We start from the raw sequence: 41,978 nt of genomic DNA on the forward strand, positions 1-41,978 counted from the left end.
AACCATGATCCCTGCCATTCACCAGCAGAGATCACGCCCAACTGCGCCAGGCCATCCCCTTCTACCTGGGAAAACAGGATGGAATCCTCTCATTGCGGAAGCTTGATCAAGTGGGCCCGCAACCGCCAAGACCCCGACGATTTCGACGCCGCCGTCCGCGCGATAGCTGACCAACTCGGCAGATCCCGTCAGCTCGTGAATTACCAGCGTCGGCGCACCGCTCTCGCAGACTGGTGTCTCAGCCCAGACGACTGGACGCACATCCTCCTCGAAACTAACTGCAAGTTCCGTGTCGATCTCGGTGACCGTGAACGGCAATTTGCGTCCATCATCGTCTGGACGCAGGTCACCTGTGGTGAGTTCGCTTTTGCCCCTCGCCCCATTCGCGATCAGCAAGCCGCTCAAATTCAAAGAGGAGCGTGGCGCGGAAGACCCGCCCCGCGAGGGTGGCCTTTCCACCTAACCAGCCCCGAATCAGCATCTCCTAAATATCTTGTGCTTAGACAGGTACTTGACGCCTACGCCAACGAACTTGCTGTCCGGGTTGACGAGGGCGCCGTGGTCCCTAACGGCAGCGCCACCTGACAGTCACTGTCCCCCCAGCGACGACGTGCAACCCCCAGCTACAGATGGCGGTTGAGGGGAGATTGAGCTCGCGATTCTCCGGAGTCCCCAACTTTCAGTTGGCGGGGATCCTCAGGTTTAATTGGCGGATTCGTACCTGATCACGGATCATGACCTCATAGGGAGATGTGTTGCTCTCGGACTATCAGCAGCGGTTGCGCGAGCATGTTCTGGCGGCTCCCGTCTGCCAGGCCCCGGTGCCCTGGAAACCGGTGTGGGACAACAGAACGCCCATCGGTGGCCTCATGGGTATAGGCTTCGCCGTCCATCCAGAGACCAGACGCGATCTGGTCATGGTCGTTTCTTCTGGGGGCCACGGACTCTTCGACGCGGTCAGCGGCGAGAAGATCGCCCGGGACCGCGACCTCGACACCGGCACACCCGACGCCTCCCCGGACCTTACCTGCCCTGGCCTCGGGCCGATCGCAGGCAGTCGGGTGCACATCGCCGGCAGCCTCTTCGGTGGCGGCCTCCACAGCACCACCACGGACGGCTGGGCCCTCGACGTCGTCAGCCCCGAATGGCCCAACCACCGCGTCCTGCTTTCTGCAGACGGCGACATATACAAGGACCCACCGGGAGAACGCTGGTGGCACATCTTCCACTCCAACTACTCCACATTCCGCGCCGCCGGATTCTCGCCCTCGGGCCTCACCCTCGCAGTCGCCACCAGCAGCGACCTCACCCTTTGGGCTCGGCCAACCCTCAACTTCCGGACATGAATACCGAGATTTCGCCTGCCCCCGCCCGCACATCCGCCAAGTACAACTGGGAACCGCCGTCTATAGCTGGGGGTCGCAACGACGCTGCGACTACTGGCCATAGATGGCGGCTGGGAGAGAGATCAGCCTGCGGGGTCGCACGGATTCCCAGGTCTACTTGGCGGGAGGCCCCAGGTTTTCTTGGCGGCGAGAAAGGGCGAGCCGACGCCGCAGCAGGTCGATCTCGGTGATGATCACGGTGACCTTGTCGCCGATCTGAACCCCGTCGCCTGACGCCTCGACAGTCGGACCGGCGAGTTCGCTGAGACGGACCAAGCCTTCGACGCCGTCGATCACGCGGACGAAGACACCGAAGGGCACCACCTTGGTGACCGGGCCGCGCAGGATCTGCCCCACGTGAGCATGGCGTGCGAACTGCTGGAACGGGTCGGGCCGGGTGGCGCGCAGCGACAGGCGGGCTTCGACGTTGTGGGTGTCGAAGCCGAGGAATTCGCAGTTGATGTGCTCTCCCACGGAGACGACCTGGGATGGGTCCTCTCCGTGGCGCCAGGACAGCTCGGGTATGGCGATGAAGCCGACGCCGGGAAAGACAGGATGGTCGGGGGCGTCGTCCAGATCGACAAAGACACCGAAGCGTTCGATGGCCGCAACGGTGCCGGACAGCCGCTGTCCCGGACGCAGCACCTCAAGATACGCCCATAGCTGGGGGTGCTCAGTCCTTACGAATGCTGCGAGGGATTGATCGTCTTCCGCCGTCCCCATGGCTCCAAGGCTCCCACGAACGCCAGGAGATCTGCACGCCCCCACCCAGCCGCCAAGCACAACTGGGAACCGCCATCCACAACTGGGGGTCGCAGACGCTTCGATCACCGGCTCGCTTGGGGCCAACTATCGCTCCCAGAGGCCATCTATCGTTCACAGACTCAGCGGCCTTCGAGACTGGAGTTTGAGTGCAGAAATTGGCGCTAGGAACGTGATCTTCGTTCCGGTCAGTGACTGCTCTCGTTTGTCCTGGTTGACGGGCCTACGTTCCAGGTCCATGCCCTTCGAATTCCTCTCCCACGAGCAGGTCGCCCGCGACGGACGCTTCCCCGACGAACCCTCGCCGGCGGAACTGGAGCAGTTCTTCCGCCTGGACCGCGCGGCCCTGGAGGCTCTGGCGACCAAGCGCCGCCCGACGATGCTGGGATGGGCGGTGCAGTGGGGGACGGTACGGATGCTCGAGGTGTTCCTGACCGAGGACCCGCTCGTGGCGCCTCCCGGCGCGGTCGCTTTCGTTGCCGAGCAGCTTGACCTCGACCCGGCCTGCCTGGCCGGTTATGGCCAACTTGTACGTGGCTCTGCACTTGAACCCGTACGCCGACAAAGGGTTGCCGGACGCCTTCCCAAGCGACAGTGTGATCGGTGTGCTTGCCTCTCTCGGCTGCCCGTCCTGCTTGGCCCCTGCCGGCCACAAGTGCCGCCGTCGCGACGGTCGCCCCCGGCCGCCGCACCTTGACCGCGCGGCCCTGGTCCTGGCCATGCTTCTCCTGACGTGGATCACGGAGCGCTTCACGACCGCCGACGTCGCCAACAACCTGCTGCTGTTGATCGAGACCGAACACGCCCTGCGCCCGCATCGGGACTCCGGCAAGACGCGCGGCTTCGCCACACCACCGGGCTTCGGCGATGATGAGGACGACCCGGACGACGAGGCCCGGCGTCGGGCCCCCGAGTGGGAACAGGAAATGCTCCTGCTCGCGGCGCGCCTGCAAGTCAGCGTGCAGAAGATCCTGGCCACCCTCAACGGCCGCAGCCTCAATCTGACCAGCGAGCGCGACCAGGCGGGCGCCTTCTACGCCACCCTGGTCCACCTCCGTCGCGCCATCGACATGCTGCCCCAGGGCGAGAACGATCCGCCTGGGCCGTTTTCGCTGCGTGACCTCCAGCGCTGGCAGGATCGCGCCTCAACATCCAGTTGGTCACGCGTGCCCGCCAACGCGATGATCGCGTCCGCCAACTGCAGATCCTCGACATGCCGCCAGCACGGTGGCAGATCACCCGTTACGACCGCAACGGCCACTTCCAAGCCCGACTTGAGGACGGGCCTGCGCTGATCGGTCCTCGCTACGGGGGCTGGGCTGCGGTGCCCGACGCCGTTGCCGGCCTGCTGCGCGCCTGGAGTGTTCCGGCCCGCCGTCCTGTCGACATCATCTGGGAGTGCGGCACTCCACCGTTTCCCGTCGAAGTGCTGCCCTACGGCGGCTGGCTGCCCGAGCATCGCGGCAACGACCCCGACCACCACCGCGGCATCCACCATGAGACCCACAAGCTCTGGCACGACCATCTCGACGAGCATCGGGCTCGCTTCGCCTCCTACATGCGCCAGGTGCAACGGGGCTGGCCTGACCGGACGACCGTGGCCGACTTCCTGGAGCGACGCACCGCCGAACTCAATGCCTCCGAGCCGCCGGCACCCGACCTCGACCAGCTGCTGGAGCCCACCTATCGTCATCACCACGAGATCGGCCCGAACTCCTCCGAACTGATAGGGCTAGGTGCCACAGCTACCTGCGGGTGGATCGACCCGGCCGCTGTCGCCAACGTGGGCTACCGGCGCTGGAACAACTTCGGCGGCCACCGGCCCGACGCCGTCTCCGCCCTGCTCACCGCCTTGCTGGACATCTCCGTCGAGGAAGCCTTGGGAGTCTGGAGCCTGGCTGAAGAGCCGATCTGTGTTCAGCGCATTCCTGGCCCCACCGGGCCGCTCTACACGCTGGGCGAGAACGGCGCCCACCGGCTGACGACCGCTCGCTTGGCCTCCCTTCCCGGCATCTGGGCCACCGTCGACCAGCCCGCGCTCCCGCTCCAGGTCCATCCTCACCAGACGGGCATCCATGGCGATGACGCCGCCCGCCAGCTTCTCACCTGCTGGCGCTGCCTCCTGGCCCGGGACCTGGTCGCCGGTCACATCGACGAAGACTCCCGCTGGCCCTCATTGAGCACTCTCCACCTCGACGACGCGGCCGCCATCTGGCTCCTGGCTACCCCCAAGCAGGCCATCGCCTGGGCCGCCACCTACAACCGCGTCTACCCCGGAGCGCTGGAAGCGCTCGACATCACTCCCGAGGCATACGCCGACGAACGCGCCTGGGCCACCTGGCTGGCCGCCGCGCCCTAAGAACGGTCTTTGCGTACCGCCCTAGCAATATTTGACCTCGCATGTACTAAATGAGAGTTTTATCCGGTATTGGCTGGCCGATAGAACCAGCGCATGGTCCTGCCCCGTTACCAGCCGAAACATGTCCAGGCCCGCCTGCAGGGACTGGACGAGCGCTGCCCGAGCTGAGCCGTCATGGCGAACACTCGGGCTCGCGTGCCCATGGCGATCGCCCCGATGCTGGCCAGGAGCACGACCGGGTTTCCGCACGGGCGGCCCGGAGACTATGCGTACGAGCCGAAAATGGACGGCTTCCGTTGCCTGGCCACGACCGACAGCGACCGTGGCGTACACCTGCGGTCCCGGCGTGGTGCGCGAATGCCCGCAGGCACCATCCTCGACGGTGAGATCGTCCGCTGGTCCGGCAGCCGGCTGGACTTCGCCGCATTGCAGCGTCGGCAAGCGGCCGGGCACCGCGGCGGCAGTGCTGGCCCGTTCGGAGTCCTGTCACTACGTCGGGTTCGATGTGCTGAGGTTGCGCGGGCGGAACGTTGGTGTTCTGGCGTTGAGCATGCACACCCGCGATGAGGCCGAAGCGCGAGTCTGGTACGAGACGATGCACGTGGCCAGCGTGGAAGGGCTGGTGATCAAACCGGTCCGCTCGCACTACGAGATGGGCGTCCGGGGCTGGCAGAAGTACAAATACCGCGCCAGCGCCGAGTGCGTCGTCGGGGGTTATGTGGGCTCGCCGCGACGGCCGAGCGGGCTGATCCTCGGACGGTATGACCGCACGGGACGGCTGCGTGTCGTCGGGCGCACTACCCGGCTCACCACGCAAGCGGCGGCGGAGCTCGCGCCGCTGTTCGTCCCCGTTTCCGGTGCGCATCCGTGGCCGGTGCCGCTGCCGCCGGGCTGGGCCGGCAGTCCGTACGGGCAGCATGAACCGATCACCTACACGCCGGTCCAGCCCGAGGTGGTGGTGGAAGTCCTGGTGGACACGGCCGTGGAGAAGGGCAGACATCGGCACCCCGTGAAACTCCTCAGAGTGCGTACCGTCCTTGAGCCTGCTCATGTGATCGAGCAGCGCAGTGCCGTGGCCTGAATCAGCTGCGTCCTTGTGGAATATCCCCCTCGGATCGGCCCGACCGGACGCAAGGTAGCTCTGCGTAATCGAGGGCGGGTTGCTCAGGCGTCCTCGGCGGTGAGAGGGAGAATCGGCAGTGCTTCCGGGCGAGTGGGCGCTGGTGTCGAAGATGTCCCAGTAGGCGGCCTTGATCTGCGCATGATCGCTCGCGCTGACCTTGGAGAGCACGTTGCGGCATTTGTGAATCACGCAGCGCTGCCGCAGCGAAGCGCGGCAGTAAGACAGCCGGGCGCGGCCGGAGCCGTCGAGGTCGCCGGGCGGCAGCACGACGCGGGCGCGCCGGTCGGTGAGGAACACCGGCCCGCCCCGCACCTCCTGGCCACGTACAGGAGGTGCGGGGCGTTTGGGGCAGGAGCGGGGCGATGTTGGCGAGATCAGCCCCTCAGGCAGAACGGCCGGCCCCCTGCCGGCCCGAGCGGCTGGCCCATGAGCGCGGCGGTTCAGCGCTGGTCGTCTGTCGTGGGCAGGTGCTGGGTGGGGCAGGCGGCCGCCAGCGCGTTCAGGGCCTGCTGCTCGGCGGGGTCGATGGACAGCTGCCAGCGGGTCTTGATCGCGGTCCACTCGGCGGCATACCGGCAGCGGGCCGGCTCGTACGGCGGCTGCTAGGTCGCCACATCCTGATCGGCTTTGGACCTGTTGCTGCGGGCGGTAACCGCGACGAGGTGCCAGGGCTCGTCCAGGTCGTTGGCGTAGGCCTCGCGCTGGGCGGCGGTCCAGTCGTAGGCGCCGGAATCCCACGCTTCGGCCAGCGGGACCAGGTGGTCCACGTCGAGCCGGGCGGCGTCGTCGACGGTCTGGTCATCGTAGTAGGAGAGCCAGGACCCGCCCGACAGCTGGCAGCCGGCCCCGACCTGGGGCGGGGTAATGGCTTCGTCGATGAGGACCTCGGCACGGGTGTTGCAGCCGTCGTGGTCGGCGTCGACCCAGTGGCGGAACGAGGTGCGCTGGTAGCCCTCGCGCCGCTCGATGGCCACCGGCAGGGCGGTGACCGCATCGGCCAGCAGCGGCCCCTCCGCGCGCTGCGCCGCCGCCGGGGGCTCGTGCTGGGTCGGGCGCGCGGCCGTCGCGGCGGCGGGAATGGGGGTGACAGCCATCAGGGTCATGCTGACCATGAGGGTCGCGCCGACGAGAGTGGCGCTGATCAGGGAGCTGCGCCATGGGGGGTGGAGCATGCCGGTCCCTCTCACAGATAACTACACACAGCACCGATTGGATACTGAATGTAGCGGCAGTGGTCTGAGCGATCTCTACCTGCGCGGTGACAGCCCCGTGCCTTCGTTCTAGCGGGCCAGCAAGGCCTTGATGCGGGCACGCCCCGCAGGGGGTGAGAACCGCGTACGCCATGGCCGTGGAGCGGTTATCTATCGGCTGCCGGCAACGCCGTGACCGCTTCTCCTCCGGCGCCTCCCGGGCGATTGACACGCCGACGTGCTGGTTCACCACGGGGATGCGCGTTGGGGAGGCCGGGGACAAGATGACCCTGTGGGTGGGCGCACGCAGGCAGGTGCTGGCGGGGCTGCGCGAGCGCGCCGAGCGGCTAGAGCTCGAGCAGGCGGCTTGGGCCGAGCAGACGCGGGCGCGAAGACCCGTCCCGTCGGTGGGGTGCACAGGCCCAAGGACGACCACCAGGTGCCGGGCACTCGGCCTACCGGTCGACTCGCAAAGCGGGTGTAGCTATCAGGCGGACCATCAGCATCGGCAAGGTCAGCTACACCTCGGGCGGTATCTGGAAAGACCGCCTTCCCGATGGCAAGAGCTGGCTCAAGACCGGCGACATGCCCGGGGGCGCCGGCGGTTTCTACGGGCAAGGTCATCAACCCTGCAGAGCCGGGAACGTTAGCCGCGCTGGTCAAGAGGGGCAAGTTGGGCGGCAGCACCATTACAGGAAAGATCACGTTCAAGGAATTGGAGAAGGTGTCGCGCTGGTTCGACGCGTCTATCCCGCTGCGCATGCACGACGACACGAAAGTCACCTACACCCTCAGCCTCACCTCGGCCGGGCTCGTGAGCAGGGTGAGGAGCTCGTACGCGGCAACGGGGGTGTTCGACAAGAGCGGCTTCGACGGCAAGACGATCACGATCGACAGCCGCTTCACCGGGTGGAGCGTCAAGGTGTCGATCAGAACCCCGGACCCGGAGACGGTGACCACTGACGCGGGTTCCTGATTGTTCCGGTGACGGGGGTCTGGGCCTTCCTTCGCAGCGGGGGCCACCTCTTGTGGGCACGACGATCCAGGAGGCGTTCTCAGCGATCTCGTCTGCTGTGCAGTGCTCGGGTGCGCCTGCCGGCGCCGACAGCGGCTGTGCTATCGGGGATTCGGGCCTAACCCTAGACATGGGTGAGCCCTGCACGCCTAGCCTGAGAGTTGTCGAGTTCATCAGGGCAGAGGAGCAGGGCTATGGCTGACGGTAACACGCCCATGAGCTTTGGAGAACGCCTCCGGTTCTACCGGGACCGCGCCGGCATGACCCGTCCCGTTCTCGGTCAGCTATGCGGACGCTCAGGAGAATGGGTTAAGGGGCTCGAGAACGGCGGGATACTCATGCCGCGTATGCACCTACTTCTCCGCATCGCCGAAGTGCTCGGAGTCGAGGACCTTGCGGACCTGACTGGCGAGCAGAGGCTCACCAGCGCCACCTATGGCAAGCGCCGCCACGAGCACGCCGACCGCATCGGCCACGCTCTTGCCGTTTTTCCCATCGTCTCCCCAGATCGTGAGCCGTTGTCGGCCGACGCCCTGGCGGCGAACGTTCGCCAGGCGTGGATGGTGTGGCATGGCTCCCCTCAGCACCGCACAGCCATCGCCGCCGTTCTGCCCCGCCTTCTCGATGACGCCCGCACATCTGCCAAGCTGCTGGAGGGGCGCGACCGGCGTAACGCCCTGGCGTCCCTGGCCCAGGTGTACCACCTCGCCCAGCTCTATTTCAGTTTCCAGCCCATGCACGACCTGGTCATGCTGACAGGCGATCGTGCCATGCATGTGGCCCAGGATGCTGACGACCCGCATGCCATCGCCGCAGCCGCCTGGTACGTGAATCACGTCTATCGCGACGCCGCGATCAACGCGGAAGCTCGTATCGAACTCGCGCACCAGGCCACCAGGCTGCTGCGGCCCGAGAACGACGCGGATCGCCCCCTGTGGGGGCTCATGCACCTGGCCATCGCGCTGTCGCATGCGAAGACTGGCCGCCGCGGCGACGCTGAGCGGCATTGGGGGCTGGCGCACGATGCCGCGCAGACTCTCGACGGGCATCATCCGTGGCTGCTCTTCGGCAAGGACATGGTGGACGCGTACGCGGTCACCATGTATGCCGACCTGACAGTCGCTCACGAGGCGGTCCGTCAGGCTGACCGGATCACCATCGCTCTGCCTTCGGCTACGCGCCGGTCCTTTCACACCATCGAGGTCGCTCGCGCTTATCACCTGAAGAACGAGCCGTTGGCGACCGTGCACCTTCTCAACAAGGCATACGAGATCGCGCCTGAGACGATCGGCTACAACCTCTTCACCCGTGCCGTCCTTGCGGACCTCGGCGCCCACGGTGGCACGACGGTCCGTGATGACGCTCGCGAGCTGGCCGGCAAGCTTCAGCTGCCCGTAGCGAGCTGAGCAGGGGTAGGAACTCTACCTGTGTTGAGGGGTAGGAACCCTACCCCTCAACAAGGGGGTAGGAACTCTACCCCTGGTCCGCGCGCACCGGTGAGACCGTTTAACCGTGCCCACTGACTCATCGGTCTTCTGGGGATCGGTTGATGTTGCAAGCCGCATCTCGGTGTACTGTCCAAGCCTCTTGGGGCGGGCTGTCGATGTGTCGTTGGCGCATACGCCGCTCTGGCGACTGCGCGTAAATCGGCGGGACGTGCAGTCGCACCGCTTCCTTGACCCGAGGGCCCTACGATGACAGTCGCACCAGAGCCTCATGGTGACGCCGCGCGAAAGCTCGATCATCTCCTCCGGCCGTCCATCCCCCGGTTCTACGACTTCGTTCACGGTGCCGGCAAGGACGCCTTGTTTCCTGACCGGGACGCCGCCGCTCAAGTGACCGAAGTCGTTCCCGAGCTTCCGGACGTGATGCGGCAGAACCGGTCGTGCCTGGAGCGGGCGGTGGACAAGCTGGCCAAAGACGGCTTCCGCCAGTGGCTGGACATCGGCGCCGGTATACCCGAAAACCCGCTTCTGCATCACATCGCCCAGCAGCGCCAACCGGGCGCACGCTGGATCGCGGTGGACAACGACCCGCAGGTCTTCATGCACGGCTGGACGGTCCTCGACCACAAGCACCTCGTAGAGGCTGATCTTCGCGATCCTGGCATCATCCTGGACGCGGCTCGCAAGCGCCTCGACTGGTCGGAGCCCATCGTCCTCCTGGGCGCGGTGCTGCACTTCGTGCCCGACAGGGACAAGCCTCGCGAGATCATGGCCGCCTTTCGGGACGGCCTACCTGAGGGAAGCTGCGCGGTCGTCACGCACGCGACCGGGCACAACAGGGCGGGCGAGGTCTTGCCGGACGCGTTGGCTGGCGCGGAGCGCTACCGGGAACTGGTCAGTCCGGACTTCACGCTGCGGTCCCCCGAGGAGTTCGCGGCGCTGCTGGACGAGTGATCGTGAGCGTGGCCGTTACAGCCCGGCGGCTAAAGCGCAGTAGCTGCCGGCAGGCCACGTTCATGGCGCAGCCAGTGGGCGAGCTATCTCCCCAAGACAGTTCCTCGCTGCCTGCCCGCTGCAGCGTGGGCCCGAGCTTCGGAACGGGCACATTCCTTCGGGCCCACGCCGTCAGTCCTTCGCGCCCTGCGGACGGTCGAGACGTGCCGGCCCGCACCCGCGACGCGTGCACCGGCACCTGGCGGCCAACCGTGCCGCACCCCAGCGACGAGCCTTGTTCTGTCCTGCGGGTGCGAGACCACAATCCAATCTCCACCGCACCCAGGAGGGGCAGTGAACGACCACGTGGAATGGGAGCGCATTCCCAGCTCCATCCGTGACGCCGTCATTCAGGGCCACACCGGCCCGATACGCAAAGTGCAGAGCATCGCCAGCCCGCGACCGGGGGCCACTCTGCGCGTGTACGGCGAGAAACAGGACATGTTCCTCAAGGCGATCCCGCTGACCGACAACACGCGCCAACTCTACGAGCGGGAGCGGTGGGCAGGCCTGAACCTCCCGCCAGACGCTCCCGTACCCAGGATGGTGTGGAACGCCATCATCGAGCGCTGGCTGGTGCTGGCGTGGGAGCTCATCAACGACCACGCCGAGCACGCCTACCTGGCGCCGGACTCGACGGACGCCGAACTCGTCCTGGAGGCCATGCAGCGGCTGGGCAAGCTGCCGTGCCCGGATGGTGCCCGGCCCGTGGCGGACCTCGTCACTGAGCTGCGGACGAGGGCAGACGCCATGCTTGACCTGCCGCCGACGGAACTGCGGGGCCGCGACCTATACATGACCGCGCTCGAAAGCTTCGATGCCGAGGCGCTGGACGGGCAGGCGCTACTGCACGGCGATCTCAGCCCGTGGCACCTGCGCATCAAGGACGACGCCGTCCACGTGGTGGACTGGTCGCAGGCGTGCCAGGGCGCCGCTTACGTGGATCTGGCCTTCTTCGCCCCCCACCTCGTCGAGGCCAGGCACTCCTGCGAGCACGCCGACGCGATGCTGTCCTCCCTCCCAGGGTGGACGGAAGCGCCTGCCGCTCAGTTGGCCGGCCTGGCAGCCTTGTGGACGTTGGCCCACCTGGAACGCGCCGCGAACGGGCCCAAACACCGCCGTCCCAGCGAGATCCACCTCGCCAACGCGGGCCGGGAATGGCTGGCCTCCCGGCTCTGACCAGACGCCCGAGAAAACCCTCTGGCGATGATCGTGGCGCGGCGAACCGCACGGTGCAGCCCCTTCGGGGGGTTGCTGCACCACGCCGCGCCAAGGTGCGGACGGCCCGGTGTTGTCGTCCCCGCCGTACCGCACCACCGGCGCAGGCCAGGCCTTCACCGTCGCCGCCCACACCTGGCCTGCGCCCCTCTCCCACATCTGAACAGCGATGCTCAAGGACCGGTTCCATGACCATCGAGACCATCGCACACCTGCGACTCCAGCAGCTCCACGGGCTGTGCACCACCTACCCGACGTACCGCATCCATTTCGGCTACGACGAGCACGAGCGCCTGAAGTGGACCGCTCGACTGCGCACCCCCGTAAGGAAAGGGATCCAGCGCGCCGGCGTCCCCGTCATCACCCGGCCCGACGCGATCGCGCTCGCAACGGCGCTGGCCTGGCAGGCGCCGCCCATCCACCGCCGGCCCGTCCCGCATGCCTGAGGCACAGATGTATGAGTGGAAGCCCCACACCGCGGAGACCTATTGGCGGGTGGTGGAAGCCTCCTGCTGTGAGGAGTTCCGGCTGTGCCATGAGCGTGCGTCCTACTTCGTGTTGCGGCGCGGTCCAGGGCGCTACGACGAGGAGACCGGCAGAGGCAACTACATCCACGCGCTCGGCGTCTGGCAGGAGCTCGCCGCAGGCCACCAGCACGAGGCCGTAGTCACATCTGACCGGAGATTCCCGCTGCGGCGCATTCCGGCAGGTCAGCAGCTTCCAAGAAAACCGTGCCCGCGGAAGCTCTGGAGCCGGGGACTCCCGAGAACACGGCCCAGGCGAGCGGCGGACGACCAGCTCAGCACTCCCGATATGACCAGCACACCCGAGCACCAGGAAAGGCCACGTTGTGATGACCTGGGTTCAGGCCCTTCTCCTGCTGTGGGGGACCGGCACCGCAGTGAGTGTGATGCCAACGGCGGCGGCCTTGTCCCGGCTCACCTCGCGGGATCCACAGCAGATGTGTAAGGGATGCCAGGCCCGCCGCCGTATGCACCTCAAGAACGCCAGCGAATGGCAATGGTGGGGACGGATAGGTGCCGAGCTCATGCTCGTGGCCGCCGCGTCCCGCTGGCCGGTCGCGCCTCTGCTGCCTAGCCTGCGACGGCTGATTGGCGCCGAATCCCCGCCCCGGTGTGTTGGCGCAACCTGCGCGGCGCACAGGCAATACGTCTCTGCCTGACCAGGCCCTGCTGCTGCGGGCTACGCCCCCGGGCTCGCCGCAGCTTCCCCGCCCTGGGTGCCAGCCGCCCCAGGGCGGACTCGGCGGCCGTGAGACGGGGCCCACCCCCGAGAACCCGTCTCACGGCCGCTCAAGAAGGCCTCGGCAGTTTCTCCAGCAATAGTCAGTACACCGACCGGCCGCGCCGGCTGCCGGCTCCTAGGACGATCTCGAGCAGGCTTTCCCCTCGCACCGAGCGCGCTGAGGTAGATCGGCTCAACGCCGTGTCGAGCGCGGCACCTGCCGCCCCGCCTTCACCGTGGTGTCGTCGTGCAACCTGGTGGTGAACACCACGGTGGCGTGCAGCGGCCCGTGCAACACCCCGGCCTTAAACATGTCGGGATCGGCCACATCCAACGACACGAACAGGGACGCCACCAGCGGATGCCGCATCGGCGACGACCACCCCTTCTGCCAGTGGCCGGCCACCTGCTCCAGCCACTCCTGTACGCGCTTGTGCGGGTCGTATAGGGCGTCGGCGAGGAGTTGCGCCCACGCTGCAGGCCGGGTAGCAGCTTCGCGTTGGGCAGGTCCTCCGGCGCTTCCAGCTGCTCGGCGAACTCGATCTGGTCGCTTCGGGTCGTGGCTTCCAGCTCCTGCAGTACCAGCCATTGCCCGGCCACGAGTCGCAGCATCGCCGCCGGGCCAGGTAGTGGGGAGTCATCCCCGCGATGCTGCGCATGGCGAGCGCTACGTTGGCCAGCTGCTCCGCGGCGTCGAGCTGGGCACGCATTTCCGCGATCCAGTCGATAGCCACGGTCACGGTCCCCCGCCCGCGCCGGTCGACGCCGCGGCGTCCAAGAACCGGAGCAGGTCGGCGGGCCGGTCGCGCCTGTCATGTCCTCGCTTCCGGGACACGAGCCGGCGTGTCACCCGGTCGCAGTCGCGGACCGCGCGCTGCGGCCCTGTCTCGGTCAGCACGTGCTGCCCGGAACAGCAGAGCGCCATCATGCCGGTGTGCCACCCGGACGCCTGCGAACCCGGCGTACTGGTAGAGGCGGCGCATCAGACAGCCTGCCGGCCACAGGGTGACGAGCCAATGCCTAGTGGTGGACTCGTCAGAGGGGGACGACATCGGGGTTTCCCTCTCTCTGGTTGGGAGAGGGAGCGTAGAAGATCGCCGCGCTTACGTCCCGGGGCTTGTCGCTGGTCCATTTCTTGGAGCTTTGCCGAGCTGAGCGGGGGCGTGACATCATGAGCAGCGAGGCCGGTCACGCCAGGCCCAACTCCGACGCCGCCAGCGCCCACGTAGCAGGCGGCATCCGAGGACAAGAGGCCATCGCCTCCCGTGACGAGAGATCAGCCGACCCGCCAGACGCGTCCGTTTCCGAGTGCTGGCCGGTGACGTGGGAACCTGCCAGAGAACACGGAGACCGTCATGGTGGATGTGCGTAAGCGCCTCGTCCGCGACCTTCAAGACGCCCGCCCTGGGATGAAGCACACCGAGGCTGTCAGGTCGCTCGACCAGGCTGCCGCCCTGCGGCCCGACCCGCCGCTGGCCTGGGCGCGGCTCGTCCCGGACCAGGACCGGGGATCCGCCGGCATCACCTACTGGAAGGCCGAGTACAGGCCGATCGGCGGAACCTGGGGGGCCAGGTTCTCCCCCAGTTGGGTGCTGCCGACCACGCCCACCTTCGCTGCGCAGCTCCTCGAAAGCTTCGACCTCGAGGGCTGGACCTACCCCGGGCCCTGGCCGGCCGACGCCCCCAACGAGGCGATGATCCTGCCGCTGTGGCGCAGCGAGCGCGGCCAACGCGAAGACGACCTCGAGGCGATCTACAAGGCGGTCGGCAAGACCTACCACTCCATCCAGGAGTTGTATGCCGCTGCCGTCGCCGACGCCCTGGACCGTGCCGGTATATCGGTGTCCGACTATTGGGCCGACCCCAACGAGCCCCGCGAACTCACCCTTCAGCTGGAGTTCGCACCCGGCGGCTACGAGGAACTGTACATCGCATGGCGGGAGGACCGTGGCTGGTACTGGGTGCCCTACAGCGACGCTGGGGAAGCGCTCGGAGACTTCGCCAAAGAACTCGACTGCGACTTCCTCGCCCTGCCCGACGACGTCGCCGCCGCCGTCCTGAACGGCGCCACCAGCGCGGACAAGCCCGCCACCGAATCCTGCCTTTGGACGCCCCCCGACGGCTACAAGACCAACCCCAACCCCCCCCGAAGACGAGTTGGACTACTCCGTCGAACTCGAAGAATCGCTGGCCGCCTACGCTACCCACCCGACCAACCTCTAAGAGCTGGCGTATCTGGCGCTCAGTCGGCTGGTGCGGCCCACCACGCGTAGCCGGCCGCCGCAAGGGTCCGGACCGCGCGGATCATGGCCCTCCCGCAGGGCACAAGTGCAGTGGTCACGCATGGTGGGGGCCATCCGTTGCTCGAACTCATGCTCCGATGATGCGCCACCTGCGGAAAGCACGTCAGGGCACGGGTCAGCCGGCCGGGCCACTAACCACGGTTCCCCTCCTCGCCCTGAAAAAGCCCAAGCGGCGGGCCTGGGTCAAACCGAGCCCGGCCAGGCTGTGTTCGTCACCCGCGAGCGGTGGCGGACCGGCGACATCCACACCCTCTTCAGAGCAGGCCTGCTGCAGGTCCTCGCCTCCAGCAGTGGGCCGGTGGATGGCCCGCACACCGTCGAGCCGTTCGCGACCGCACCTGCGCCTCCTGCTCGAAGATCGCCTCAGGCTCTATCGCGCCGACAAGCGGCGCATGGTCGAGCTCGTGAGCGGCCGCAGGTCAAGATGCCTCCGACTGCACCACCCGGACTGACCGGGAGGCGCGGTCCTGTCATCTTGGTTCGAGCACGACGAGTGGCTCCGATGTCCCCGGCGCGCCGTCTATGCCCAGCCGAAATGCTTCATGACGGCTTCGATGCCGCTCTGCAGTTGGCTCTGTTCGGCATTGGTCAGCGGAGCCTGATCGCAGTATGCCCCGACGAACGCTTCCCGGACGAGCTGGCTCGTCGGCTCCCAGTCGTGGAAGCGAGTTCCGAGCAGCGCTGTCGCTTTGGCCAGGTCCGACACCCTTGAGCGATAGGTCACCTCCTCGAAGTCGAGGACTGCCGTGATGCTCGTCCCGTCATGAAGGAGGTTGGCGGACCGGAAGTCATTGTGGACGAGCTGCTCATGCCGGGCCGACGGGCCGCCGCCGATGTGGTGGGGGTAGGCAGCCATCGCTTCGTGGAGCGTCGCCAGCATCCGGCCCGCCTCGATGACCTGCGCCGGATCTCCTACATCGAGAAGATCGCCGTCGATGACGGGAAAGACGCCGAGCGAAACGTCATCCAGCTCTACTCGAAGGCGCCCGTCTCTTGCCGGAATCGGAGCAGCAACAGGGATGCCGCAGCGGTGAAGCCACATGGTAAGGGTTGCCGTATCGGCCAGGCGCTGGAACAGCTTTGAGTCGACGGACCATTTCGCGATGAGGCGTATGTCATCGGCCGTGATCCACGCCAGCAGGTTTCCGGCACTGATGACCAGGCGCTCGCAGTCATCAACCGTGATGGCCCAGGTGTCCCAGAGGGTGTCACCCACCCAGCCGGCCGCGGAAACAGCGTCGGCGAAGCCAAAACGCTGGCTGAGAGCTTCTTTGGGGTCAACTGACTCCCACAGCATGCTGAGTTGAGGCGTGGCCTTCATGGTCTGGCAGTCCATCACATTGGATCGCGCCGTATGGTTCTGTTCGGGAGAACCGGTCCGCGCGACCTGCGAGGCAAAGGAGATGCCCGAGGTTTGCGGGCGGGCCGTTTGCTGCGTGGTTTCGCCCCAGATACCGCGTTGGCTGACGGCACCGTACCAGCGGCTGCCCGGGTTCCGGCCCGAGAGGCGAGCGAGCTGAACCATTGGCGGTGCTCCCGTGCCACCCAAGCACCACCGGGGGATGAGCGCAGACAATACGCCTGTTGGGGCGTCCATTCGTCCTCGTCTCCACCGCTATGGGAACGTCTCCGCACGAGGCTTGATCGCCGAGAGCGTCAACACAAGCACAACACCACCTAAAGAGCTTTTGGATATTTCTGCACTAAATAAGGGTTTTATCCTGATTGGACGGCCGATAGAAGCAGCGCATGGCCACGCCTCTCCACCAGCACAAACACGCCCGCACGCGCCTCCGTGGCCCAATCGATCCGGAACTCGCCAAGAGAGTGGACAGCTTCCCCCCAGGCAAGCCCGGCCAGTGGGCCTACGAACCCAAGCTGGACGGGTTCCGCGCGCTCGCGGTCATCGACAGCGGCCGCGGGGTGCATGTGCAGTCAAGGCGCGGTGCCCGCTTCAACGAGATCTTCCCTGAGATCGTGTGGGCCGTCTACCAGCACATTCCCGCGCGGACCATCCTGGACGGCGAGATCGTCCGATGGAACTCCGCGGGCAGGCTCGACTTCGGCGCGCTGCACCGCCGGAACGTAGCCGGGCGCCGCCGAGCCGCGGCCCTCGCCAGTTCTGAGCCGTGCCACTACGCCGTGTTCGACCTGCTGCGCCTGCACGGGCAGGACGTGACGGGACTGCCGCTGCGCGAGCGCCGCGCTCTGCTGGAGGAACTGTTCGCGCTCATCCCGGCGGCCGGCGTTCTCGCTCTGGGCATGCAGACGCTCGTCGAAAGCGAAGCGCGAACCTGGTACGAGTCGATGCACGTGGCGGGGGTCGAGGGCCTAGTCATCAAGCCGACCGGATCCCGGTATGAGAGCGGGGTGAGGGGGTGGGCGAAACTCAAGCGAAGAGCCAGCGCGGAGGCCGTGGTCGGGGGTTACGTCGGCCGTGCGAAGCGGCCGAGCGGCCTGCTGCTCGGCCGGTACGACAACGCCGGACGGCTACGCGTGGTGGGCCGGACCACCCAGCTCACCGCGAGGGCAGCCGCCGAGATCGCCCCTCTGCTCAGCCCTGCGGCCGGCGCGCACCCGTGGCCGGCGACGCTGCCTCCCGGCTGGGCTGGCAGCCCCTACGGCCAGACAGACCCCATCACCTACACCCAGGTGGAGCCCGACCTCGTGGTGGAAGTCCTCGTCGATACGGCCAAGGAAGGTCACCGGCACCGACACCGCGTGAAGTACCTGCGACCTCGCATCGACCTTGATCCTTTGCAGATCGAGGAGCGCGACGTCGGAGCATGAGGTGCCGCGTGGGTCACCCCTGAAGCCGGAAGAGCAGACCACCCGACGCATACGCTTCCAGCCGAGAACAGAGACGAGCCCCGATCGGCACCGCACCGACCTCTCCACAAGTCCCAAAGGTTCGTGGCGACTTGTCCCCATCCCGTGGCGGCCCAAGGAGTCTGAATCTATGCACCCCGAAAGCGGTAGCGCGTGGTGCATAGATCACATTCTCATCGACTCTGACTCGGCGAAAGGGCCGCCTCGGACGAGGTCAGAGCTTCAGGAGAGCGTCGAGGAGTTCAGCGTTCGCCTCGACACCGTGCGTGAGCGTCAGCCCGTGGTGCGGAAGTGCCTGTAGGTGCGTGGCGGCTCGGGCGCGGGAGGAGTCATGGCCGCCGATCGGGGCTTGTACGAGCTGGAAGATGTCGGGGTAGCGGTCCTCGGCCTTGGCCATGAAGTCGTCGTCGGACAGGATGCGCGCGGACTGGGTCAGGCGCGGCTGGTCGGCCGCCGCGTCGACCTGCGGGAACAGCAGGGCGGCCGCGTCTCCTTCCTGTGCCATGCCGACGCCGAACCAGTCGGTGAACTGCACCGGCCAGATCTGTGCTTTGAGTTCTCTGCCGCCATCCCACAACGGATTCCGGCGTCCCTGCAAGAGGGCGTCCGTGACCCGCGCATCCTGTGTCGGGTGCAGGGCTTCACCGGCGAGGAGCCGCTCCCGCACGATGTCGTACCAGCCGAGCGCGTCCAGCAGACCCAGCCCGACGGCGGCGGCCGAGGGCCACGGCAGGACGCGCACCCGGCCGTCGTCCTCGGCGCGGACGAACACCCGGTCGTTGGCGAGCAGTTCCCACGCGCCGGCCCGGGTGAGCGTGAGCGCGGTGGTGGTCTTGCCGGAGCCCTTGCCTCCGAACGCCAGCATCACGCGGTCCTTGCGGGAGATCGCGGAGGCGTGCAGGAGCGACCAGCCGTCCCGTATGAGCTGGCCGCGGACCATCTCGCGGGCCAGGCGGGCAACGGCGGTGGCCAGAGTCTCGGAGTCGCATCCGGTGATGTGGAGCATCCCGATCTCGGGGTGCGAGCGGTAGGCGAGCCGCTCTGCGGGGCACACCGCGGTGATCGCCCCATCGAGGTCTGCCAGCAGCATGTGCTTGCGGGCGTAGGTGACGTCCCGGTGCGGTGCGCGGGTGATGCGGTCGGCGAGGGCGTCGTACTCGTCGTCGTCGATGCGGGCGGCGACGCCGGGTATGTCGTACGCCTGGTCGGCGGGAAGGGTGGCGACGTCCCACGACGGCGCGTAGTAGCGGCGGGCCCAGTCGGTGGTGGCGGCTGGGCCGGTGATGCAGATCGCGGCGTTAGCGATCCGGACGTGGACGGCTGTGGCGTCAGCCTGCAGCGTCATGGGCGGGCTCCTTCGTGTCTGCGGTGGTCAAGATGGTGAAGGCGGCGGCGAGTTTGGCCGCCGCGGCGTGCAGTTGAGTCGTCTCCTGCTGGGAGAGGTCGGGTAAGCATGGTTCCGCGCGGCCGGCTTGGAATCGGATGGGCTGGCCGAGCCACACCCCGTCGCGCCACGGCCGGCACAGTTCGACCGTGCCGTCAGTGTCTCCCAGCGCGTGCCGCAGGGCGGCGAGGACGGCGCCGGCCGGGCCGGTGCGGGTGCGGCCGATGCCGGAGCTGATCCGGCCCGGCCGCTGGTTGAGGGCGGCGCGGATCGATGTGAGCGGGATGGGCGCGGGCGGCGGGTGGCCGGCCACCGTGGTGGTGGAGGCGCAGATGACGGCGTGGTCGCCGTGCTCGCCGATGACGTGCCCGCGGATGTCGGCGGCGGGGACACGCCAGTGGTGCGCGAGCAGGAGCCGGTAGCGGGCCGAGTCCAGGTTGGAGCCGACCCCGTAGACGCGGTCGTGGCCGGCGTGCTCGCCGACGATCCGCGTCATGAGGTCCACCGGGTTGGTGACGACCAGGACGACACCCGGATGGTCGCGCACGAGGTCGCGGGCGATGTCGCGCAGGAGCGGCGCGTTCGCGGCGGCGCCGCCCATCCGCACGTCTGCCTGGTTGGTGTTGGTGAAGCGGGCGCGTACGGCGATCACGAGGGCGTGGCAGGCGGTGAGGTCGCGCGGCAGGCACGCCCGCGGCCGGGCCGGGGAACCGAGCGTGGCCCGCATGTCGTCCAGGTCGGCTGCGAGCGCGCGGGCCTGCTCGAGCGTGCGGGAGGCGATGAGGACGTCGGCGGCGAGGCCGGAGGCGACGAGCGCGCCCGCGACGGCTTGGCCGACCGCGCCGGCGCCGAGCACTCCCACAGAGCCGAGCACTCCCACAGGCAGGCCGTTCACGCCGCCATCACCGCCTGCAGGGTGCGGGCCAGCGCCGACTCCCACACGCTGGCCGTGCGGTGCAGGTCCAGCGCGGTCGCGGCCTTGTGCACGACGGTGGCGACCAGCAGGGGCTGCCGCGCGACCGCTGCGCCCTGGCGGGGGAGCGCAAGGTCGGGCGGCGCCGTCAGGTAGCTGGAAACGATGTTGATCGTGTCCATGAGCCACAGGGCGGTCAGATTCCGTATCCAGCGCTGCGCCTGGGGCATGGGCTGGGCGTGCTGGTCGACAAGCGCGGCCACGCCGCTGTAGACCTTGCCGAGCGCGGCCAGGTCCATCTCCGTCACGGCCTGCAGGAGCGTGCGGCTGACCAGCCGGGCGAGGTCCTCACCGTGCCATGTGCAGCGCAGGCCCGGGTCCAGCAGCAGGAGCTGGCCAGAGTCCGGGTACAGGACGTGCTCCGGCTTGAGGTCGCCGTAGACGAGCACCGCCGGCGAAACGGGCGGACGGCGCCGCAGCAGGACGCCGATCGAGGCGCGCAGCAGCGCCACGACGGCGCGGCGCTGCTCGGGCGGGCAGCGGTGCTCGCCAATGGACCGGATATAGGCGTCGCCGTCCGGGCCGCCGAACTTGCGGGCGAAGGTCGCAGCGATCCCTCTCTGCTCGATCACGCCGGGCAGGCCTCGCCGGTCCACCCGGCGCAGGCCATCCAGCTCCTGCATGACCTCGCCGAGAAGGTCGGCGGTACTTTCCGGCGCGGCGGCCAGCACATCGGCCATGGACGGCCCGCTGGCCGCAGCAGTGAACAACACCGCCCCATGGACCCCGGCCAGCTCGCAGACCCGCGGCCGGCCGAGCTCGGCGAGGAACCCGAGCTGGCCGGCCTCGCGCCGCGGCAGGTTGTCAGGGCGGGCCGCGTAGAGGCGTTGCTCGCGCGCCACGTCCTCGAGCGGCCCGTAGAGGCCGCGCAGGAGAGACACGAGCGACACGCCCAGGATCGACACCTTGGCGTACAGGTGGCGCTCGCCTACCTGGATGCGCTCCACGTAGCCGGTGATGGTGGGCACCTGGCAATGCACGAGGAAGCTTTCGCCCGGCCATAACGTGGCGGCGGCGTCTTCGACTTGCCCGGCCGCGCAGCTGATCAGGTCGGCGGCCGGGATGGAGCCGGCCGCCGGGCCGGTCGTCGTGCCTTCTTTGATCACTTCAGCCTCCGGTGGGATCCTCCGTGACGGAGTCGAGCTGTGGTGCCCGTGGCCACGAGAGAGTTTCCGTCCTCCCCGCCTCGCCCCCTCTCCACGAGGGCGGAGTCCGGGTCATCTCGTGGCCACGGGGGTGGTGCCTGGCGGGCCTCGGTCGGCCGTCCGGTGGAGGGCGGCCGACTGGGACGGGGGTGGTGCGAGGCCCGCCAGCGTTCGCGTGGTCATGAGGTCGCGCAGCTCATCGAGTGTGGGGGCGTCGATGGTGTGGCATTCGCGCGGGTCTGCGCAGTACCACGCGGTGTAGGTTGCGTCCCCACGGCCGCCACATGATGAGCCATCCGGGGGAAGTGCTCATCAGCGTGGCGGCCTGGGCGTGCGCGTCGAGGTCAACGCGGCGCGGCGGCACGGCGCGTGTCCGTCTCGGTGACAAGCGTGGTGGACAAGGGCGTGATGAGTCCCTTGGCCAGGAGCTCCGCGATGGAGATGGTCCGGATCGCGGTGTAGGCCTCGGCAAGCCGAGTGGCCGCCCCTTCGACGCTGTGGGCGTAGGTGACCAAGGGCTGTCGCCGGGCACCCGTCATGTCGGGGACGGTCCACCAGATGACCTGATCGACGTGGACGACAAGCCCAGTGAAAACGCGCACGACGACGCCGCAGGGCAAGGTCTGCGCGTTAGCGGGGATGTTGTGGCGCAGGGCGAGCAGGTCCACCAGCTGCGAGGCCGCGCTCAGGGCCTGCTGGTGTTCTTCCGGTAGCGCATGGCGTGGTGTCACGTGGTCTCCTCCCGTCCCGTGATCAGGAGCTGGGGTCCTCGGCGTTGTGATGGGATTGCCGAGGCTGCCTGGTCCGGTGGGCTGGTCGTTTGTCGCCTCGTGCCTCAGCGGGGGAGCCTGCTCGGTGCGGCCCGGCTGCGCCAGTCAGCGCGACGCCGTCGCCGTGACGGACCTCGGAAGCGATCCGGTGCGCTGCGTGGAGCTGAGCCTGCAGCTGCTCGGCTGCCTTATCGGCCGGTCGCAGGCCGGGCACCAGCCACCTGGTCGCGGTCATCGCCCGTCACCTCCGGGCTCCTCGCCTCGGTCAGCCACGGTGAGCAGGACCAGCTCGGCGAGCGGCTCCGGCAGAGGCTGCTTCACCAGACCGAGGTAATGGGCCAACAATCGTGTGGCCGCCGTGGCGGGCGCCCGAGCGAGGGTCCACAGGACGGTTCCACGGGCGCTCGGATAGGGAGCCTGCCAGAGTGGGAACCGTTCGCCTGCGTACCACTGGCCGGGCGCTGACACCGCTGGGCCATGACGTTGCGTATCGCCATCACTGGACACTGCGGTCTGCCGCCCGCTGTCGAACAGCTCGTCGACCGCGAGCTCCGCGACGCCCTCGCCCACCAGGAGAGGACCGGCCTGTCGTGCATCGCGGACGGTGCCGACAGCCTGTTCGCCGGAGCTGTCGTCGACGCGGGCGGGCGCTTGGAAGTCGTGGTGCCCGCCCAGAAATGCCGGGATGGGCTCCCCCGAGCACTGGCCCGCCTACGACGCGCTGTTCAGCGCGGCCGACCTCGTCCACGAGATGGGCTTCATCGAGTCCACCAGCGAGGCTCACCAGGCCGCATCCGAGCGCATGCTCGAACTTGCGGAGGAGCGGTGGGCCGTCTGGGACGGATTGCCCGCCCGGGGCTTCGGAGGCACCGCTGATGTCGTAGCCGCTGCCCGCCATCGAGGACTCCCGGTCCGCATCTTCTGGCCGGATGGTGCCATGCGCTGAGCGACCTACCAGTGTCCAGAGGCAGCCATGAACGAGTAGGGATCGCAATTCGGCACCGCGTCTCATCGCGCGGCCTCCAAACGGACCTTCGCAAGAAGCTCGGGGAGAGTAGCGGCCTCTGCCACTCGCTGGTCGGGGTGGCGTGCCGTCCACGTGACGCCGTCGAAGGTAGCTGGCCAGTCGGGAAAGCCCTCCAGGACGATGGCATCCGCCGCGTGCCCGTCTTCCATTGCAAGCCTCCAGCCTGCTCTGGCTGATGAAATCGTGTGGTAGCGATCAAACGCTGAACGGCGGGACGTCGCCAGAACTTGCGAGGGGACGTTGCGGGTCCTAGCGTGAAGCAGTCAACGTCCCCAAACGCCCCCGCGGAATCACGCCTATGGCCAACGAACGCCTGCGCGCCGCCCTCCTAGCCAGCCCCTTCACCGAAGAGGCCCTGGCCGCCCACCTCGGCATCGACCCCAAAAGCGTCCAGCGATGGATCACTCGGGACGTAACGCCTCGCCGGGCCACAGCCCACCAGGCAGCGCAAGCCCTGAACGCACCCCTCGCCTACCTCTGGCCCGAATTGGCCGCCGACCTCCCCACCGCCTCAGAAGCGGAGATCGTGCGCCTGTATCCCCACCGCTCGGCCACTCCCCGCCAGCTCTGGCTTGATCTCCTCACTCGCGCCTCCAGCCACGTGTGGCTGTTCGCCAACGCAAGCCTCTTCTTGCCAGAGGACAACCCCGAGTCCATCACCACGCTGATGGACAAGGCCGCGGCCGGCATCTCGGTGCGCATCATGATGGGCGACCCGGACACGCCCGAGATGGCGCTGCGGGGAGTGGAAGAGCGGCTCTACGACGCGATCCCCGGCAGGATACGGATGGCGCTGGCCTACTACAGCCCCTTGATTGACGTGCCCGGCATCGAGTTCCGGCTGCACCGGACCTCTTTGTACAACTCGATCTTCCGCTACGACGACGAGATGCTGATCAACCAGCATATCTACGGCACCTACGGCTACATTGCGCCGGTCCTGCACCTGAGGAGGGTCGACGGAGGAGACTTCTTCGATACCTACATCCGCAGCTTCGAACGGGTGTGGGAAACCTCTTATCCGATCCAGGAATCGAACTTCCACCGGCAGAGGCAGGTCCGGCTGTCCGATTGCGCGACGTCGCCTACGCCGCAGTCGCCCGAGCTTGAATCGCGGTGACCGCGCGCACAAGAGCCGCCGCATCGACCAGGTCGGGGAAGGCCGCCTCGGCGCCTTGGGCCAGCAGCTCCGCCACTGTGTTCGGCCCGGTAGCCACACCGATCGCGACAGCACCACCATTCAGTGCTGCTTGGACGTCACGAACAGTGTCGCCGATCAGGATGGTCGTCGAATTGTGAAGGTCTACGCCGTACTTGGCGCGGGCCCGCTTCCGAGCCACCTCCACCAGATTGGCGCGCACGATGTCGTCGGAGCCGTACCCGCCAACCTCGAAGTCGAGCCCTTGGTGTAGCTCGAACGCCTCGACCTTGACGAACGCATTGGGTTGGATGTTGCCGGTCAGCACGGACTGGATAACTCCCGGCTCCCTGCTGAGCGCGGTGATCGCTTCCCGCGCGCCGGGCAGTCCGTAGCCCAGCTCGCGCAGACGCTCCCGGCGCGCGGCTAGTGAGGCTTGGAGGACCTCGGGCAGCCGCGTCATGTGTGACTCGGTGGCCACGACCCCATGTCGTGAGAGGAGGTTTGTCATGATCTCCAGATCGGTACGACCGTCAGTCTCAGCTCGGAACTCCGCAGGCCGTCCGGTGAGCAGTTCGAACGCCCCGGCGTACGTCTCCTTGCTCACGCCACCGTTCTCGATGAGCGTGTGGTCGACATCCCACAACACCAGCACAGAAGGTACGGCCGAATCCACGGGGCGTCTCCGATCTGTCAGTAGAGCCCACATCGTAGCTAGCGCTCCTCTCCTGGCGCAGAGGAGCAGGGCGATTCGTCATGCCGCCCGTTCGGTCAAGACACTCAGCCAGCCGCGGGTGATCCTTCGGCAGTTGGTCGCGCCCCACGTATGGCGACGACAGCGAAAGGTGGGCACCCCAAGGGGAGGCCGCGCGCCAATCTTAGCGATGGGGCGGGCTCTCGGGCGAGGTCCAGGGCCGGCCGATGCCGCGGCACTCCTCCACCGGGATCGGGGTGACGCCCTCGCGCATGCGACTGGTGTAGAAGCGCCCAAGCAGCTGGTCGATCTCATGAGCCACGAGCCGGGCCACCCCGTACGGGAACGCAGCGATCTTCGTCTGCCCGTCCAGGGTGGTGTGCTCCCCTTCGAGAGTGAGTGGCCGGGGGACCATGCCGCGTACGTCGAAGAAGCACAAGCAGCCCTCGTACTGCTCGTCAGTCTCGGTGGAGGCGTTGATGATGCGGGGGTTGAGCAGCACGACCGACTCGGCGTCGGAGGCGGATGGGACGACTGCTCGCCGAGCAGGGCCGCCGCAGGGCTGCCGAGCCCGGCCTGACCGCCGATCAGCGGGCAGGGGTCGAGCGATACCAGCAGCTCGTGGAGCAGATCATCGTAGAGACGGGGCATGACGAGCATCCGAACGAAAAGTCCCGTTAACGGAGGAGCGTTAAGCGGCTTGCCGTGACTTTCCGTTCAAATGCGTCTCGCCGAAGGGTTTTCGCAGGTCATGACGGATGCAGTCGGGTGGCCTGAACGGCTGTGACACGGACGGCGTACACGCGGTGCGCCTTGCGCTCGGTCGGGCTGGCATCGGCGAGGGCGGCGCTCTGCTCCAGCGCGGCGCGGTGGAGTGCGAGTGGGGCCGTGATGCGGACTGAGTAGCCGTGGCCGCGGCTGATGGTCTGCCCGGAGGCGAGGGCCTGGCGGACGGTTTCATCACCAGTGGTCCGCAGGTGATCGGCGAGCAGTCCTGGCAGATCGAGGGTCGTGTCCGGGCCCAGCGGGCACGCGATGCCGCTCGCCGGTGTTGGTCGGCGGCGCGTCGAGCTGGTCGGGCAGGTTGCGGGCGCCGGCGGCGTCCAGGACACGGCGGATGGTCTTGGGGGCGACCTGGTGCCGCCGGGCCAGGGCCTTGATGGCGGCGCCCTGACGGTACTCCTCGACGATGGTGGTGGCCTTGTCGTGGTCGAGGGCGGCGGGGCGGCCGAGGGTCTTGCCGGCGGCCTTGGCGGCGGCGACACCCTCGCGGGTGTTCTCGCCGATCATGTCGCGCTGGAACTCCAGGATGGCGGCCAGGACGGAGACCATCATTTTGGTGCCAGGGTCGTCGCTGGCCAGGTCGATGCCGGACAACAGTCCGGATTCGACGCGCAGGTGGAGGCCGCGGCGGATGAGCACGGGGCGCAGGGCGAGGATGTCGGCGACGGAGCGGAACAGGCGGGCGGCGTCGGCGATACGGATGGTGTCGCCGACTGCGGCCTCATGCAGCAGTGTGGTGAAGCCCGCGCGGTCGAGGGAGAGCTGCCGGCTGGAGGTGGCGGGGTCTTCGTAGACCGGGGCGCCTGCGGTCAGCAGGGCGGTTAGGGCGTGCCGCTGGCGGGCGTCGGTCTGCTTGTCGGTGGAGTGCCGCAGATAGACCAGGTCAGCCACGCCCGGCATCCGCGGAGTGGTTACTGGTGAAGGGGATCTCCGTGCCGTTCCAGTCGGTCTGCTCGACCAGGGCCATCGTGTCCCCTTCCCGAAGGTCGGCCTTGTGGTAGCCGACGGGTTTCTGCGGCCACTTTAAGGGGGCGGAAAGGGGGAGGCGGAAGTCTGGATCGGATTCCATTGGATCGATCGGCCGTTTCCGCAGGTGGCGGACGGCGGCTTGATTGGATCCGCTCAAGGGGGCGCAATCGGTCGATTGCGCCCCCGCTCGCCATCGGCTTGGCATGGCGGGGATCACGCTCTCGTCGTGCCGCCCCCTGGGAGATCGTTTCTCGAAGCACACCTGGACCTCGATGATGACAGGCGTCGCCGTGGCTATCTGGGGTTGTTCGCATCTTTTCGCAGGGCAGGGAGATGTGATCTTGCCAGGCACGTAAAGGCACGTTGGCTGGCATGCTGGGGTGAACGCGTGTTCAGGGGTGATGTTCGTTCAATGCCTGTCCGCGGGGCCCGGTCAGGGCGGCGGCTCGCCGTAGCTATAGGTGCCCGAGCTGCAGGCCGTGAGCAAGTCGGCGCGCTTCAACGCGGCTGGCTGGTGGGGTGTGCCGGCTGGGTGGTTGCCAGGCTGGCCAGGAGCTTGAGCCGCTCTTCGGAGGTGCTGCCCGGTTCCGCGGTATAGATGGTGAGGTCGTACACGGTCCGGCTGGAGATGGGCAGATCAAGGGACTGGTAGGTCAGCTCCAGGTCGCCCACCTGCGGATGCCACAGCCGCTTGCCGCCAGCGTGGCGGAGACGCACGTCGTGGGCGGCCCACTGGCCGCGAAACGCGGTGCTGAGCGTGGACAGCTCACCGACGAGGTCACGCAGCGCCCGGTCATGGGGCTCGCGTCCGGCCTCGGCGCGCAGCAGCGCGGCGCTGACGACGGTGGCCGCGTCCCAGTCGACGAAGAACCGCTGGGAGCCCGGGTCGAGGAAGACGTAGCGGGCGAGGTTGGCGCGGCCGTGCCGTGTGGTGGCAGGGCTGTCGAAGACCGGCGCGAGCAGGGCCCAAGCCAGCGCATTGTGGGCGACGATGTCCTGGCGGCCGTTGCGTACGAACGCCGCCGACATCGTCATGGAGTCCAGCAGCCACTGGACGCGCGTCGGGACCTGGACGTCCTTGCGGCGCGAAGGTGCGCGGCGGGCGGGCCGGGCGGCCTGGGCCAGGTCGAACAAGTAGGTGCGTTCGTCCTGGTCCAGCCGCAGAGCCTGGGCCACCGCGTCGAGTACCTCTTCCGATACGCCGCTGATGTGGCCCTTCTCCAGCCGGGTGTACCACTCGGTGCTCACACCGGCCAGCACCGCGACCTCCTCGCGGCGCAGCCCGGGCACCCGGCGCCGACCGCCGGCGGGCAGCCCGACCTGCTCCGGAGTGAGCTTCGCGCGCCGGATGGCGAGGAAATCCCGGATCTGGTCGCGGTTGTCGGGCCGGTCGTCCATGCCCCCCACGGTAACCGCAGGGTTCGCGCAGGCGCCGACGGTAAGGGGGTTGAGCTTATCCCCCCTATAAACGCGCTCTGTCTCGCGCACGGCCAGGCGGGTTTCCTGGGATCAGCGAATCGAACGCGACCTGCGACACGGAGATGGACCCTGTCCGACCAGCTTTGTAGTAGTGATCGGGCCGCCCATCACCGTCGACGCCCTCCTGTGATGCACCACCAGGACCTCCAGCACCCGGGAGTATGACCATGACCGGCAAGACCGTACTGATCACCGGCGCGACCAGCGGCATCGGCGCCCACACCGCACGATTACTCCTCGACCGCGGCCACCGCGTGGCCGTCACCGGCCGCGACGAGACCAAACTCAAGTCCTTCCTCGACGAGACCGGCCACCCCGACCGGCTGCTCGGCATCATCGCCGACGCCGCCGACTGGCCGGCCACCCAAGCCGCCGTGACCCGCACCGTGGCACAATTCGGCGCCCTGCACGCCGCGGTGGCCAACGCCGGCTTCATCCCCGCCGACCACCCACGCACCATCGCCGACGGCGACCCGGAACTGTGGGCGCCCATGGTCCTCACCAACGTCCTCGGCCCCGCCCTGCTGGCCAACGCCGCCCTGCCCCACCTCGAGACCACGGGCGGGCGGCTGGTGCTCATCGGCAGCGTCGCCGGCCTGAAGAACAGCCCCGCCAACCTCTACTCCGCCACCAAATGGGCCGTCACCGGCATGGCCGAGAACCTGCGGATGTACGCCACCAGCCGCGGCATCGGCGTCACGCTCGTCAACCCCGGCATGACCGACACCGCCTTCTGGCAAGGCGGCGTCCCGCCCTTCGCCCTGTCCCCCGAGCCCGTCGCCAAGGCCATCTGCTTCGCCCTCGGCCAGCCGGCCGACGTCGACCTCAACACCCTGACCATCCGGCCGGTCGGCCAGCCCGTCTGAGGCAGATCTGACACCCTGTGGCATCGCAGCCGGTCGTGAGCCGTGGTGTTCCCATCGGAAGCGAGACAGCCACCCCGGCAGGTGACCAGAGATCTCCTGGTCAAGTCTGCGGATAGTCCGGCTCCATTTCCACCGCATCAATCTCACCTGCAAAGGAGAAGTCCATGAAACGCATCGCCAAACGCGCGGCCCTGGCCACTCTGGCGTCCGTCGCGGTGACGGCCTCACTTGCCGTCGCCCTCCCGACGGCGGCGTACGCGATCAATGAGGTCCCGTGCGGCGACCGGACCGACCTCGTGCGCGCCACAATCCACGCAACCGGCAGCTCGTCAGTCGACTACTGTTACGCCAACGCCGGAGAGGACATGTACGCCCTGAACATCTGGTGGGTCACCCGGATCTCGACCGGTAACAACCGCGTCCAGTGGTACGGGGACGGAAGGTGGCAGCCGGCTCAGCCGATCCCGAAGTGGACCGTGTTCACCTGGCCGAACCATCCCGGTGGGGTCCGCATCCAGGGGATCAGGATCCTCTGAACCGCCGGCGATATCGGGGCGGCGGTCCTGCCCGATCGCCGCTCCGGCCGGCAAGGCCCCGGGCACAGCCCCGGGAAAGCCGGGCCCCCACATTGAGATCGCGAGTTCGCGTCACCGACACTGACATCAACTGGCTCTGGCTCACTCGCGATGATCAGCTACTCAGGGTGAGCTCGGCGAGAGGATCCCGGTGCTGTTTCTCGTTATCGCGATCTTGTAACGGACCCCACACGGAGATGGCCGCTCGTCAACGATCTGGTTTGTCGAGAACCTGATCACCAACGAGCGGCCGTGGGGTTCATTGTGCTGCATGCTTCGGCAGGCGAGAACGCCTGCTGCCTTCGCTTGTTCTGCCCCGCGCTGCGGGAGATGGATGTCCTCAATGTTGAGGACCTCGGTGACACCATGCTGATCGCGGCGCGCACCGTGGCGAGTGAAGCCCCATGCCCGAAGTGTGGGCTGCCCTCGACCCGGGTGCACAGCCGGTATCGCCGGACCATATGGGATCTGGCGACGGGCGGGCGGCCGGTCAAGGTCGAGCTGGAGGTGCGCCGCTTCTTCTGCGGCGAACCCTCTTGCGACCGACGTAGCGGGCTGTCGTCAGCTGGAGGGCGAAGCCGAGGCGGGCGTGTGTCCCACGCCGCTCGGCGATCAGCGCCCGATCCGCGTCGTCCAGGTAGAAGAACCGCTCCAACTCCGCCTGCGACGGAGCACCCGAGAAACGGCCGTACGCGGCCGCCTCACCATCACTCAAGAACTCAACCGGCATAGACGCCGGAGGTAGGGCAGTCCTGGCAAGCAGGACGAGCGGAAGATCAAATAGTTAGCTGTAGCCACCCGCTAACGGGACTTTTCGTTCGGATGCTCGTCATGCCCCGAGACCAATCTCGTGCTGGCCATCGCCGACCAGCTCGCCGATGTCACGATCGAAACGCTCATGGTCCAGAGCGACCTCGAGGTCGGCATCGAGGTCCTGCTCTGCGGCGGCGATCTGTAGGTGACCTCTACCCGCCCCAGCGGCCCGGCGGCGAGTTGGCCGGCCGACTGGCGCGGACGAGAGGCGATCGACCCCTCAAAAGTGCGGGCAGGGGTGCTGCTTGGCGGTCCACGGGCTGTCGCTGCCTTGCCGGTATCGTGCATAGAAGCCCTTGGCATGCGCGTACTGCCCGCTGGTGTACCACGTCAGGCCGGAGTGGCGGGTCTCCAGCTCACGCAGGGCAAGACTGCCGAACCCACAGCAGTGCCACTCGGGCGAGAAGCTGATCTTCTTCAGTAGGCCGACGCCGCAGGGCTCGCAGATCGCGTATTGGACGCGCCCGAGCGAACCATCTCCATCGGCGGCGATCGAGAACTCAAACGACACGGTCGGCGCGTCGTCCGTCCCTCGACGGCGGCTGGGCGTGGCGTTGGCCCGCGCGATCGTTTCCGATCTGGCACGGCTGGCTGCGGCGTACAGGCTCCACCCCAGGTCGGTATCCAGCTCGGCGATGGTGATGTCGGCCCAGCCCGATACCTCGACGCTCTCCTGCGACAGGAGAGCAGCCAGGCGGGCCTTCCACGCGTCAGCGAACGCGGCCGGCCCGCGATGCTCGCTGTCCTGCTCGGCCACGGTCTGCTGGAAGGCCTCACGGACGATCGCCTGCATCGCCCCCCGCCGCACCCGCCGCTCAACGTCATCGCCCTGCGGCGCGCCCGCGGCCATCTCCTGGATCCAGGCGATCAGGCCGCGCAGCCCGGTCGACCGCTGGGGCGCTACTGGCAGCCACGACTCGGGCAAAGGCTTCCACAGTAACCGCACCAGCATGCCAGCACCGTAACCCACGAGGAGCGTCCTGCCGTGAGGTTTGGCCGAGTGGGTCTGAGAGCGGTGCAGTTTGCCAGGTCTTGCTGGAGATGCCCCGCACAGCAGAGGCGTGGTCGTACGTCTCCCACCGGGGACCGCAGGACCCAGAGGGTGGATCTGGGACCGCACGTGCTCAAAAGGCCTCAGACCCCCGACGCTGTGACCTGTGTGTTCTCCTGGGGTCTCACGCCGTGTCATCCGTCAACTGTCCCAGGATCGTGTCATTCCTCGGAAATCTCGATCGGCGCACGCCGCTGACCTGCGAGACGACATCCGCGTGAGACTGCGGCGGAGAAAATGACACAGGATTTGAGAACCTACATCGCGTGTAGCATCCGCGTTCTGCTGTCACACGTCGGCGCTGTGAGCTGGCCGTTCTTCCGAGTCCGTGTTCAGTGTCACCTTGATCAGTCCGGGATTCGTGTCATTTCCGGGGGCCGCGTAATCTAGCCACGGTCAGCATCTCTACGCGCCGGTAACTTCTACGCCCGGGATGCGGCGTGCTCGGCTTCCCCTTAGGGTTCCCCACATGCGGCCAATACCCCGGATGATCTTGATAGGCACGCTCCGCAGGGCACACGCCATACGCGTGGCCCGGCGGCCTGGCCGGTAAGCGGCCTCGCCTGGGGATCTGCACTCAGAGGGCAGCCGCGCTTTGTAGGAACGCCCGGAGTGCGTCGCGCCGTAGGCGATCATGGCGCCTGTGCACTGGCCAACTCGGCGGCTACGGGGGTTGGGGGCCGAGCTTGTTAAGCCCTTCGAGTAGGCGCTGGAGGGTGTGGGGGGCGTGGGTTCAGGGTGATCACCTGGCCGACGTGCTGGCGGATGATCTCGGCGGAGAGGACGGTGACCGGGCCGTCACCGTTCCAGGGGCGCAGGACCTCGTTAGTTGGGATGATGGACGTCGTGACGGACCTGGCGAACTGGAAGTCGCGCGCCGCAGACCTTGACCCGGCTGTGGCGGCCGAGGTGTGGACCGACCCCTCGGCGCCGGCTTCAGTGCTGCGTGACCCCCCGGCGGGCGTGGTGGAGTTCCTGCTCGGCGACGGAGCCTGGCAGGGCAGCCTCTCGGCCGTATTGCGCAATCCGGCGCTACCGATGAGCGTGCTGGCCATGCTGGCGGCACGGGCCAAGGGGCAGTCCCGTGCCGCGATCTCCCGTCACGCGTTGCGGGCCGGGGCCGACGTGCCGAGGTTGATCGCGGCGGCTCCGGCGATCACCGCCGCCGAACTGGGAAAGGTTGTGGACGGGCTACGGTACGGATGGGAGCACCGGCAGGACCCCGGCGCAGCACAGGCCACGTTGGCCAAGATGCTGCGTGCGTTCACCACTTCGTCGGACATCCGGTGCCGGGCTCTCGCCGCTGAGGCGTTCCCACTGATTGTGGGGCCGCGTCACCGCTACACCAAGGGCGAGGTATCGGCGACCAAGCTGATCGCTGATCCGGAGGTCGCGGTGCTGGTCGCGTTGGCTCGCAACCACCACATGCGCGTCCTGCCGGAGTCGCAGGAAGGCTTGGCTGTGCGCCGTGCGCTCCTGGGTCACTCCGCGCCGCGGGTGCGCGCCGCGGCCCGTCGCGCGGGCATACATGTGCTCGACAGCCACATCCTTGCCGCGCTCTCGGCAGCCGACGGCCGGCCCGTCCCCGCCGACCCTGCGGCGTCCGGGGTGGAGCTGGCCGACCCGCTGGATGATCCGTCGCCCAGCGTGCGCGTGACCGCGATCGCCGGCGGCATCCCTGAGCAGGACGGCGCCCGCTGGGCGCGTGTACTGGCTGACCCAAGCCCGCAGGTCCGCAAGGCCGCCGCCACACGCGGATACTTCACGCCCTCCTTCGTGTGGACTGGCCTGGCCGAGGACCCCGACCCGGCCGTGCGCGCTGCGGTCGCCCATTCCCGCTGGGCACCCGCGGAGCTACAACGCCGGCTCTTGTCCGACGCGGACCCGAAGGTGGCAACGGCCGCCGAAGCCCGCGATCCGCTCTCCCTGCCGGTGGGGGTACGCCGCCCGGGCCTGCCCGCGGACGGGGAAATCATGCTGCCGGTCAGCTTCACCCACGACCAGCAGCTTCGTCGGCTCGACCTCACCGCCGTCACTCTCACCCTGACCCAGCAGCACCAACTGGCAATCGCGGCGCGTACCAATGCTGAGGCCCGCGCCGAAGCACGCGCCCGCGTTATCGCCTGCCTGGGAACCTCCCGGGCCGCGGACTGGGTGGCCAACCGCTGGGAACGTTGGTGCGATGTGTTCGCGGTCCCCGCACCGGCACACTCCATGATCGGTTTGGAGCACAGGCTCGCCGCGCCGTTCGTCGGCGCGGCGAGCGCTGATGATCGCGTCACCGGCGCGCTCGCGCTGTTCGACGCCGTCCTCGGCCTGGCCGCCGCACCCGGTTTCGCTATGCCAGACCATCGGTCCGAACACCGCTCCGATGCCCTGTACACCAGCGGCAAGGAGCAGAACGAGCAGGAGGCTGCCGACCTGGTGCTGCTGACTGGGCCGTGGGAACAGGTCTTGCTCCCCACACTGGTCACCGTGGACACCGTGTACGGACCACGCACTCCCGCAGCACGACACCTGCTGACCACCGCGGCACGGCTGCCCCGCGCCCGCCTGGACTCTCTGCTCACCACGCGCATCAGCATTGACGACCAGCGCTGGAGATCCGCTCGCCGCGAGGCGGTCGACGCGGTCGCCGGCCCCCACGACCAGGTATACGCCGCGCACTTTCTTTTCTGGGACGCTGTGACCGTCGCCGAGCTCGCCGCCTGGCAGCGACCCACTGATCCGCTGCTGGCCGACGCCCTGTGGGCCGCCGGCGCGGTGGTGTTGTATGGCGAGCAGATGTCAGCGGCCACAGTCGAGATCCTGACTTCGCCCTGCACTGCGGCAGGTCTCTTGCTGTGATCGACCAGCTGCCACGCAGCCCGACGATGGGCGGGAGCGCTCGGCTGCTGGCGTTGTCGGGGGGTCATGCCAGAGCGTTCCGGGCTCCGGTGTAGGCAGCGACGAACTCCTGGTGTCGGGGCGAGCACCGCGGCGCGCTGGTCCACAGACGCAGCCTGCCCTGCCGCCTTCAATGAATGCGCCACGGCACGGTGTAGCAGCTTGGTCCATGCCTTCGCCTCGATCAGTTCCGGGGCGGGGCGCCTCGAAGACATCCGAAGCACAGCCGTCGATCATGTCCTGACCTGAGGATCCCCATGCCGATCCGCAGTTCATGTCACTGGACAAGGCAGAGGACATGGACTGCGGATTATGCCATCGGAACGCGGACCCCACACGATTGCGGCTTCCTCGTACGGCGTACGTGCCTCAACGGGCGGCAGCAGGTCGCGCAGTCCCCGATTTTCGGCAGGGTTGATCCAAAGGCTCGTCCTGAGGGCCGTTGCGGCGTTGTCGAAGTCGCCGAGTCGCCACCACGCGAGCCCGCGCCCCGCTGACGCGAAGGCCGTGATGCCGGTGGGGGCTATGGCCCAGTTCAACCTTGCCCCGACCGTTGACGTGGGTCAGGCCAGGGGCAGGTCTTTGCGGGCCTGCTCCAGGTCGGTGGCCCAGATCCACAGCCGCTGGGTGGGTGGCACCTGGTGGTAGCCGAACAGGCCTACCTCGGTCATGTTACGCAGGTCCACGCACACCCGCTGGTAGGCCTCCTTGATCGCTTTGGCGGGATCGTCCAGGTCCTTGGTGCCGAGTTTGATGCAGGCCCGGTACTCATAGCCCAGCAGCAGGTCGGAGCCGAACTGCGCCCAGGCGCCGCGCTGCTGCTGCCAGGCCGTGTCCGCTTCGGTCAGCAGCAGGTTCAGATCAGCGGCATGCGGGATGGACGGATAGATCACGAAGGTGGCGGCCCACCCCAGTGCCACCATGTCGAGGTTGAAGGTGCGCCGGTCGGGGTGGTCACGCGGCGGCAGCGGGTCGGAGGCGGTGCCGGAGAACCACGGGGCGGTGTAGGCGAGCAGCCTCCCGTTCTTCTCCACCAGTTCGCCGGTGGCGATCACCGCAAGCTTGCGCTGCGAGCCGTCCGGCCGTGTCAGCCGGGTGTTCACCATGCTCTTGTGCGCTTCGGCGGCCAGCTTGCCGGCGCTCAGGTGCCGCTGGGCGGCGTCGGGGGTGATGCGTGCGATGAGGTAGTCGCGCAGGTCCTGCGACAGGGCGTCGTAGGTGCCGTCCTGCAGGCGGGCCTTGGTCCGCTCCAGCGTGGCCTGGGCGGTGGGCGGGCTGCCGCCGAACTCGCTTTCCGGGGTGTCGATCGACACCATCCGGATCGACATCTCGATCTTCGGGGTGTCGCCGTCGGTCACCTCGATGAAGCGGTAGTCCTGGGCCGGACGACTGGGGCCGACGAAACCGAGATCCACCATCGCTGCACACTCCCTGCACCGTTGACGGGGGCGAAGACCTGCCAATCCAACATCGCAGCTGATCAGCGTTTCGTTGCTCTGACACGCTGAAGCGCTGGCACCCCGAAGGGGCGGGCGTGGGCGGGCGCGTCGACGTCGTGGAGACTCCGAGCTGAGCAGTGGGGGCCCGCGCGGCACCGGGTGGACCATGGCCGGCCAAGAGGTCAACGGCCACCTTGCCGAAATTCTGCAAGCGGTGCGGCAAGGTGGCCGCCAGGCAAGGGATACCGTCATCGGCCGGTAAGGTGATCATGATGACGGACACGCGGCTGACCACCCACTGTGACGTTTCCACGACCATGGCCCGCTACGACGACCGGGAGTTGGCCGAGCTGCTGGAGCGCGAGGCCGTGCCTCTCGGCACCGGCATCGGCGGGGCGTCCGCGCGGCTCGAGGTCTGCGGTACCTCGGTCTTCATCAAACGCGTGCCCCTCACTGAGCCCGAACTGCGCCACCCGCACTCGACGGCCGACCTGTTCGGGCTGCCGCCCTTTCTGCCAGTACGGCATCGGCTCGCCCGGCTTCGGCGCCTGGCGCGAGCTGGCCGCGCACATGATGACCACCGAGTGGGTGCTGACCGGCCAATTCCCCAGCTTCCCACTGCTGTATCACTGGCGGGTGCTGCCTAACGCCGAGCCCGCCCCGCTGTACGGAGAGCTGGCCGACATCGATCGGGCGGTCACCTTCTGGGAGGGCGCGCCCGGCGTACGCCGCCGCCTCGAGGCGCTGGCAGGGGCTCCGGCGAGCCTGGCGCTCTTCCTGGAGTACTTCCCATACAACCTGCACCAGTGGCTGGACGAGCGGGTACGCGCGGGCGACGCCGACCGCGCCTGCGCCCTGGCGGACCAGGGGCTGCGCGAGGCCGTGTCCTTCATGAACGCGGGCGGCCTGCTGCACTTCGACGCGCATTTCGAGAACATCCTCACCGACGGGCGCCGCTTCTATATGACCGACTTCAGGCAGGCCGTGTCGACCCGGTTCGACCTGTCAGAGAAGGAACAGGCCTTTTATCGCCGGCACCTGACCTTTGACCGCACCTACACACTGACGTACCTGGTGAACTGGCTGGCCGGCGCCTTCCACGGCGCCGACTGGCCGGGGCGTCGCGAACTGGTGCGGGAATGGGCGGCGGGAGAGCGGCCAGCCGGCGTGCCCGGCGGGGTCGCGGCCCTGCTATCGCGGCACAGCCCGCTGGCCACCGTGCTGAACGACTTCTACCATGAGCTGCAGAGTGAGAGCAGGAAGACGCCGTACCCACTGGAGGAGATCCGCCAGGTTGCCGGACGGCACGCCCTGCCGCTCGATTGAAGGTCACCTACTGCTTGAGCGAGGCGCACGCCGATCGGGAAGAAGCTCTGCTCGGATGAGACTCACTGGCCGCGACGGTCCTTCCCCCAGCCTCCAGGCCATTGACCTGGACAACCGGCGCGCTCCCATCCTGGCCGAGGGCGGTGCCGACACCCGCCTCGGCCCACGGCATCGAGCCTGACGGTGCCCGTGGCATTGCGACTTCGGCGACGCGTCCGGCCTGGCCGCAACCGAGCTCCCGGCGGCGACGGGGGCGGCGGACTCGTTGGAGCAAGCCAGCAAGGCGCACCTTTGACCACTTCTATACCAAATAGAGGTTTTGCCCAAGTCTATGGGCCGATAGAAACCGGCCCATGGCCACTGCCTCTGACCAGCGTAAACACGCCCGCACTCGGTTGCGCGGCCCCATCGAGCCCATGCTGGCCAGGACTGTGGCCTCCTTCCCGCCGGGCGAGCCTGGGACATGGGCCTACGAACCGAAGCTTGACGGTTTCCGCTGCCTGGCCTTCGTCGATACCGACCGGGGCGTCCACCTTCAGTCCCGACGCGGCGCGCGCTTCAACGAGATCTTCCCGGAGATCGCCTGGGCCGTACACCAACATCTGCCCGCCCGCACGACCGTGGACGGAGAGATCGTCCGCTGGAGTTCGTCGGGCAAGCTCGACTTCCCCGCGCTGCACCGCCGTAACGTGGCCGGGCGCCGCCGCGCCGCTGACCTGGCGCGTACGGACTGCTGCCACTACGTCATCTTCGACCTGATCCGGCTACACGGCCAGGACGTGACCGCCCTGCCGCTGTTCGAGCGACGCGCGCTGTTGGAGGAGCTCTTCGCGCCCATCCCGGCCGCCGGCGTGCTCGCCCTGGGCATGCAGACCACCCGCGAGGCCGAAGCGCGGGCCTGGTACGAATCGATGCACCGGGTGGGCGTGGAGGGGCTGGTGATCAAGCCGGTCCGCTCGCTCTATGAGACCGGCGTTCGTGGCTGGCTCAAGCTGAAGTACAAGATCAGCGCAGAGTGCGTGGTCGGGGGTTACGTCGGCTTGCCGCGGCGGCCGAGCGGGCTGATCCTCGGCCGCCACGACCTGACGGGACGACTGCGCGTCGTCGGTCGCACCACCCGGCTCACCGCTCAAGCCGCGGCCGAGATCGCCACTCTGCTGACCCCTGCAGACGACGGACACCCGTGGCCGGCGACGCTGCACCCCGGATGGGCGGGGAGTCCGTACGGCCAGCGCGGGCCCCTGAGCTACACCCGGGTCCAACCCGACCTGGTCGTGGAAGTCCTGATCGACACCGCCACGGACCTGGGCAAACATCGGCATCCCGTTCGGTACCTGCGCCCACGCGCCGACCTTGACCCCGCGCACGTGATAGCGGGGCACGACACCGCGGCGTAGTCATCGAGAGGGTCAGCGCAGGCAGCTGCCGGCTCCCACAACGCGAGAATAAGCCCGCGGTCAGGAGCGGGCCACGCGCGCCGGCTGACGAACCCGCAAGCTCCTCACCTGGCCGGGTGACATCCACGGTGATCTGCTGCCACCAGTCCGACCAGGTCAAGCGGACCTCGCCAGCGACCGCGTGGCCTGCCAGCGCTCCCTGCCCCGAACGCGTCCCACGTCATACAGGCGCGATGCATGAGGCGCATGTTGGAACGGCATGACCCGGTCCGCCAAGCGGAACACCGTCAACCGAGACCTCGGTAGTCTCCATCCTGTCAAGCGACAAGACCACCAATTGAGCGACGTGAAGAAGAGGCTCCATTGTCATGATCAACGACCTCACTGGGGGAGATCTCGGCGAGGGCGCCTCAGCGCCTGACAGAGCCGATCAATCTCCACCCCGCCAGTCCAACAAGGTCGGAAACGGTGCTCAACGGCCGGGGCGCTCGGCGCCCACCGTGCTGGACGGGATCATGACCGAGCCCGAAGAGATCTTCCAGCGCGAGGTGCTGCGCCGCCACCAGATCCCCGCCGCGCCGCTCGTCGGCGCGACAGAGCCCGAAGAGATCTTCCAGCAGGAGCTGCGCGACCAGCACCGCCAGCCCGGCGGCCGTACCCTTGCCGACCCTGCCGACGCACAAGCTGTCGCCGCTGAGCGTGCCTGGCTGACCACCATGATGGCCAGGCGCACCGCCGACGGCGGGTAAAACCTACCGGCCGCGCCGTCTTCAGCGCGGCCGCCAGGCGCTTGCGCTCACCCTCGATGCGTCGGAGACACCTCGCCAGCTACCCCAGCCCGAGACAGACAGCACCCCAGCTGATCATCATTCGCGACTGGACACTCCCTCGCCGGAATCCTGCGCGTCTTCCAGGTCGAGGAGCAGTGGTTTGGCTCCCGGGGTCAGCAGCACGGCGGTGTGCGGGACTGGGCCGTACATCTGGCGCACGGCCACCAGCGTGTCACTGACCTCACGCAGTAGCCGGTGCCAGCCGAGCCGTTCTTCTGTGCCGTCCCCGTGCCAGCAGGTCACCCCGATGGCGCACGCCATGCGGCTCCGAGGCAGGTCAACCCCGCGCTCACCAACGGTTCCGTCGGGGGCGGCCGACCGCTGCCAGTCCGGCGCGCCGTTGGGCCTGGCGAATGCATCGCCTTCCTGTTGCGCCGTCTCCAGGCCGATGTACCAGACGGACTCGGTGTCGAAGTCGTGACCGAACCGCATCGCCACCCAGATGGCGCCGCCCGTGCTGTGCTCCATGAACTTCCTTCCCTTACGTGAGGGGAGAAAGAGTGCCGAGCCGATCGGCTTACGTCCTTCTACGACGGCACACCAAGCGGCGAAATATGTCCACAACCGGCGATATGCGAAGTTCTCGCCGTCTGCTTAAGCGAATTGTTATCCGATGATCGGCTACGTTGTCCCCGACCGGTTTCACTATCGCGACGTCGACCTTGGCAACACACCGATGGGAGGCCTTGCCCTTCCCGGTTCTGGAGGACGTACGGGCGAGGCCCCAACGCTTAGGGGTGCTCGGGAGATGGGTGCAACGTCCCGGGCACCTTTACAAGTAAGTTCCGACTCGCGCTCGATGGGGATGGTGACCAGGGAGCGGTGCCAGGTGACGGCACCACCAGCAAGCCCAGCAGACTCATCACCACCCGAGCGTGGCTTCAAGGCCGCCTTCGCCGATCAGCGTGACGACCATGCGCGCCCGAGCGTACCGGCGGGAATCGCCGGTTACTGCACAGCAGCCACAGCGCCGCCGTCACCCGGGGTCAAGCAGACGGGCCAGTCTCGCGGCGAGAGGGTAATCGTCGTAGTGCTGGGCTTTCGGCGAATTCGTCAGCTCCATCGTCACGGTCAGCCAACATCGTCGGCACCTATGCGGTGCCGCACTTGTCCGGGCCGGTCTCGCCTCAAACCGTGGCAGAGAGCAACCACCACGGTCGGCCCAGGGATCTAGCCCGAGCCCGGGAGCCGGATGGCCGCCGGGCCGCCTTCTCAGCCGTCGCAGATGCGCCTGGCTAGCAGATCTTCGAGCCACTGGCTGGGCAGCACCCGATGGAAGCGCAGCGTGTCCGCAATCGTGGGACCGGCCTGCTGGGCGTCCTGGCCGTGCGTCTGGGTGCGGATGGTCTGCCAGGCCGTGATGAGGCGCTCGGCCACCTGGCTCACCTGCTCAGGCGTGACCAGGTAGAGGTCGGCGTCGGCAACCTTGGCGGCCCCGTGGCCAAGTCGCTGCTGCGGGGTGATGTAGAGGGTGACGGAACCGGCCGGGATGGGCTGGTCGCTGTCGCGGGAGGCGTAAGTGAGGTGGCTGCTGGCCTCGCGGACGTGTTTGGCCGGGATCTCCTTGTCGGGGTCGGTGTTGGTTTTCGCTTCCCAGCTGTCGGCGTACGAGCGAACGTGCGCCAGCGCGTACGGATGAGAATGCACCGTTCTTGATGCAGTGACAGTCCGTTACTGCGAAGCTACTGTCCTCGGTTCGGAGTCAGGGGAGGGCGGCTGACGGTGGTCCTGGACCCGCATCGCTGGTTGGAGCTGAGGCGATTTCGCAGTCTGCACGAGTCCGGCGCGATGAGCTTGCGGGAGATCGCGGCCGAGACCGGGCTGAACCGGCGGACGGTCGCCAAGTACCTGTCGGGCCAGGTTCCGGTGGCGCCGCCGAAGCGGGCGCCCAACACTCGGCCGCGGCGGCGGGTGGTGGACGAGGTCGCGCCGTTGATCGACGCCATGTTGCGGGCCGAGATCCTGCTCAAGGGAGCGGTGATCCATGAGCGTCTGGTGGCCGACTACGGGTTCACCGGCAACTATCAACGCGTCAAGATCTACTTGCAGGAGGCGCGCCCGCGGATCGCGGCCGAACTCGGCATCAGTCCGGGCGAGCTGGCAGGGCTGCATCGCCGATTCGAGGTGGTGCCGGGCGCTCAGGCGCAAGTGGACTGGGGCGACGAGGGCAAAATCTTGGCCCATGTGGGGATCGGGAAGGTCTACTCCTTCCACATGACCTTGTCCTATTCGCGCGACCCGTTCTGTTGCTTCACCACCAGTCAGGATCTGGCGACCTTCTTCGACTGCCACCGGCGGGCGTTTGAGCACTTCGGTGGGGTGCCGATGTCGATCGTCTACGACCGCACCAAGACGGTGGTGCGCCGCCATGTCGCCCCGGGCGAGGCCGTCCCGCTGCATCCCGAGGCGGTGGCCTTCGCCGGGCACTACGACTTCGACCCCGATGTACTGGCCGCCTACCGGCCCACCGGCAAAACGTTGGCTTCACACTGCACCCCTTCGGTTCGATTCGCTTGTTCCTGGTGTTTGTGCAGGTCGCCGGTCGGCGAGCTTGGGGAGTCCGTGA

At 67.8% G+C, this 41,978-nt stretch carries 42 protein-coding genes and 2 pseudogenes; 26 read left to right on the forward strand and 18 right to left on the reverse strand.

Going from position 1 to position 41,978, the window contains the following annotated elements:
* Positions 1 to 585: hypothetical protein (locus tag ACIBVN_RS55295; protein WP_397150059.1), on the forward strand; the 585-nt coding region annotated here is incomplete at its 5' end.
* Between the two features lie 170 nt (positions 586 to 755).
* A complete protein-coding gene (locus ACIBVN_RS55300) occupies positions 756 to 1,346 on the forward strand; it encodes a hypothetical protein (RefSeq protein WP_397150061.1) in 591 nt (196 codons plus the stop codon).
* A 153-nt stretch (positions 1,347 to 1,499) separates the two neighbouring features.
* On the opposite strand, the gene ACIBVN_RS55305 is transcribed toward ACIBVN_RS55300, so the two are convergent.
* Complete coding sequence (locus ACIBVN_RS55305; RefSeq protein ID WP_397150063.1) at positions 1,500 to 2,108, reverse strand: S1 RNA-binding domain-containing protein; 609 nt, start codon at positions 2,106 to 2,108, stop codon at positions 1,500 to 1,502.
* Between the two features lie 277 nt (positions 2,109 to 2,385).
* Between ACIBVN_RS55305 and ACIBVN_RS55310 the strand changes: the two genes are divergently transcribed.
* The 5 genes from ACIBVN_RS55310 to ACIBVN_RS55330 all read left to right on the forward strand — a co-directional run bounded on the left by ACIBVN_RS55310 (position 2,386) and on the right by ACIBVN_RS55330 (position 6,235).
* Positions 2,386 to 2,844 carry a DUF4158 domain-containing protein gene (locus ACIBVN_RS55310; protein ID WP_397150065.1) on the forward strand — a complete coding sequence of 153 codons (459 nt, stop codon included), beginning with the start codon at positions 2,386 to 2,388 and terminating at the stop codon, positions 2,842 to 2,844.
* Positions 2,845 to 2,866: 22 nt separating this feature from the next.
* Positions 2,867 to 3,442: a hypothetical protein gene (locus tag ACIBVN_RS55315; protein ID WP_397150067.1), complete on the forward strand. Its 576-nt coding sequence runs from the start codon at positions 2,867 to 2,869 to the stop codon at positions 3,440 to 3,442.
* A 29-nt stretch (positions 3,443 to 3,471) separates the two neighbouring features.
* Entirely contained in the window at positions 3,472 to 4,506 is a 1,035-nt protein-coding gene (locus ACIBVN_RS55320; protein WP_397150069.1) for a hypothetical protein, read from the forward strand.
* A 550-nt stretch (positions 4,507 to 5,056) separates the two neighbouring features.
* On the forward strand, positions 5,057 to 5,587 hold the full coding sequence (locus ACIBVN_RS55325; RefSeq protein ID WP_397150070.1) for a hypothetical protein: 531 nt from the start codon (positions 5,057 to 5,059) through the stop codon (positions 5,585 to 5,587).
* A 468-nt stretch (positions 5,588 to 6,055) separates the two neighbouring features.
* Positions 6,056 to 6,235, forward strand: a complete 180-nt coding sequence (locus tag ACIBVN_RS55330; protein ID WP_397150072.1) for a hypothetical protein — start codon at positions 6,056 to 6,058, stop codon at positions 6,233 to 6,235.
* Here ACIBVN_RS55330 and ACIBVN_RS55335 read toward each other — a convergent pair.
* Positions 6,232 to 6,801 (reverse strand): DUF1524 domain-containing protein, encoded by a 570-nt coding sequence (locus tag ACIBVN_RS55335; protein WP_397150074.1) that lies wholly within the window; start codon positions 6,799 to 6,801, stop codon positions 6,232 to 6,234. The two genes, ACIBVN_RS55330 and ACIBVN_RS55335, sit on opposite strands and share 4 nt — an antisense overlap.
* Positions 6,802 to 7,492: 691 nt before the next feature.
* Between ACIBVN_RS55335 and ACIBVN_RS55340 the strand changes: the two genes are divergently transcribed.
* The 5 genes from ACIBVN_RS55340 to ACIBVN_RS55360 all read left to right on the forward strand — a co-directional run bounded on the left by ACIBVN_RS55340 (position 7,493) and on the right by ACIBVN_RS55360 (position 11,936).
* Positions 7,493 to 7,795, forward strand: coding sequence for a hypothetical protein (locus ACIBVN_RS55340; protein ID WP_397150076.1), 303 nt, complete (start codon positions 7,493 to 7,495; stop codon positions 7,793 to 7,795).
* Between the two features lie 233 nt (positions 7,796 to 8,028).
* Complete coding sequence (locus tag ACIBVN_RS55345; RefSeq protein WP_397150078.1) at positions 8,029 to 9,240, forward strand: helix-turn-helix domain-containing protein; 1,212 nt, start codon at positions 8,029 to 8,031, stop codon at positions 9,238 to 9,240.
* Between the two features lie 288 nt (positions 9,241 to 9,528).
* Positions 9,529 to 10,233, forward strand: a complete 705-nt coding sequence (locus tag ACIBVN_RS55350) for an SAM-dependent methyltransferase (protein ID WP_397150080.1) — start codon at positions 9,529 to 9,531, stop codon at positions 10,231 to 10,233.
* Between the two features lie 333 nt (positions 10,234 to 10,566).
* A complete protein-coding gene (locus ACIBVN_RS55355) occupies positions 10,567 to 11,451 on the forward strand; it encodes a hypothetical protein (RefSeq protein ID WP_397150082.1) in 885 nt (294 codons plus the stop codon).
* Positions 11,452 to 11,678: 227 nt separating this feature from the next.
* Positions 11,679 to 11,936, forward strand: coding sequence for a hypothetical protein (locus ACIBVN_RS55360; protein ID WP_397150083.1), 258 nt, complete (start codon positions 11,679 to 11,681; stop codon positions 11,934 to 11,936).
* A gap of 992 nt (positions 11,937 to 12,928) precedes the next feature.
* Here ACIBVN_RS55360 and ACIBVN_RS55365 read toward each other — a convergent pair.
* Entirely contained in the window at positions 12,929 to 13,141 is a 213-nt protein-coding gene (locus ACIBVN_RS55365) for a hypothetical protein (protein ID WP_397150085.1), read from the reverse strand.
* A gap of 949 nt (positions 13,142 to 14,090) precedes the next feature.
* Between ACIBVN_RS55365 and ACIBVN_RS55370 the strand changes: the two genes are divergently transcribed.
* Positions 14,091 to 15,008 (forward strand): DUF6292 family protein, encoded by a 918-nt coding sequence (locus tag ACIBVN_RS55370; protein WP_397150087.1) that lies wholly within the window; start codon positions 14,091 to 14,093, stop codon positions 15,006 to 15,008.
* A gap of 550 nt (positions 15,009 to 15,558) precedes the next feature.
* Here the strand turns inward: ACIBVN_RS55370 and ACIBVN_RS55375 are convergent.
* Positions 15,559 to 16,563 (reverse strand): phosphotransferase enzyme family protein, encoded by a 1,005-nt coding sequence (locus ACIBVN_RS55375; protein WP_397150089.1) that lies wholly within the window; start codon positions 16,561 to 16,563, stop codon positions 15,559 to 15,561.
* Positions 16,564 to 16,787: 224 nt separating this feature from the next.
* Here ACIBVN_RS55375 and ACIBVN_RS55380 point away from each other — a divergent pair, with 224 nt between their 5' ends.
* Positions 16,788 to 17,828: an RNA ligase family protein gene (locus tag ACIBVN_RS55380; RefSeq protein ID WP_397150091.1), complete on the forward strand. Its 1,041-nt coding sequence runs from the start codon at positions 16,788 to 16,790 to the stop codon at positions 17,826 to 17,828.
* Positions 17,829 to 18,081: 253 nt separating this feature from the next.
* On the opposite strand, the gene ACIBVN_RS55385 is transcribed toward ACIBVN_RS55380, so the two are convergent.
* The 4 genes from ACIBVN_RS55385 to ACIBVN_RS55400 all read right to left on the reverse strand — a co-directional run bounded on the left by ACIBVN_RS55385 (position 18,082) and on the right by ACIBVN_RS55400 (position 22,100).
* Positions 18,082 to 19,212 carry a hypothetical protein gene (locus tag ACIBVN_RS55385; RefSeq protein ID WP_397150093.1) on the reverse strand — a complete coding sequence of 377 codons (1,131 nt, stop codon included), beginning with the start codon at positions 19,210 to 19,212 and terminating at the stop codon, positions 18,082 to 18,084.
* Entirely contained in the window at positions 19,196 to 20,146 is a 951-nt protein-coding gene (locus ACIBVN_RS55390) for an NAD(P)-binding domain-containing protein (protein WP_397150094.1), read from the reverse strand. The genes ACIBVN_RS55385 and ACIBVN_RS55390 overlap by 17 nt, the downstream gene beginning before the upstream one ends.
* A complete protein-coding gene (locus ACIBVN_RS55395; protein WP_397150096.1) occupies positions 20,143 to 21,330 on the reverse strand; it encodes a hypothetical protein in 1,188 nt (395 codons plus the stop codon). The genes ACIBVN_RS55390 and ACIBVN_RS55395 overlap by 4 nt, the downstream gene beginning before the upstream one ends.
* A gap of 383 nt (positions 21,331 to 21,713) precedes the next feature.
* Positions 21,714 to 22,100: a hypothetical protein gene (locus ACIBVN_RS55400; protein ID WP_397150098.1), complete on the reverse strand. Its 387-nt coding sequence runs from the start codon at positions 22,098 to 22,100 to the stop codon at positions 21,714 to 21,716.
* A gap of 724 nt (positions 22,101 to 22,824) precedes the next feature.
* Between ACIBVN_RS55400 and ACIBVN_RS55405 the strand changes: the two genes are divergently transcribed.
* A complete protein-coding gene (locus ACIBVN_RS55405; RefSeq protein ID WP_397150100.1) occupies positions 22,825 to 23,085 on the forward strand; it encodes a hypothetical protein in 261 nt (86 codons plus the stop codon).
* A 379-nt stretch (positions 23,086 to 23,464) separates the two neighbouring features.
* Positions 23,465 to 24,286, forward strand: a complete 822-nt coding sequence (locus ACIBVN_RS55410; protein ID WP_397150102.1) for an XRE family transcriptional regulator — start codon at positions 23,465 to 23,467, stop codon at positions 24,284 to 24,286.
* On the opposite strand, the gene ACIBVN_RS55415 is transcribed toward ACIBVN_RS55410, so the two are convergent.
* Both ACIBVN_RS55415 and ACIBVN_RS55420 read right to left on the reverse strand, forming a co-directional pair.
* The gene (locus tag ACIBVN_RS55415; protein ID WP_397150104.1) at positions 24,252 to 24,959 is read right to left on the reverse strand and encodes an HAD family hydrolase; all 708 of its coding nucleotides are present in this window, start codon (positions 24,957 to 24,959) and stop codon (positions 24,252 to 24,254) included. The genes ACIBVN_RS55410 and ACIBVN_RS55415 overlap by 35 nt on opposite strands.
* Positions 24,960 to 25,182: 223 nt before the next feature.
* Positions 25,183 to 25,500 carry a peptide deformylase gene (locus ACIBVN_RS55420; RefSeq protein WP_397150106.1) on the reverse strand — a complete coding sequence of 106 codons (318 nt, stop codon included), beginning with the start codon at positions 25,498 to 25,500 and terminating at the stop codon, positions 25,183 to 25,185.
* A gap of 23 nt (positions 25,501 to 25,523) precedes the next feature.
* On the opposite strand from ACIBVN_RS55420, the gene ACIBVN_RS55425 reads away from it, so the two are divergent.
* Complete coding sequence (locus ACIBVN_RS55425) at positions 25,524 to 25,679, forward strand: hypothetical protein (protein WP_397150108.1); 156 nt, start codon at positions 25,524 to 25,526, stop codon at positions 25,677 to 25,679.
* Positions 25,680 to 25,958: 279 nt separating this feature from the next.
* Here ACIBVN_RS55425 and ACIBVN_RS55430 read toward each other — a convergent pair whose 3' ends face one another.
* The 3 genes from ACIBVN_RS55430 to ACIBVN_RS55440 form a co-directional block, all read right to left on the reverse strand.
* Complete coding sequence (locus ACIBVN_RS55430) at positions 25,959 to 26,672, reverse strand: recombinase family protein (protein WP_397150110.1); 714 nt, start codon at positions 26,670 to 26,672, stop codon at positions 25,959 to 25,961.
* Positions 26,665 to 26,850 carry a hypothetical protein gene (locus tag ACIBVN_RS55435; RefSeq protein WP_397150112.1) on the reverse strand — a complete coding sequence of 62 codons (186 nt, stop codon included), beginning with the start codon at positions 26,848 to 26,850 and terminating at the stop codon, positions 26,665 to 26,667. The genes ACIBVN_RS55430 and ACIBVN_RS55435 overlap by 8 nt, the downstream gene beginning before the upstream one ends.
* Positions 26,851 to 27,248: 398 nt before the next feature.
* Positions 27,249 to 28,148 (reverse strand): helix-turn-helix transcriptional regulator, encoded by a 900-nt coding sequence (locus tag ACIBVN_RS55440; protein WP_397150114.1) that lies wholly within the window; start codon positions 28,146 to 28,148, stop codon positions 27,249 to 27,251.
* A gap of 248 nt (positions 28,149 to 28,396) precedes the next feature.
* Here ACIBVN_RS55440 and ACIBVN_RS55445 point away from each other — a divergent pair, with 248 nt between their 5' ends.
* The 3 genes and pseudogenes from ACIBVN_RS55445 to ACIBVN_RS55455 form a co-directional block, all read left to right on the forward strand.
* Positions 28,397 to 29,095: an SDR family oxidoreductase gene (locus tag ACIBVN_RS55445; protein WP_397150116.1), complete on the forward strand. Its 699-nt coding sequence runs from the start codon at positions 28,397 to 28,399 to the stop codon at positions 29,093 to 29,095.
* 164 nt (positions 29,096 to 29,259) lie between these two features.
* Positions 29,260 to 29,631 carry a beta/gamma crystallin domain-containing protein gene (locus ACIBVN_RS55450; protein WP_397150118.1) on the forward strand — a complete coding sequence of 124 codons (372 nt, stop codon included), beginning with the start codon at positions 29,260 to 29,262 and terminating at the stop codon, positions 29,629 to 29,631.
* 405 nt (positions 29,632 to 30,036) lie between these two features.
* Positions 30,037 to 30,141, forward strand: a pseudogene (locus ACIBVN_RS55455) (hypothetical protein); the annotation flags it as partial.
* Positions 30,142 to 30,211: 70 nt separating this feature from the next.
* Here the strand turns inward: ACIBVN_RS55455 and ACIBVN_RS55460 are convergent.
* Positions 30,212 to 30,400: pseudogene (locus ACIBVN_RS55460) on the reverse strand (DUF4158 domain-containing protein); the annotation flags it as partial.
* A 303-nt stretch (positions 30,401 to 30,703) separates the two neighbouring features.
* Complete coding sequence (locus ACIBVN_RS55465) at positions 30,704 to 31,435, reverse strand: hypothetical protein (protein ID WP_397150120.1); 732 nt, start codon at positions 31,433 to 31,435, stop codon at positions 30,704 to 30,706.
* A gap of 1,062 nt (positions 31,436 to 32,497) precedes the next feature.
* Between ACIBVN_RS55465 and ACIBVN_RS55470 the strand changes: the two genes are divergently transcribed.
* Complete coding sequence (locus tag ACIBVN_RS55470; RefSeq protein WP_397150122.1) at positions 32,498 to 34,381, forward strand: hypothetical protein; 1,884 nt, start codon at positions 32,498 to 32,500, stop codon at positions 34,379 to 34,381.
* A 602-nt stretch (positions 34,382 to 34,983) separates the two neighbouring features.
* Here ACIBVN_RS55470 and ACIBVN_RS55475 read toward each other — a convergent pair.
* On the reverse strand, positions 34,984 to 35,838 hold the full coding sequence (locus tag ACIBVN_RS55475; protein WP_397150124.1) for a hypothetical protein: 855 nt from the start codon (positions 35,836 to 35,838) through the stop codon (positions 34,984 to 34,986).
* Between the two features lie 290 nt (positions 35,839 to 36,128).
* On the opposite strand from ACIBVN_RS55475, the gene ACIBVN_RS55480 reads away from it, so the two are divergent.
* The 4 genes from ACIBVN_RS55480 (at position 36,129) to ACIBVN_RS55495 (ending at position 39,331) form a co-directional block, all read left to right on the forward strand.
* The gene (locus ACIBVN_RS55480) at positions 36,129 to 36,506 is read left to right on the forward strand and encodes a hypothetical protein (protein WP_397150125.1); all 378 of its coding nucleotides are present in this window, start codon (positions 36,129 to 36,131) and stop codon (positions 36,504 to 36,506) included.
* Complete coding sequence (locus tag ACIBVN_RS55485) at positions 36,430 to 37,185, forward strand: hypothetical protein (protein WP_397150127.1); 756 nt, start codon at positions 36,430 to 36,432, stop codon at positions 37,183 to 37,185. The genes ACIBVN_RS55480 and ACIBVN_RS55485 overlap by 77 nt, the downstream gene beginning before the upstream one ends.
* A 353-nt stretch (positions 37,186 to 37,538) precedes the next feature.
* Positions 37,539 to 38,582 carry an RNA ligase family protein gene (locus tag ACIBVN_RS55490; RefSeq protein WP_397150129.1) on the forward strand — a complete coding sequence of 348 codons (1,044 nt, stop codon included), beginning with the start codon at positions 37,539 to 37,541 and terminating at the stop codon, positions 38,580 to 38,582.
* Positions 38,583 to 39,097: 515 nt separating this feature from the next.
* Positions 39,098 to 39,331 carry a hypothetical protein gene (locus tag ACIBVN_RS55495; RefSeq protein WP_397150131.1) on the forward strand — a complete coding sequence of 78 codons (234 nt, stop codon included), beginning with the start codon at positions 39,098 to 39,100 and terminating at the stop codon, positions 39,329 to 39,331.
* Between the two features lie 117 nt (positions 39,332 to 39,448).
* Here the strand turns inward: ACIBVN_RS55495 and ACIBVN_RS55500 are convergent, their stop codons facing one another.
* The gene (locus tag ACIBVN_RS55500; protein WP_397150133.1) at positions 39,449 to 39,880 is read right to left on the reverse strand and encodes a hypothetical protein; all 432 of its coding nucleotides are present in this window, start codon (positions 39,878 to 39,880) and stop codon (positions 39,449 to 39,451) included.
* 744 nt (positions 39,881 to 40,624) lie between these two features.
* Positions 40,625 to 41,059 carry a hypothetical protein gene (locus ACIBVN_RS55505; RefSeq protein ID WP_397150134.1) on the reverse strand — a complete coding sequence of 145 codons (435 nt, stop codon included), beginning with the start codon at positions 41,057 to 41,059 and terminating at the stop codon, positions 40,625 to 40,627.
* A gap of 75 nt (positions 41,060 to 41,134) precedes the next feature.
* On the opposite strand from ACIBVN_RS55505, the gene istA reads away from it, so the two are divergent.
* A partial coding sequence (gene istA / locus ACIBVN_RS55510; RefSeq protein WP_397150136.1) for an IS21 family transposase occupies positions 41,135 to 41,978 on the forward strand: 844 nt, incomplete at its 3' end.

Origin of the sequence: Nonomuraea sp. NPDC049400, assembly GCF_044466425.1 — a bacterium.
GTDB lineage: Bacteria > Actinomycetota > Actinomycetes > Streptosporangiales > Streptosporangiaceae > Nonomuraea.

Coding starts and splice junctions, on each gene's coding strand:
- ACIBVN_RS55410 (WP_397150102.1), top strand. CDS start 23,465: ATGGCCAACGAACGCCTGCGCGCCGCCCTCCTAGCCAGCCCCTTCACC.
- ACIBVN_RS55500 (WP_397150133.1), bottom strand. CDS start 39,880: ATGGAGCACAGCACGGGCGGCGCCATCTGGGTGGCGATGCGGTTCGGT.
- ACIBVN_RS55435 (WP_397150112.1), bottom strand. CDS start 26,850: ATGGAATCCGATCCAGACTTCCGCCTCCCCCTTTCCGCCCCCTTAAAG.
- ACIBVN_RS55385 (WP_397150093.1), bottom strand. CDS start 19,212: ATGACGCTGCAGGCTGACGCCACAGCCGTCCACGTCCGGATCGCTAAC.
- ACIBVN_RS55335 (WP_397150074.1), bottom strand. CDS start 6,801: ATGCTCCACCCCCCATGGCGCAGCTCCCTGATCAGCGCCACTCTCGTC.
- ACIBVN_RS55475 (WP_397150124.1), bottom strand. CDS start 35,838: ATGGTGGATCTCGGTTTCGTCGGCCCCAGTCGTCCGGCCCAGGACTAC.
- ACIBVN_RS55495 (WP_397150131.1), top strand. CDS start 39,098: ATGACCGAGCCCGAAGAGATCTTCCAGCGCGAGGTGCTGCGCCGCCAC.
- ACIBVN_RS55370 (WP_397150087.1), top strand. CDS start 14,091: ATGGTGGATGTGCGTAAGCGCCTCGTCCGCGACCTTCAAGACGCCCGC.
- ACIBVN_RS55315 (WP_397150067.1), top strand. CDS start 2,867: ATGCTTCTCCTGACGTGGATCACGGAGCGCTTCACGACCGCCGACGTC.
- ACIBVN_RS55310 (WP_397150065.1), top strand. CDS start 2,386: ATGCCCTTCGAATTCCTCTCCCACGAGCAGGTCGCCCGCGACGGACGC.
- ACIBVN_RS55405 (WP_397150100.1), top strand. CDS start 22,825: ATGGGCTCCCCCGAGCACTGGCCCGCCTACGACGCGCTGTTCAGCGCG.
- ACIBVN_RS55305 (WP_397150063.1), bottom strand. CDS start 2,108: ATGGGGACGGCGGAAGACGATCAATCCCTCGCAGCATTCGTAAGGACT.
- ACIBVN_RS55445 (WP_397150116.1), top strand. CDS start 28,397: ATGACCGGCAAGACCGTACTGATCACCGGCGCGACCAGCGGCATCGGC.
- ACIBVN_RS55360 (WP_397150083.1), top strand. CDS start 11,679: ATGACCATCGAGACCATCGCACACCTGCGACTCCAGCAGCTCCACGGG.
- ACIBVN_RS55425 (WP_397150108.1), top strand. CDS start 25,524: ATGGGACGACTGCTCGCCGAGCAGGGCCGCCGCAGGGCTGCCGAGCCC.
- ACIBVN_RS55480 (WP_397150125.1), top strand. CDS start 36,129: ATGATGACGGACACGCGGCTGACCACCCACTGTGACGTTTCCACGACC.
- ACIBVN_RS55380 (WP_397150091.1), top strand. CDS start 16,788: ATGGCCACGCCTCTCCACCAGCACAAACACGCCCGCACGCGCCTCCGT.
- ACIBVN_RS55345 (WP_397150078.1), top strand. CDS start 8,029: ATGGCTGACGGTAACACGCCCATGAGCTTTGGAGAACGCCTCCGGTTC.
- ACIBVN_RS55490 (WP_397150129.1), top strand. CDS start 37,539: ATGGCCACTGCCTCTGACCAGCGTAAACACGCCCGCACTCGGTTGCGC.
- ACIBVN_RS55450 (WP_397150118.1), top strand. CDS start 29,260: ATGAAACGCATCGCCAAACGCGCGGCCCTGGCCACTCTGGCGTCCGTC.
- ACIBVN_RS55485 (WP_397150127.1), top strand. CDS start 36,430: ATGATGACCACCGAGTGGGTGCTGACCGGCCAATTCCCCAGCTTCCCA.
- ACIBVN_RS55350 (WP_397150080.1), top strand. CDS start 9,529: ATGACAGTCGCACCAGAGCCTCATGGTGACGCCGCGCGAAAGCTCGAT.
- ACIBVN_RS55465 (WP_397150120.1), bottom strand. CDS start 31,435: ATGCTGGTGCGGTTACTGTGGAAGCCTTTGCCCGAGTCGTGGCTGCCA.
- ACIBVN_RS55375 (WP_397150089.1), bottom strand. CDS start 16,563: ATGGTTCAGCTCGCTCGCCTCTCGGGCCGGAACCCGGGCAGCCGCTGG.
- ACIBVN_RS55330 (WP_397150072.1), top strand. CDS start 6,056: ATGAGCGCGGCGGTTCAGCGCTGGTCGTCTGTCGTGGGCAGGTGCTGG.
- ACIBVN_RS55440 (WP_397150114.1), bottom strand. CDS start 28,148: ATGGACGACCGGCCCGACAACCGCGACCAGATCCGGGATTTCCTCGCC.
- ACIBVN_RS55325 (WP_397150070.1), top strand. CDS start 5,057: ATGCACACCCGCGATGAGGCCGAAGCGCGAGTCTGGTACGAGACGATG.